This window comes from Bradyrhizobium sp. USDA 4501 (genome assembly GCF_054062115.1).
The window spans coordinates 1,987,962-2,045,632 of sequence record NZ_JBSSEX010000001.1; the positions used below are offsets into that span (position 1 = coordinate 1,987,962).

A 57,671-nucleotide genomic window follows, 5' to 3' on the forward strand; every position below is an offset into this window, starting at 1 on the left:
GGAACGGCTCGCCAAGATTATTTTGGGAGAAACGAGCGGCTTGACCGCGAAGGGAACGGACGGAGCGAAATCATTGGAGCGCCTCTGGTCGGTTGTCGCCAGCATCGCGGTGACCGCACGCTGGAACGGACTCCAGGACCAAATGAAAACCGCCGGCGATATGGTTCCAGCCGACGAAGCGGCCAACTACACGGCAATGAAGACCATTGCCGAAAAGGTCTCGCAAAACCGTTACGACGGTTCAGCCGCCTTGCCCAAGCAAGCAGCGCTCTGGCGGATTGATCGAAACGGCGCTCCGTCTAACGACATCGGCACACCGCCCGAATGGATCTACAAGAGCGGCACGACAGAGGGCCTCGAGTTTCAGGACAGATCCGGCCTGACATACCGCCTCTATGGAACAAGCGAAGATGCTCGCGGCAAACTCGGCCTCACCTCCTCCTATAGCCTGACCGGACTGGCGCCGCGATCATGGAGCGTTCCAAAAGGTAGGAGGGTCTTCGCCTGGGGCCTCGGGTCGATCGCGGCACTGATCTTCGTTTTCGGTGGCGTTTCGGCGATATGGTCGGGACAGGACGACGGCAGCCTGCGAACCCAACTCCGAAATCTCGACGTCCAATACCGCTTGCTCGACAAGCTGGCCGACAATTGCGTCGCGGATGCGATTCTGCTTCCCAGCTGGAAGCGGAGCGTCTGCAGTTTCCTCGATGTCGGCGGCAAATACGTAAAGCCGGCCGCGGTTTCCGCCACGGCAACACCACCGGCCGCGCCAGCGCAGGCAGCTCCTGTCCAGCCGACTGTACCGTACGGACCGAAGGTCGGCGCGGCTCTCGCCACGATCCGCAGCTGCCTCGACCACGGGCCTGCGGCGTTGGACACGAATGCGGCTACACCGCCGAAGAAGCCGCCGGAAACAGACGGCTCAGCCGCAACCGACGCGACATTGTCGTGCGAACTTGTCGTGCGCAGCGCGGTGGATGCCGGCATCATCGCGATCACGCCGAATACGTCCTTTCTGTCCGGTATCGCGAATGCGGTTCTCGGACTGCGCGACACGCCGGGCACGAGATCGATCATCGTGCAATTTCTCGCCATGACGCTCGGTATCGCAGGGCTCGCCATCGCACTTGGCCTCGGTACCAAAGGGCGCATCGTCGGTATCTGGATCGACGAGCGCAACCGGGCATCGCTGACACGCGCGCAAGTGACCCTCTGGACCATCGTGGCGCTGGGCGGCTTCGCCACCGCGGCGCTCTTCAACGTGGGCCTCAGCGGACCAGGTACGTTCCCACAGATTCCGGCATCCATCGCCGCCGCGCTCGGGATCGCCTTTGCCTCGCCGATGATCTCGGCATTGATCCTGAACACGAAGGCATTCGGAATGGCCGGCTCTCCATCCGATCTGATCACGACAATCGGTGGCAGGCCAAAAGATAGCAACGACCAGTCCGATCGCGCCTTGCCGAGGTCATCGCGCGATTCTTCCGCCGTCGAGGTCCGTTCGGACCCGACCAAGGCATCGCTCGCTGACGTTTTCATCGGTGAACACGTGTCCGACGTGGGGGATGTCGATATTTCTCGGCTGCAGAATGTTGTGCTCACCGTCACGCTGGTTCTCGGATACTTCGCGATGCTCGTCGAGCAGCTCCGCGGAGTCACGCCGGATGTGATGCTGACTGGAATTCAGAGCCTGCCCGACCCGGGAGGTGCCTTCACATCGGTGCTTTTGATCAGCCATGCGGCTTACTTGGGGACGAAGGCTTACAAGGGAAGCGGCAAGGACGACACCGCTCACTAGTGTCGAGAGGAGATAGCAATGTCCGACTCGAATGCGGCAGCACTGATCGGCCTGGCTCTGACCGCGGCCGGCTTTGCCTTCGGCCTCTATCAATATCGCATGAACAGCGAGCAGGCGAACCTGGCCCGTCAGCGCGAACGCGCCTTGGCGGCATCCGACCAGACCAAGGAATTCTTTGAAGACGCGGATGTCCGTTTCGTCATGCGCGTGTTGGACTATGGCACCGCCCCATTCTGGAAGGAGGAAACGCTGAAGGGCCAGATCTTCGACGTGGGTGAGCTGCCCAAAGCGCTGGCCGTGCACTGGAAGCTGCAGCAGGCCGAGCAAACTGAAACTAATTTATTCACGGACCGAAACCTCGCCGTCCGCTCCGCTTTCGACAACTTTCTGCTCTGGTTGGAACGGATCGAGCATCTGATACGCTATGACGTGATCGGAGCCGTCGGTTTCCGCGACCTGTTCTCGTATTGGCTGGTCCTGCTCGGCGAAATTCCGCAATCCGGCGACAGAATCAATCATCTCTCCAATGAGGATCGTGCCGCGCTTTGGGAGTACATCCGAGCATATGAATTCAATTCGGTCGTTCGCCTCTTCGCCCGCTACGGTCGCGCGGCGCCGGTTGGAACGGATGGTTTCGTTACTCGCGAGACGACCTCGAAAGAGAGCGCCTGACCACGTACGCCGTGCATGCCTTTCATTTTCGTCGAAACGCTTTCTCAAGGCGGATCGAGCCAAGCGGTCAAAAGCGCGAAGCACGGTGCGTAAGGAAGCCGAACGCAGGGTAGCGTTCCGGTTTTACGGCGAGCGCCACCTTGTCGGCAGATCGGCGTAGCGTACGACCGGTGCCGTCTGGAAATGGGATGGCCAAGAGCAGGCGCGCCCTGCCACCGTGTCAATGCACCAAACGGCACGGAAACAATCCGTGCAGAGGTATGCTGGGAGTAGCCGGGGTCGAAGCAGTGCCGATGCCGCGAGCCGATCAAGACCGATCAGACGCGCAAAACCCATGTTGTGGCAGCAACCTTCAATGAAGCTCAAAGGCTGACGGGCCGGTCGGGAACGGCAACTCGACATTGATCGCCTTCTTGTTTCCGCTTTCTATGGCCAGACGGCGAAACTGCATTGCCGTGGATCGATTGCCAAGGCGCGCAGAGGCGATCGCCGCCGTGAAGGCGGCCTGCGATTTTACGTGACGCATCTTTTCAGAAGCAGGATTGGACGCTGGCACAGCATCGGCCCAGCCGAGCGCGCTTTTTGACAGCTCAAAGGATTGATACCAGTCCTGCGTATCGAGCTTGATCTCCGCTGCGCTTTTGATTGCCTGGGCACGCTGGGCCGATGTGACACTCGAGAGATTCGAGTAGATTAGGAACGCGTTTGAGCGATCGGTGGGCAGAACCGACTTATCCTCAGCGAAACGTAGGATATCCTTGCCCGGAGAGAGCGCGAGATCGGCCACCACCTGGTCGGCGACCTTGGCGATTGCGGCCGTTTGCAGTGCAGGCATCGTGGGATCGGCGTGCGGCAAATAGTGGAGTTGAGTGAACAGCTTGGTGATTGTCTGGGTCCCACCCTCGAGTTCCGTCGCTTTCAGCGTGAGGTTCGAATAGATCTCATTGTGCAATTGCGCTAGAAACGCCGAGAACTCGACCGCCGACATGAGCGCAGCATGCGGCTGCCGATCAGATGGCTGTCCGGCCTTGAGATGGAAAACATCGGCAGCGATCCAGTTCGGAACGGTGCCATCTCCGGGGCACATGCCTGGAACGTAGTCCCCCTGGTAATCCGGCGCCTTGAACAGGATCTTGCAAACCGTCTTCTGGTCCAAACCGGAAAAGTGCACGACCTTACCTTCGAAGGCGCGGTCCACATCATAGGCCGCGACGTCGCACAGGAATGTCCGCGCCTCGCTCAGAAGAGCTGGCAATTCAATCGCATTGAACTGTTCACGCTCCTGGCTGGACAGCTGGGCCGGCCAGCCAAGCAAGCTCCAGGATCTAGGCTCAAAAAGATCGATGTTGGCCTGGACGTCATTTGCCGTTCGGAATTCGAGATCGGTCTCCCAGCCGGGTCGCGAGAAACACGCCGTGGTGTTGACGACCGGCAGCAGCTGATAGGCGCTCGGATAGCGGATGCCGTATTTATTGAGATTGCGCGAGATGGTGTTCATATCAAGAGCAACGAGCGCGCGCCACAACGGTCCGTCGTTGGCCGGATCGACATAGAGTGTTTCGCCTCTCGAGAAGGACAGTACCGCTTTCGGGGCGCCGTAGTTCGGTGTCCCCGCAAAGACAAGCTTTTGAATCGGCATCCAGGCTTCAAATGTGTCGGTATCGGCCGGGCAATGTTCGCCGGCATAGCTATGTTCAAGCCAGTATTTGAGCACCAGTCCGCCCATGCTGTGGGCCAGAAAGACCACGGGGCGTCCTTTGACGATAGTCCGAACGTCATCCCGGCATAGCCAGCGCGAGAAGTCGCTCGCGCTACGAATATTCGATTGCCGCCAATCATAGGAGAACCGCAGCACATTCGCAGGTCCCATGATCATACTGAGTTCAGCATAAGCCTTGCCGTAAATATCGATGTTCTTGAGCGGCGCGTAAAGCGTATCGAGCACCTTGGTGCTGACCGCTTCGCCATCCGTGTATTTGAAAGCGGGGTTATCCTGAACGAAGTCGCTTGCTGAGAACTTCCCCCAGAACATGACGTCACGGCCTGCAACGGTGCGTGAAAGGGCGGAGCCGAGAATGCCCGGGATGAAAATGAAGACCGGCATTGCGCTCTTCACGGCAGTCCCGACGATCGCCTGCTCCGCCGGCTTCAGGACATCCTTTGCGCCATTCAACTCCGAGATGGAGGGCGGATTGATCCTAAACCCCATACTAGCGGCCTGGGCGGCCTTGAGCGGCACCAGCGTCATAACGAGCGATGCGACAGCGATGCGGCGCAACCAATCGGCCCGGCAAACCATGTCCTGTACTCCTCCCCCACCAACAATCCCGGAGCAAGCGCCGCAACGACAACCAGCACGTGCGGACCGAAAAAACGCCTGATCTTACATTGAAAACGAATCCGGTTTAACATAGTCCCTGGTGTGTCGCTTGATCCAAACGTGCTGCTTGGCAGCCGTCGAGATCTGACCGGTTTTAGGTTCAAACACCGAGGCTGATCATGATCTGGAGAACTCGTTCTTCGGCCGCGGGAATTGAGAAGACATTGAGCGGCGCTTGCCCCTGGCCCGGCACCGCGAATCTTTCGGTGACCTCAGCATGCGGACAAGAGCCGAGCACGCGGGCGCGACCAGCCACGCGTTTTCATTGCAGCCGGGCGGGCGTCCCTCCCCGTGCTTTTCGCGCCGGTTTCGCTCACCGTTACCTTCCCCATCACCACGTCGCGCGACGCCGAAGTCTCGGAAACCTGCCCCTTGGAATGCGAAGATCGGGCGTGGATAAATTCCGCAGACGCCATCCTGTCGGTGCTCTCCTCCGATAGCCTGGGTCATGCAGGCACCGCCGCCCAGCTGAAAATCCGATCCCTCGACGTTACATCACTAAACCCTTGATATAGAGATGTGCTGGTCCTGCGGGCTCGAAAGGGCGCAGCAACACTGGCTCGCACGTGCTGACATATTCGAGTGCAATTGCTCGCCGCTCTTCTATTGCGCCGCTGGGCACGTGGGGCCCGTCTTTGGCGCAATATTCGTCGCTCCATCTTCCTCTGCGGCACAGCGGGTCGGATATTCTTTGACCACGCCGTCCTTAGTCCCGCAATGGATGACCTGCGGGCAGGGGGTCTTCTCTTGAGCAATCCTGATATGGGACAATCTCTCCGAGCGCTGATCAGCAGACGCAAAGCCAACGTCAAACATGCTTATAGCGAGGACCAAAGCCATTATAGGACGAATGAACATGGCGCATTCTCCTTCAAAAATACACGCAAACCAGAATGGAGGCGCTTACCACGGGAACGGCCATGGCAAAGGCCAACCTTCGCTTCGTGGGCTAGGTGCGGCGAGCGCCTTCTTCTTGGAATCCGCTTCGCCGACAATGGATGGTGCTGTTTGAGGCGTGATCAAATAGGAGAAGCCGAGATCCAGCGCTTTCTGCAGGTCGGAAGATGCAATCTCGTATGCGTTCACGCTGCCCGTGATCGATCCGCACAGCTGTATGTGCATCAATCCGTCAGTGGCTTTCTTTTGACTGACAATCGCAATTCCGGCACTCGTGAGCTCCTTGGCCATCTCGTCAAGCTTGATCCCGCTGCCCTCGGCACACAGGATGGTTCCGTCATATTTGTAGACAACCGCAGTCTTCGAATCGAATATCCATAATCCAAACTTCGCTGGACCAACAAATCCGCGCCGGATCTTTTGCCAATCAGCTTCGCTGATCACGTAGGTGTTCGCCTGCCCCGTCGGGGCACCGCACGCTTGGATGATCTTGAATGGCAACGGCTTCTTTTCTTGGCTAATCACGTGGGCTCCAAGACTTTCCAGCACAGCCTTGTCTTGATCGAGAGTACGAGCCTGGCCGAGGTTGCATTGCAAACTGCCATCGGGGCGATAGACGCGAAGATCGGCAGCAGCTGCACCATTAGCCGCTGCAAGGACCAGAATTGCACCACATGCACCAATTATCTTTGTTGAGATCATGTTGCCCTCATCCGCAAAGAAGATCCTGATTAGATGGAACGATCACGGCCTTCTTAGCCACGCATGCCAATGAACGAGTATGGAGGGCGCGTAGTGATGGGCTTCTGGTTCGTGATCAACAGCGTCCGTCGTTCTTCTTGCCGACGTGCTTCTTCTGCCGCTCGCAGTCATTGTTGTATGTTTTTCCGTCACAACCGCAAACCGGAACGAGCGCTTTCGCACGGGACTGTGGGCAGAACTGACCGACCTTGACGCATACCCCCGAAGCATCAGCGAAACCACATTGGCCAGGCGTTGGATCGCACCAAAGTCCCCGGTCACATTTGATGCCGCCGAACCCGCCGCACGCCTCACCCACTTTTGCAGCCTGTGAGGAAACCGGAGCAACAAACGCTGCGGCAAGGAACAATGTGAGGGAAAGAACAATCTTCAGGGGCATCTTTACGCTCCATGCAATGAGCAGAAAATACTTCACCCACCCGCTTATACGCGGGCAGCGCTGATCAATTCGGTAGTGAGGCGCGAGAGAGTCCGAATACGCTTGCCTAACGGCTAATGACGGTCTCGAACAAGGAAACAGCATTTTTAAACCGGGTGGCAGAATAATACAACAACCACCTAAGGTTTGTCATTGCATTTTTCAACGTCCTGGCAAATTTCGCTAACCCGTAGCTCGGCAGCTTACTTTGGCCGGCCGACATCTCGACAGCTCAAACCTGCCTCATCTCAGGAACAGACCAAGCTCACAATTGAGATCGGTGAAGGCAGAGCGCTCGTCACACGGCTCAGTAGGTTACCAATGCCGTATACCTGCGCTTTAGACCTACAAGATTGGAGAAAGATGCGAATCTGATTATCAGAAGCAGGAATAATGCATTTGTCCTGCGTCACCGGCCGCAAGTCACCCGTCAACGGTGCACGCAATCGATCCTCGCTCTTCCCTTTCAATGATGTTTGTCGCCGACTTGGCACCACCTATTGCGGGCTCCTTGCTCGCCCGTTTGAAAGACGCCCATCACAGAGATCTGACGCCCGGCAGACCGCGCCCGGACATTCGGATTTGACCAAGCTGTGAATGTACAAAACGGACGGTTTAGGCTTGAATAAGTTATAGGGAATAAGATTATGGGTATGGAGGCGTCCATGCGCTACCTTCAGTTCATCATTGCGATCATAGTTTCCGCCTTGGCCAGCTTTGGATCGTATTCGAGCGCCGATGCCCGAAATCGTGCGGAATACGTGCTTCCCGCCATACAAGACACTTATTGTCTGCAAGGGCGTGCCTGGGGATACCCGGGTACGTGCCAGTTCTCGACCTATGGCCAGTGCATGGCCACAGCATCGGGTACAGGTGGCTACTGCCGCCTCAATCCAGTTTACGCCTTCGAGCAGCACCGATGGCAACCACGCTAGCGGGCTAAGGTCGCCAATAGTCGACAGAAATCGAGGACCAGGTTAGGCTATCAGTTCGACTCGCCCGATGCCGCGAAGCGGATCTTTCGGTGGCTCTGCGATGAGCATGGCAAGGGCCTTTGCTCGAGCGGCAGGCAACTCATCAGCTCTAAGCCCTGAACCTCGCGCTGCATCTCAGGTCGAGGCAGAGCTTTCCTGCTCATGCGTTGCAAGATCGAAACTGGTTGCGCCGATGCCTGCAACGGCCTTCCGGTTTCCGGGACGTTACCTGCTCTCGTTCACAAGAGGTCTGAGCGCCGTCAAGGCTTCTCCAAGGCTGGCACGACTTTCGGGGCTACCCAGGACGATACGAATGGCCAAAGGCGAACTCGCTTCATCGAGCGCGAACATGCTTCCGGACCGAACCAACACTCCGGCCTCGGCCGCTGCGCTGACAAAGCTCTGCTGCGTCCATCTGTGCGGAAGCGCCAACCACATGTGTAGTGATTCCGGTTTGGTCAGATAGGTTGCATGAATGAACGATCTTGCGGCCATCTCCTGTCGCGCGACCGCCTCACGGCGCACGGCGAGCAGCACTTTCTCTGCGGTGCCATCGGCAATCCAGCTTTGAGCGACCAAAGCAGACAGGGGGGCGACATGCCATGTCGAGGTGGTCTGAAAGAGATCAAACGCGCTTGTGGCCGCCTCAATGGACGGCATCAACAGATAGGCAATCTTCAAGCCGGGGCCAATGCACTTTGCCAGGCCCGCCGCGTACCAGGTGACGTCAGGCGCTAACGCGCTGATCGGTGGCGGCGCTTCCGGTGGAAGGAGTCCGTAAACGTCATCCTCGATAATCGCGACGCCGTATCGTCTGGCGACATCGGCGAGCGCGAGCCGTCGTTCATGCGACATGGTGATAGTGGTCGGGTTATGCAGTGTCGGCGTAAGGAATAACGCTTTGGGATTGAGCTTTCTGCACGCATCCTCGAACGCCTCGGGCGCCGCACCGTCGTCATCCATCTCGATGCCCTTGACGGAAATGTTCAAGAAGCCGGCAATCCGCCGCAAACCGTAATAGCTCAAGTTCTCTGTCAGCAGCACATTGCCGCTTCCAACCACGTTTGCCAATGTGATCAGGAGACCACTTTGAGTTCCGTTCGTGACGATGATCCGGTCAATCGACGGCGCAGCTCCGAAGCGCTTGGCTAACCACGCCGCTCCAGCTTGACGATCGGACTCTGTTCCCCGAAAGCGATGATACCTCAACAGTGTGGCAACGTCGCTTCGCTCAGATATCTCAAAGAGCGTCCTCGACAGCTCCGCCCCCATCCACTCTGGAGTCGGCGGAGTGGTTCTTATAAGGCTGATTGGCTCCCCATGCTGAGGATTGCCAGAGATATTCATTTGTCGTTTCCAGTTGAAGTGAGCAGCGTAATGCGACAACGGTATAGTTGCCAACTGTATCCATGCTTTCGCCTCCTGACTGTCTTCGCAGTTGACTCAAAGGCCAACTGGAACAAATCGAACTGAACCGCGAGACCGCGCTCAGTGACGAGGTCAACAGTGGCTCTCGAATGCAAATCTGATCGACGAGATATCGCCTCACGAAACTATGCGTAGCCTTCTCTCGCTCGCTCCGGATCCCGACCCGCGCACTTGGCAAGATCCGACTCTCCTCGTCGCTCAAGAGCCTCTCCGGCTGCCGCCCTTCTCAACGAGGTGCGAACCACTGCAAGGCAGCGTTGATCCACTATGATGGTTCATTTGGCTTGACATAACTACCGGCCGAACGTGATCGTTCTTTTGCTTCTCCGATACCGCTTCGTCGGCCTCCTCAGCCAATCCATAGAGGAGCAATTGCCATCTCAATCAACCACCAACGTGGGTAGTTGATTGCGATGAGAGCTATCTATTTGAACATTGAGACGACGAGAGAGGCTTTGGCTCTGCAAAAATTGCGAAGCTACTCTGCTCTCACGGATGCGCTTTTAACAGAACCAGGACGCTTTTCATGTGAAGCCCCCGGTCGAGAGCGGCAGATTTGTTGCCTCGCGCATCCAAGCACCGTGGCTATTCCAAATGACGCCCAGCACACCATCGCAGGACCTGCGACGGATCGATCCAAGCGGGCGCTTCACCTTCCGCAGAGCCGATCGGAGGTGAGAGATGCGCGGTCAACCGGCGGATACGCACTCGTCCTACACTGGGCTTGCTGATGCGTATGATAGCTATCGGCCGCATTACCCCGACGAAATCGTCAGCTTCGTTGCGGAGCGCGTGAGACGGGCTGCGCCTTGCGCTTTCTCTGTGCTCGATATCGGTAGTGGCACAGGCATCTTTACCAGGCAATTGGCGACGCTATTGCCCCAATCTGCGACTATTATTGCGCTCGAACCGAACGCCGATATGCGCCGGAAAGCCATCTCCGAATCCTTGGGCATCTCGAACATCAAGCACATGTCGGGCAGCGCGGAACGGCTTCCAGCCGGAAACGGAACCATTGCACTGGTAACCGCAGCGAGTGCCGCGACGTGGTTTGATCGACCCAAGTTTTATGCGGAAGCAAACCGGGTCCTGACCCCATCAGGCCTTATCGCGGTGCTCATGATACGACGAGATCTGGATCGAAGCCATCTGCTTCAAGAGTACGAGCGCTACCACGAGAAGTATATTCCTGGTTTCGTGACCGGTGGCTTTGAGGGCAACGACGGACACTATGCACCCGCCAATTTCGTGCATGAGCTCAAATCATCGCCTCTGTTTCGCAAGGTCCAGCATTTCGTGCTCTATTGGGACGACCTCTTGACATGGGAACAGTTCCAGGGCCTGAGCTTGTCCCGTAGCGACACTAAGAAGATTGTTGAGAGAAACGGCCTGGAAGACACGATGAGATGGCACCGCTTGCTCTTTGAGCGATATGCTTCAATGGATGGAACGGTCGCGTTTCCATGGTCAGCGGAGGTGACGATCGCCCTGCCCGTCGCGCAATAGCGCGTCAGGCCCCCACGCGCCGGTCTTGTGGTTGGCAGCTGGACCTAACAACCGCGAAATCTCCGCCAAAAAGTCGAGGACGCGCTGTACCAATGCCGCCTACCGAGGGTCTTTGCGCAATCACCCGCGACAGAGCTAAGGAACGATTGCGGCGAACGAACACGAGCATTTCGCTTGGATTTTCGTTTGGTTCGCTCGACAATAAGTCCGGCATTGCGAATGCGCAGCGAACTCCTTAGTTCGACCATTTGCGGCAAACGGGCAGTTAAACGAAACAACGTGGCAGCGCGGTTCTCAGCACGAGCACGATTTCAATTCAGATTCGACAGCGAGCGCTTCGGTGTGGAGTGCGAGAATGGCCTGAGCGGTGGCGCGGGCTCCCTTCGCGCCGACGAAAAAGAAATGCCCTCCCATCGCCTCTCGCGACAGCCGTTGCGGCAGCGAGAGAACCAGCGAGCGGACTTTATCTAGGCTCTCAGGAGCGCATGAGGCGGCGCGTGCCGCGATCACGTTGGCATTGAAGAAGGACCAGTTGGCCTGATCGGTTAGCAGGTGGTGCCTATCACTCGGTGCAGTCGGAATGATGGCTGCGCATAGCGGTGCACCTTTAAATTCCATGGCCATCACGTCATTCGACGCATCTGATAGGGAGTGTTGCATCCGCCCATTGCGCCAGCGGAGAGCTTCACCATGCAGATTTAGGGGTGAATTGCCAACGAACTGCTGTAGATATACCTCCGGCGGAATGATCGACTTCCCCTCGATGCGCTCCTGCTCCGATAGAGAAGCCAGCCAACAGCGATTGACGGGGTCGCTGTCGGATGGGCCGATGAAAGATCGGAAGCCCTGTCTCGAAAGGGGTGTTTGCTCGAGATTTACCGGCGAGAGACCCGGAAGGGGTGGCGTTGCCGCCAGGCTTACGAATGCCTCTATCTTGATGCCTCTTGTGGAGGCTGTAGCCGCCAGACGTGAAATAAATCTGCCGGCCATACTCCAGCCGACGACCAGAACACGCGGCTTCAGCTCCCATGCTTGTAGCTTTGCTTCGACAAGATCGATCATGACTTCCGACCAGGTTGTCACGTCCAGCCCGGAAACAGGACCGTTGAACAAAGAATGTTCGATCGGAGGTGATGGCACAACCAAATTGTACCCCGCCAGATTGAGCCAGTGGGCGAGAAAATTCTTGGGATCGCCGTCAGGATAACCATACGAAATCCGTCCCAAATGACCCCCTCCGGTTAGAAAGAGCACCAAGGCGCACTCTTTTCTCCCCTGACGGCTCCATTCGACATAGGGAATGGCGCGGTCCATCCTACGTCGTTCGTCAGGATAAAGGCCTGCACTATCGATCACTTCAGTTTGCGTGCCAGGCTCGAACATCATTTGACGCCGAGAAGCTTTCGAGCTTGCGATGCCATTGCTTCGAGCCCCGCTTCGGGCGGCCTCTGAAGCGTGATGACAGAGCGCATACCGTCCACGATGACCTTGGTCACCTTTGCCGCGCTCTCTCCTGGAAACGCGTACCAACCCTGAAGAATGGGTAACTGATCAAGGCTGGCCTTGTAGTTTGCGTTCTGTGCAAAGTGGTCGGAGAGCTCTCTCGAATCGCGGGTGGCGAAGTCGTTCGCCGGCAGCCATCCGGATTTGAGCGCTACAATCTTTTGTCCGGCTGGCCCGCTCGCAAACTTCATGAACTCCCATGCCAGTTTCTGTTGCTCGGGTTTGGTCGCAAACATCATTGCGATCGATCCGGCCGCGGGAAGTGTTCCGTTATGCGCCATCAGCGGAAATCTGCCGACAGCCATCTTGAATTTGTTTCTGCTGTCCTCTTCAAAACGCAGCTGATTAGAGTTGGAGTCGAAAATGATGCCGACCTTGCCGGCGGCAAACAAAGCGCGAGCTTGGTCTTTCGACATGTCAACGGCCGCTTGTCCGGATTGGCCGATCCGCTTGATGATCTCCAGGGCCTTTAGACCCTCCGGGCCATCGAACGTGATCTTGCTTTCATCAGAATTCATCATCGCTGCATTTTGACTGAAGAGCAGAGCATCCCAGAAGAAGTCCTCACTATCGTACTGAAAAATAAGTCCGACATTCCCCTCGCCCAGCTTTGTGATACTGGAGCCAAGTCTGATAATCTCGTCCCAACCGGTCGGCAGGTGAGAAGGATCGCCGCCTGCTTTGGCGAGGAGGTCGACATTGTAGAACACGACAGGTTCCGCGACGCCGAAGCCTAGCGCGTAGGTGTCACCCTTTGACGCTCCGATTTTTGTGACCGCCGGAGAAAGCGCGTTTCGAGCGTCACCGGCGTCAGCATCCAGGAAGCGGTTGAGCGGAACGGCGAGGTTTCGATCGGTATAGATCCGCAGACGATTGGCGCCCTGAAACGACACATCCGGTAATGAGCCCGTAAGGGAGGCGCGCAGAGTTGCCTGAACGAGATCGTCATAGCCTCTGTTCGAATTATCCAGTTCGACCTTGACGCCGGGCTGCTCTCTCTCAAACGTTCTCGCCAGTTCGACCCACATCGCGTTGAGGTCGGAGGAGGCCGCAGTTACCCTTAACGTTCTGCCGTCCTCTGCGTTCGCCGGGCTCGCTATGGCTCCAACAAGTGCCGTAGCGAGGGAGGCGACAACAATCATTTTCATCGAGATCCACATCTGCTTTGCTCCATTTTGGGAAATATTCTGTATTCCCCCCCCCCCGCAGCGGATCTTGTGGACGCGCTAGGCTGTGAGGCGGAGTTGGGCACAACATCCAAGAGGCTGTTTCTGTTACTTGATTGCTCCTTCCGCCAAACCTTCGACGAACCAACGCTGTGCGGCGAGGAAGGCAAGGATGAGGGGCAGGACCACGAGCGTTGTGGCGGCCATGAGCGGGCCGTAGTCGGTACCGGCCTCCTCACTCTTGAAGGCCACGATACCGAGAGGCGGCGGCATCAGCGATTGATCGTGCACCGCGATCAGCGGCCAGAACAGATCGTTCCAATGCGAGACCATGGAGAAGATTGCGAAGGCGATTACGGCAGGCAACGCCATGGGCACCATGATCTTCCAGATGATCGCGAATTCGGAAAGACCATCGAGCCGCGCGGCGTGAACGACGTCATCAGGAATGGTCTTGAAGAACTGGCGGAACAGGAAGATGCCGAACGGCGAGACCACATAGGGCAAGACGAGCGCGGCATAGGTGTTGAGGACACCGAGCTGATAGCCGAGGATGAAGAGCGGCAGCGAAAGCACTTGATGCGGCAGGAGCAGCCCGATCAGCACGAGGCCGAAGAGCGCACCGCGGCCGGCAAAGCGGAGTTTGGCAAGCACATAGGCGCACGGGGCACAAAGAAGGATCTGCAGCGCCAGGATCAAAGCGCACACAATGAAGCCGTTGCCGAGATAGCGCGGCAGCGGCGCCCTGGTCAGCGCCTTGGTGTAGTTCTCGAGCCCATAGAACTGGACAGGCCAGAAGGAAAAGCTGGCCCGGAAGATCTCGCCCGGCGGCTTGATTGACAGCGACACCATCCAGACGAACGGGACGAGGATGAGGGTGCCGGTGGCGAGCAGAACTGCATGCCGGACGAACGCCGCCGGCGACAACAGGCCTTTGAGAGGCGCTCTGGTGCTCATTGGTAGTGCACCTTCCTGTCCATGACGTGAGCCTGAATGAGGGTGAGGGTCACGACGATGGCCAGAAAGACGACGGCGATTGCGGCGCCATATCCGGTGCGCAGATATTCGAAACTTTCTCGATAGAGCGTGTAAAGAAGCATGTCGGAGGCGTGCCCCGGGCCTCCTTGGGTAAGTACTTTGACGGTGTCGAAGGACGCGAACGCCCTCAGCGCCACAACGATGACGACGAACATTGAGACAGGGCCGAGCATCGGCAGCGTGACGGTGCGCAGACGGTCCAGCCATAGGTCAGCTCCGTCGACCTCGGCCGCATCATAGATGTCCTTCGGGATGCTCTTGAGGCCCGCGAGGAACAGCACCATTGCGAAACCGAGATTCTGCCAGATGCCTATCGCAGCAATCGCCGGCAGAACGGTGTGCTCATCGCGCAGCCAGTTGGCGGTCGGCAATCCGATGGCGGACAATGTCTGGCTGACGAGACCGATGGTCGGATGCAGCAGCGCCTCCCAGACGATCGCCATGGCCGACATCGTCGCCATGAAGGGCAGAAAGTGAATCGCGCGATAGAAGGAGCGGCAGGACTTGCGGCTTTCGATCAAAAGAGCGATCAGAAGACCGAGACCGACAGTGCCCGGCACGACGACCAGCAAGTAGATGACGGTGTTGCGAAGCGGGATCCTAAAGCCCTCGTCGGCAATGACCTCGCGGAAGTTGGCAAGCCCGACGAAGGAGAGCGTCGGCGCGCCGAACCGCCAGTCGGTAAGCGCGATAACAAAGACGCCGATCACAGGCAGGCAGAAGAGCATGAGCAGAAAGAAGACTGCCGGCCCGGCGAGCGTCCAAGCCGTCAGCGCTTCGCTAACGACACGTCTGCGCGCCCATGAGGCGGCGAGAGATCGGAATATTTGCGCTCCGCCGCTCACGGAGGGGCCGCCGAGGACGCCAGAATCAGCACGAGATCCGCTCATCGAGCGGCCTCCCGGAGCGGCGTGACCGACGCCGGACCGGATTCCGCTTCCCGGCGCAACCGCCGTCCATCGGGCGTAAAAAGAAGCACCCGATCCGGGCGGACGGCGACATGCAAGGTCTGGCCAGGAACGATACGAAACGCGCATTCGGCCGGTAGCCTTGCGACCAGCGGCTGGTCGGGGCCGGGCAGATCCAGATGGACGAAGAGATCGGAGCCGATGTGCTCGATCACGCGAACCGAACCGGTCAGCGCGCCCTGCCCGCGCTGGTCGGCAAGATGAAAAGCCTCGGGACGGATTCCGAGGTTGAGATGGATGCCGGGAAGCGCAGCTTCCTCGATTTTGAGCGTCGATCCGGCCACATCGATCAGGCCGCGTTCGCGCATCACGCCGTCGAGTATGTTGATCTTGGGCGAGCCGATGAATTCTGCGATGCGTCGGTCATCGGGATCGCCATAGATATCCTGCGGCGGAGCCACCTGCAGCAACTCGCCGTCGAGCATCATCGCGACCCGGTCCGACAGCGTCATGGCCTCGGCCTGGTCATGGGTGACATAGACGAAGGTGCCTCCGAGACGCTGATGCAGTTCCTTGATTTCGGCGCGCATCTGGACACGCAGCTTGCTGTCGAGATTGGACAGTGGCTCGTCCATCAGAAAGACAGCCGGACGGCGCACCATTGCCCGGCCGACCGCCACGCGCTGGCGCTGTCCGCCGGAGAGCTGCCCCGGTTTGCGGGTCAGCAAATGGCTTATGCCCAGCGATTCGGCGGTACGGGCGACTTCCACGTCGATTTCAGCAGCGATCCGCGCTCTTCCTGGGATGAGACGGCCGAGAAGGGGAAGCCTCTCGATGGCTGTGAGCCGCCGCATCCGTAGCGGCAGCGCAATGTTGGACGCAACCGTCATGTGCGGATAGAGAGCGTAGGACTGGAACACCATTGCAACGTCGCGCTGCTTCGGCCTGAGACCGTCGACCGCTCGGCCGCCGATCAAGATCGACCCTGCATCCTGTACCTCGAGCCCCGCCAGCAGACGCAACAGTGTAGACTTCCCACAGCCCGAAGGTCCGAGCAACGTCAGGAACTCACCATCCGCGATCGATAGCGACACATCACGCAAGACAGGCGTCCGCCCGTAGTTCTTCACGACCCTGTCAATCAATACGGATGCCATCGCCGTTACCCCACATCATGAAAGCGCTGCTGAGCACGGCAATGAGATCGCCTATCCCGTTTGGACGTGTCCACTGTTGTGCAGGACCTTAAAAGATCGAACTGCTACAGCCGGATGACGATCATCGAATAACTCGATGTGACGTTGCGTGTATGCGATGATGTCTATTTCTCCGAAAGGGACTGTGTCGATGGAGCAACGCGATGACCTTGATGGAGAACGCAACCGAACAAAGCGCAACTCGTACGACGGTCTCGGAATAGCCGGGAGCTCCGTCATGCCGGATCTCGCGGGCGCTGGAAATCCGTCTCCGCCGAATGCTATCCGAACGCACGACCGCAGCAGCGAATTGACCGTATGACGGCCGGTACTTCGCCGTCCCCTGCGCCGAGCAAGAGAAAGCGATCCTGATTACCCCGCATTACACGCGTCCGCACGGCAGTGCGGAATCAAACCGGACCGCCGTGCAGACCTCTCACGACCTTTGTCTCTTCAAACCTTCGGGCAGTCGTGCCAAAATGGTGATCAGCCATTATTCATCAGCGTTCATCAGCTCATTGTTCATGCGCTAGATACCTGCTCAGTCCTCGACATGCTGATCACGCGCCGCCAAATCACAGTCTTGCGCGCTTCTGGCTGTTGGGACATCAATGATCATCCACCGATCTGCGTCGGCGCCACAATACGCCTCCGGCCTGGACTTATCGTGTGACGGACCGATCCCGCGGCTAACGGAACCTTACAGGCCAAACATGCTTACAGAGCGGCGCATCGCTACAGGTCGTCGAAGGGACAGATGCGGAAGTCGACAGAGCCTGTGATCGGTAAGTCACCCGCTGACGTGCAACGATTCTTTGCTCATCGCGATAGGCGCAAGCCACGATCGTGACGAGCTTCCATTGGCGGCTGTCATTGCAATAGACGTCATGCAAGCTTCATTGGACCACAATTGGATCTCTATCTACCTTTGATTGTATCTGGATTTTGGAGAGGGCTGTGGGTATGCGGTCAATTCTTATTGCTGGTGCTCTGATATCAATAGCAACTGAGGCAGCCTATTCCTGCTCGACTGGCAAACATAATCAATGCGTGCCCAACGGCGTGCCCCCGTTCAACTTGGGACAGACCTGCGTTTGTGTTTCGGACGTGGTGCCGCCCGTGCCCGTTCCACCAGCCTTGCCTAATCCGACGAAGCTAAAGCCGTCGGATGTTGTAAAGTCCGCATTTCCGGGAGCAGACCTAGTGCTCGAAGCGGCAAGAACTTCCGGTAATCAAGACCTTATTGCCGCTGCGCAAAACTTCCAAGCAATAGGAGCTAAGTTCGATAAGGAAATGCAGACGGCAATCTCGAATGCACTAACGAATCCAGAAAAGAGCATAAATGACGCCGTGAAGACTCACGTCAAGGCCGCCAATGATATCGTGGATGCGGTCCATGCCTCCGTCCGATATGCACAAAGGACCGTCGACGGTTACCGAGACGGGCTATCGAGAGCCGGTAGCCGGATCCGCGAGGGTAAGGTCGTTGACGCAATTTGGCATCTCGGCACAGACAAACTGGCGGTGGACAACCAAAATGCAGCAAAGTTCATGCAGGAGAGCGAACAAGCACGCCAAGCCGCCCAGGTTGTCGCAAGCACTTCCGGAGGACCGGCCGGAGCGGCCGCCTTTGCCGCCTGGTGGGCCTATAACTCGTCGGGACACAATGTAGAAGCAGCGCTCAGGGCGGGAGCTTATACTTATGCTGTTAGTGAAGGATACGCGCAGGTCAATACGATGCCAGCCGCGACGGCAACTGAGGTCGCCAAGAAGGCCGCAGCCGCCGCGTCGATACGTGGAATAGCAATTGCTGCTGCAGGCGGCAACCGAGAGGACATCCTCAATGCGGCAGCTCAGGGGGGAGGATCGGTCATTGTGCAGGCGGGCCAAGCATATGTAACCAAGGAGTACGTCGACCCTGCAAAGGCAAAGTCGGACACATTCTGCATGGATGCAGTCAAATCGTCCTGTGCCGACGCCAAGCAGTGGCTAGAAGATTCCAGGCAGCGGCTCGAGGAGTACAGATCCTCCGCGGACGCGCTTGCAAACACAATCGTCACCGACGATCGCAATTGGATGATCAGTTGGGACTCGAAGGTCTTGCACGACCGCGATAGCAGTGCACCGGGCGTCGTGCTTACCTACATTGGGAACGGCTCTCCCTATGATGAACAAAAGCTGCTTCTCGCAGAGATCGGCGATTCCGCGAAGTTCAAACATCCTGTCATCGAGTCGACGAGTTGGGCCGCCCTCCGTGATCCCGGTGGGGCCTCCTCTTACTTCGACCGCATTTCCCCAACCGGAGCTGGGTCGCCCGTGGCCCCAGACGATGTTTTGATAGCAAAAATACATGTAAATATACGCCCGGGCCCTTCGGGTGGCGGATGGGGCGACCCGATCGACGTCATCACACCGGGCGAAACTATCAAGGTGTTGGAGGTTAAGACCGCGAACACAAACATCGGGCCGCAGGAGTGGGTTCGGTTTGACCGCTTGCAGGAATGATGGTCCTTCAGCAAGAGCGAGCACCTCATTCGCCACTGCTAGAGTCTCTCATAGGTCACGAACGCCAAGACTCCAAATGACCATAGTACAGCTGCTTTGAGGCGGATACCGATCAAGCTTTTCCTTGGCGAAGCCGAGTTTGGCCTGCCCGCCAAGCCGTGATGCAAGCCCGTGATCGAGGAGGCGCATCATGCCTTTGTGGATCATGTGCCGCCAAGGCGCTCTATTCATAGCTTACACCTGCTCGTCGCGAGCGAACAAAGCGATTGCAGCAGATCGTATACCGGCCAAAGGTGTCGGGCAGGTCGTGCCGCGGCACCCCGGATCGCGAGACCCAGATGATGCCATTGAAGACACGAGTGGCCTGTTCGGCAGCATTGGCTTGATGGCGGCCACTCCTCGTTAATGAGTTCGTAGCGCAAAGTTTCCGCACGTCAGCAAGAACCCCAGCCACCGGCAATGTAGCAGGCTGCACCGACATGCTCGCGCCGGAGTACCTGCGTGTAGCCTCCGAGATGCGTCGCGAAGCTCTCCTCGCGTACGGGAAGATCGACGGCCTTGGACCGCCGCAGCAGTTCATGGAGCACCCGTCCGCTCATCGTATGCAGTGGTTCAATGCCGAGCAGATAGAGAATTGTCGGTGCGATATCGCAAATCCCTGATGCCAAGAAAGAGGTGCATCCGGTGTTCGGAAACACTGATCCTGCGATGAGACCCACTGCTGCGAGCTCCTTCGGATGGAGCCCGCCATGAAGGCCGAGACCCGCCCGGCGGTCATTGTCATAGAAGGTGCCGCCGACAAGACCGAACGGGTCGACGGTATCGTCGGAGCGGAAGCAGAACGCGACGTCCGGCGCGCGGGAATGCTCCGCAAAAACCAGGCGGTTTGACAGGCTCCCGGCAGCAATGCCGTTGATGTCGTCCTTCGCACGCGTGAACACGGGCCCGCACCATCGCTCCGATGTCATGGCCGCGACCAGCCGTGCAACGCTTTCCTGGTCTGAGTTGGCAAGATAGAGAGAGCCGACCTGGCCCGGCACCACCACCACATCAACATCGGGCGACGGCGCAGTGCCGGGGTTGAACCCTGCCGCGCGCAGGCTGTCGGCAACTGAGACTTGCGTATGGCCGGTGATATGGCCGTGGTCCGAGATCGCCAAAATCTGAACGCCAGCTCGCCGCCCCTCTGCCTCCCACCAGTCGAGCACACGACCAAACTGGCGGTCGCAATGAGCAATGATGGAGCGCGTCGCCTCGGCACCTGTGCCGTGAAAGTGCGAGGTGACGTCCGGCTCGCCACAAGAAAGGATCGTGACGTCGGGACGATATTTCGGCCAGACAACGTCGAGAAAGGCGGACGTAATCCAGTCTTGGCCGGTCCGATCCGGCTCAATTTTGGGCGGAGCTGGAGGCAATGGACCGATACGAGTTTCGATTTCGGTGAGCACGTCGTCAGGCGTACAGGCCTCGCGGAAATGACCGGACATACGGACGTGGCCGAAATTCTCGGCCTTGTGGTGAAATAGCCGGGTGGTACCCGGCGTATTGGTGGCAAGGACGGCGAGGCTCCGCCCGTTCGCCGCCAAGATCTCGCCGAGCGAGGGCGCCGAATAAAGCCGGCCGCCGCTCTCGATATCGAGCTGGCGCAGTAAAACTGCATCTGACGTGTCGATGTAGCGCGGCGGGGTCACGGCTCGATCGAGATATTTATTGCCGACCATGCCATGCCGATCCGTCGTGGCCCCGGTCACAAGGCTGGGGAAAGCGGATCGGGTTTCGCTCGGATAGACGGTGCGATGCTTCGCCAGCGTTACGCCGGCCGCCTTCATGCGCCAAAGATGAGGGGTCAATTCCGGGCCAATTAGGTCCGGGCGCAATCCATCAAAGCTCACAATAACGAAGCGGTAATCGCGATGCATCAACAAACGCCCGCCACAGATCCTGAATTACGAGCAGTTTGGAGTAAACCTCCCACCACGGTCATCGCCGCCTCCAACTCATCGCGGCTCTCGGGGCTGCCGATGACAAGACGGACATGATTTAGGGACAAATTCGGATCGGTCGCAAAAATACGACCTGGCCGGATGGTCACATTTCTCAAAGCGCATTGCGCAACCAGCTCGTCCTGCTCAATGATCCCCCGAAGGTCGACCCAAAGAAAAAGCGCATCCGGCCGGGTCCGAAAAGGGATGCCTGTGAGCCATTGCGTGGCAATGCTCTGTCTGGCGAGCGCTTCTTCTCTGACGCCGGCTACGATCTTCTCCATCGAACCATTGTCGAGCCAGAAGTTCACCAGCTCGACAGAGAAAGGGGCGGCAAACCAGGTCGACATACCATAGAAGCGGTCTAGCGTTGCCTGCGCCGCCTTCCCATAAGGCGCAACGAGGTAGCCAAGTCGAACACCAGGGCCGATGCATTTGGCGAAACTTGTGATGTGCCATGTTATCTCTGGCGCCAGCGCCCCAAAGGGAGCTGGAACGCGCTCCGGGAGCACTCCATAGACATCATCTTCGATGATGCTCACGCCATATTGCCCTGCAATTTGAACGATCTGCTGCCGCCGCTCAAGCGACATAACGATCGTCGTCGGGTTATGGACGGTCGGCATCAGAAAGAGCGCCTTCGGCGCAAACTTGCGGCAAGCTATCTCAAATGCCTCGGGCTCGGCGCCATCGTCATCCATGGCGATCGTTTCGGTCCGGATCCCCTGGAGATGCGCATGTTTGCGAAGACCGTAGTAGGTGAGTGCTTCGGTCAGGATCGTATCGCCCGGTGCGGCGACAGACGCGAGGGCAAGAACCATTGCGCTTTGGGCACCATTGGTGAGGATGATCCGTTCCGGATCCACAGGCGTTTCGAAGCGCGAGGCCAGCCACCGCGCCGCATGGGCTTTGTCGGCTTCTGTTCCAGAAAACCGATGTTGTCTTACACCATTCTGGATCTCGGTTGAATCGCCGAGTGCCCGCAGGCCCTCTCTAACCATCTCTTTCAGGTTGGGGCAAGCCGGCGGAGTCGATCGTTCAAGGCTAATAGGCACCGTTCGGCTCTGATCATCTCTGGACATGTGGTCATTCCATCGTTTGTGATAGGATCTGTCGTGATATGACGTTCAAGGGGATCGCGCTGTGCAATGCATCCGCGTATGCGCCGTGAGCGATCGCTGGCGAACAGCATCGTCCGTTACCGTCTCGCTCAGTCACGATGAACGATTCACGGATATGCTCAATCCTCGAGCCATAGCCCGACGTGGAACCCATGAGGGAGTCAGAGAGAGCCTCAGACTGCGCGGTTCGGTGCGACACCCTCAATGAAACGCTCGCATTCGCGCTTCCCCACCCCTCCAGCAGCACCTCGAAGCGTGGCCGGACCGCCGCGGGGCTGAGACTTTCACGGCGTCCAAAGACATAAATGCTTCGGCTGGGACGTGTAACACCGAAAAAGTAAGCCGGCCCTGGCTCGAGCAAAATAAGGATCGCAGTCGATCTCCCGATGCTGCCTGACATCAGAAAATCACGATCCGAGAGCGCCAGCTGAAGAGCTGCGCAAGCCGGGTGTTCGAGCAGGTGCTGTCAACGAGTTCGCAGTCCAACCGGTTTTTCCCGCATATCGTCACACAAACTCGCGGCGAACGAGAATGAGATGCCTCTTTCGTTGCGTCGGCTGCGACGGCAAGGAGCTTCAAAACCCGGACTGCTAAAGTTGGATGACGGTCAGCGAATTATTCGATTAAGCCAACAAAATATGCGATCAATGCGCCAGGAAGAGGTATCGAAAAGAGCCGCGGCTCATGCGATGGTTGCCTTCGCGCAAGGAAATCACCGACGAAGAGGGCTCGCGACGTGCGACCAATGACCCGGCAAGCCCGCACCTCGTGAAACCGCAGCTCGTGTCGCAGAGCTCTATCTCGGCACGAACCTGATCAACGGCGCATTCGAAAACAGTGCATAACGCTACTTCCACCAGGCCCCTCGTCAGCTCACTGTTGGGCTCGCAGACGCCCGTAAGTTGTTCAGCGCAGGCGCTCTTTCGGGGAGATGGACGCGGACTGCTGAACAGTTGTATCCCGGCCCCGACCTTTGCCAATCTGCGGCTCGTTCACGATCATCAAAAGTTCTCGTTCGACGGGGATTGGCTGCCATTATCGTATCGGCTCACCATGCATGTCCACGACAACTCGAGGTTCGACGCACCGATCATGCGCCCGCCTCTGCTCTAATTCTTGGAGTGTTGGATCAGATATGTAAATAGTCTGGGTGGGCCATCGCATACTACGCGCTACCTTCCGCTGCCTCTCAATCGTTCACAAGCAACATGTCGAGCAGATGGAGTAATCAAGCATCGCGACTTTCGATTTGTTTAATGCAAAAACATGATTGTCCGGTTGGTTCGCGCGATTGAGAACGGGTAGGAACCGCAAACGACGTTGTCTACTCAAGTCCGCAGGTCCTCCATCTTGACCCTTGTTGCAGAACGCCTACGCACCGTCCGTCCCTCTGAAACCAAAGCCATGACAGCGCGTGCCGCAGAACTGCGCGATCAAGGCGTCGATGTGATCACGCTCAGTCAGGGCGAACCGGATTTCGATACGCCGGCCGCTGTTTGCGAAGCCGGTATCCGGGCCATCCGCGGTGGGCGGACCAAGTATACTGCGATCGCCGGGATAAGGCCGTTACGTCAGGCGATCCGGGAGAGCTTCGCCCGTGACCACAGGCTCGACTATGGTTTGGACCAGATTACGGTCGGCTGTGGCGCCAAGCAGGTTGTGTTTAACGCACTCTTTGCCAGCCTCGATCCGGGCGACGAGGTGGTGATCCCGACGCCGTGCTGGGTCTCCTATCCCGACATGGTGGCGCTTGCCGGCGGCAAGCCAGTTCTCGTGGCGTGCGATGAGGTTCATGGATTCAAACTGCGCCCGGAGGCGCTGGAGGCCGCGATCACGCCGCGCACCAAGTGGTTGATGCTCAACTCGCCATGCAATCCGACCGGTGCGGTCTATGACCGAGATGAACTGCTTGCGCTCGCGGAGGTGCTGCGCCGGCACGCGCATGTCTATGTGCTGTCGGACGACATCTATGAGAAACTCACCTATGGTAACGATTTTGCGACCATGGCGGCTGTTGCGCCGGATCTCTACGAGCGCACCTTGACCGTCAATGGCGTGTCTAAGGCCGACGCAATGACCGGCTGGCGTGTCGGCTATGGCGCGGGCCCTCTCGCGCTGATCAAGGCCATGAACCTCATCCAGGGCCAGACGTCATCGCACACCAGCTCGATTTCGCAATACGCCGCTATCGAAGCCCTGTCAGGCGGACGGGATCACATCGATGAATTCGCGCGCGCATTTCGGGAACGCCGAGACCTGATGGTTGGCAAGTTGAACCAGGCCGACGGCCTGTCGTGCCGGATGCCGGACGGCGCCTTCTACGTCTTCCCCTCCTGCGCGGGCGTTCTCGGCAAGCGCACGCAGGGCGGCAAGGTGATAGAGACGGATACCGACTTCGCCATGTATCTGCTCGACGCGTTCGCCGTGGCCGTTGTGCCCGGCAGCGGTTTTTTGGCCTCGCCCTTTATCCGCATTTCATATGCCTCCTCGCTCGAGGACCTCACCCGCGCCTGCGACCGCATTATCGTGGCCTGCGCGGCCCTGTCCTGAAGGACGTGCTGATGCCCTCCGCAAAATGCCTCCGCGCCCGCTTATTCGAAGCCGGCCTGCTCCACATCATGGCTGCCCATAGCCCGCTTTCAGCGATCCTTGCGGAAGAAGCCGGATTTGATGGCGTATGGGCCTCCGGCTTCGAGCTGTCGGCGCTTCATGGCTTGGCGGACATGAGCCTGATCTCGATGACGCAGCATCTCGACATGCTGCGGGCGATCGCCGGACGCACGACACTGCCAATCATCGCCGATATCGATACGGGCTATGGCAACGCAATCAATGTCATCCATGCCATCAGCGAATATGAACGTGCCGGCGCCAGCGCCGTGGTCATCGAGGACAAGACCTTTCCAAAGGTCACCAGCCTTGCTGCAGATGGGCGCCAGGAACTGCTACGCGTTGAGGAATTCCAGGGTAAGATCGAGGCTGCCGTCACGACGAGACGGAACCCGGATTTTCTCGTCATCGCCCGCACCGAAGCCTTGATCGCAGGCCTCGGCGAAGCGGAAGCCCTGCGTCGTGCGGGAGCCTACGTGGAGGCAGGCGCCGACCTGATCCTGATTCACTCGAAAAGGAAGGATCCGTCCGAGATCGAGAGCTTTTCGCGTGCTTGGACCGCACCGGTGCCGCTGGTGATCGTGCCGAACGCCTACCCCGATCTCGACGCCGAACGGGTCAAGGCGCTGGGCAATATCCGCATGACGATCTATGGCAATTACGGTATCCGCGCCGCCGCAACTGCCATGCAGGACGCCTTTCGCCGGATCATTGCAGACGGTGGGGTCCAGAACGTCCACAAGGACATCCTGCCGGTGGACGAGATCTTCAGGCTCCAGAAGATGCACGAGGTCAAGGCGGCGGAAGGCCGCTTCCTTCGCTAAGCGCCACGTTTAGCCCCGTAGCTGCCCAGATCCGAAGACAATTCTGCGCGCCCGGACCGCCACTCAGGCCCCGTCCTGCCGCTCGCGCGAGCAATTCGAGCAAGAGGCTTTGTCCTCCACATAATCGCATCCTGGCGACTAAGAACGGCGATCGCACCGCCCTCATCGCGAGTGCCATCTGTACACCTCGCCGACCATCAACGAACTCATCGGTCAAACTGCACGATTCGTACCGAGACGCGTTGTTTGCGCGGATAAATCGTCATTATGCGGTAATCCGTCGAAACACATCGAATAATGTGATCGAGCATTCGCCTTCCGTTAGCAATGGCCTGCCGCGGCAAACTAGCGGACATTGAGGAAGCGACCGGAGCAGAAGATGGCTGCCGAACACGATGAAGTGCCCCTCAATGCCATCCGGGTGTTTGTGGCCATTGCCCGCGAAGGAAGCGTCACACGTGCAGCCAGCACATTGGGAACAACACAGAGCTCGGTCAGCCGCTATCTAGCGGTATTACAGGATTATCTCGGTGCAGATCTCGTGGAACGGCGAGGCCGGCGGAGTGAGTTGACGGAATTCGGAAGGCTATTTGTCAACACCGTCGCCGAGCCGCTTGATACAGTGTGCTTCACCGCAAAAAGAATGCGGCGCCGGACCCATGCGGACGGCAACCGGATTGTGGTCCGCACCTCACTTTCCACCTTCGCTCACTCCTTCCTGATTCCCAATCTTTCGGCGTTCTCCGCTGAGATGGGCGGCGTCATCGTGGATGTGATCAGTTCATTGTCTCCGCCGACATCCTCCGATGATTTCGACATCTTAATCACGCGCGATCTCTCCGTCGTCGAGCCGGCCGACGATTGGGAAATCTATAATGAGACACTCGTCTGCGTCGGCTCTCCAAATCACGTCACGGGAAGATCACTCTCAATCGTTCGTTCAATGCCTATTCTGAACATCACGTCGCGGCCTGACATCCTCCCCACATGGCTGCGAGCGATGAACCTGTCCACCAAGGACATCAAGCCGGGGGCGCGATATGATCACAACTATCTTGCCCTGCCGGCGGTGATGACGGGAAAATGCCTTCTGGTAACGCCTGAAATCCTTGTCGGCGATCTTGTTCGCGGAGGTGTTCTGCAAGTGATCCCAGGATCGCGCACTCCCAGTGGCATGCAATATCGGGCCTATGCAGTCGACCGCAGTGACAAGCCAGAAATCGCCCGTGCCTTTTGCCGGTGGCTGGCCCGGTTGTGCAAGAAGGCCGCAATTCTGGAATCCGGTTGATATCGCAGCTGAGCTATGACTGAGTTCCGGAGGCGTCTATCGTTGCGAGCCTGCCCCCAAAAGGATGGACGGATTTACCGCGAGCACGGCAATTGCAGGTATACGGCGCCAGGTCTTGTCAGTGTCCATCAGGTGCCAAGCGTGCAACAGGGCCATGGTCCTCACCCCTCGCTGCCGGGTCCTGCCCCGAATGCGGGTGAAGCAGAGCGACCGACGTCTCAGGCGAGCAACGCGTCGATCCTACGCGGGTAGACTTCAACGGCTGAATCCGACGAGGGGTTGCCGCCGCTCATTGCGTCGAAGCCACTTGCAAATTGAGCGTGAGAGGTGATCGCCATTGGATTTGAGTGCATGTAATGCGAGCCAATGCGAGCGACGTTGATGAGTTTCAGCTTCAATCAGGCATTCTGGAGGCCCTTCGCGCTGGAAGCAATCGTATGGAACGATTGCCTGGACAGGCAACCTCATGCGCGGAAAGACCCCCAACGCGCGAGTCGGAGGCCCTAGCAGCGAATTCGGCACAGAACTCGCCGCTAACCCGAGTCGAGGCCGGCTTGCATCTAGCAAGCCGTTCTCAGGAGATATTCCCGCCATTCTGGAAGGGACCTCACCAGTTGCGCTGAACGCGCACCAGCATGCTCACCGCGCTCTGGTTTTTCAGTTCATATACTGCAGCCGGCTTAGCGACCGCCGCAACGGCCGGCGCCGTAATAGTGCCCGAATATTTCTGATCGAGAAAAGTGGCGAAAAGGTCGGCTGAGAACGTCAGATTTCTGACTGGCGTCCAGCGTGTGATCGTGCCGACCGCAGCGATATTGAAATCCGGGTTGCAAACGCCCGTCAGCCCGAGTGCAGCCATGCCAGCGCTGCCGCAAATCTGAGCCTTGGCCGCGTCGCTGTAGCGGACAGCAGCCCACCCGCCATAAAGCGCAGTGTTCCAGTAGGGATCCCAATTATGAATGTAGCCACCATTGAAGCCATACGTCGTGGTCAGCTGAAAAGCCGTGCCTGCTGCTGCCGTCGCACCGGAATAGATGACGTCGGAAACGCCCGCGAAACCAAGGCTCTGGTACGCACCGGCGCGTCCGGTGCCGCCGTACATCGCCCACGAGGTCGGGATGTTTTCCTGGATGCTGAAGGTGCTCGCTCCGTTGGTGTAGGCGCCCTGCAGATTGATCGTGTCGCCCACCCCCGTCGGGATATTCTTGATCGATAGCGCCAGCTGGCCTGCCCAGCCCCATTTGTCGTCGGCATGCCCTGTGACTTCGCTCCCGCCGTAGTACGCGGCATGGTTGTCGTGCGCAGCGGCCGATGCTTGGAAGAGACCCCACGCCTGATCGATCCGCACCATGCCGACGATGTCAGGGGCCACGGTGCCACCGTAACTCTGCGATCCGTAGATACCAGTCACGATACCAGCGGCCGTGGCATTGGTCGTGTTCCAGATATTCGTCTGGTAATAGGCAGTTGGATCCTGCGCAGAAATCGTCGCCGTGATGCCCTGACCAAAATCAGAGGTATAGCTAAACTGGTTGACACCCGAGGCATCGCCGCCGCCGCCCGGGAGGCCGTCGAAGAAGTTGTTAGCCGGATAATTGGTCCAGGGAGCGCTGAACTGGGAGACTGCCTTTCCCATCGTGAAGCCCGCGAACTGGATGAAGGCATACCAGATGCTGAGAGTCCCGAGTCCGACACCATCGCCCGAATACGATGTCGCACCCGTGGCAACTATACTGCTGGAGCCCGTCTTCCAGGTGAAGTTCCCTTCAAAGAAGGTGCGGACCACGCCATATTCGCTTGCCGTGCGCGTGTCGATGCTGAGGTCTGCTCGAGAACGCGCAGTGTAGGCATTGCTTAGACGGTTGTGCGCAGCACCGGCGCCGGAAATGGGATTCAAGACAAAGCTATTGCTGCCCAGCATTGCGTCGGCGCGCAGGAAGCCACCGAGCTTAATGCAGGTGTCGGTGCCCGGGATGTAATAGAAACCGGCACCATACACCGAGCACACCTTCACGTACTCGACCGGTTTGGCTTTGACGGGAAGATCAGCGGCCTGTGCTCCGCCCAACGCGATCAGGCCTGCCGCTGAAGCCAGCACAAGCTTCCTCGCAATCGTGTTCGACTGGAGTGGGGGCTCCTCAGCGCTCGCCTCAATCACGAGCGAGCGTGGCTTGCTCTCGGCTCTGATCAACAGGCCCCCATGCCTCTCGCCACGGCCATCCAACGACCGGAAGGATAATATTGAATACCGGGTTGTTCTTAGTCCGAAGACGTCCTTCTGCACCGAAGTTCTCCACTCAAAGTACGCAAACATAGACCCCTATGTTTTTCGCGTAGGAAAATACAGATCGTCGATGTCGGTGTTCGCCCCTGGAGCGCGCGGCGCGCCAAGCTAACGTGAAGCGGGCGCGCTATACATCGGGCCGCCCGTGCTCGCCGTGACCGGGCAACGCCCGCAGCTCGCTGCGCGCAGAAGATCCTCTGAGCGGTACGAAACGCTTGCCTTCAAGTCTCAATAGGGTGCCGACATACACAGCTACAAAACGAGGTGCGCGCACACATGAACAGACCGTGCGGCCTCTGCATAAGCAAGCCCGCACGACGCTCCATCAGCGTGCTCGCAAAGTCGATGTGGACTAACAATGCCGGCCATCGAATTGGCCTGCGCAAAACCGCAGGAATGTATGCCAGCGTAGCCAGTTGGAATTGCCATGCCTCTGTCTCCATGACCGCGGTCGTGTCGCCGACGCACTATCGCGGGGGCGCGATGGTCAGGTGACAGGCATCAATTAATGCGATGGATGGCCCTGAATTAGAGATGCATTTGTTCGGAAGCTCTGGGACTTCTCAAGCGACGCGACGTCGCCATTGCCCAATCAAGATGCGCGACAATCCAGCCGCCGGCGCAAGCTCTGCGCATCTATATCAGGACCACACTTGTTGTAATACCTGGGTTGGCGAGGAGATCCGACGAGCCGGTGAGGTAGTAGGCTGTGTCGCTATAGTTGGCGTGGCCGAGGTAGGTGGCGAGTAAGGGCAGCAGCGCTTGGACGTCTGCGCGCTGTTGGTGCCACAGCCCGAGCCTGGTCACCGCGAACCGGTGCCGGAGATCGTGCGGTCGCAGAGGCTTGCCATTATCAAGACCCGCGAGCTTGCGGGCCTTAGCGAAGTTGCTTTGCAGGCCGGTCGCCGACAGACGGCAGCCTCGCGAGCTGAGGAAGAAGGCCTCGCCTTTGGGTCTGGGAAACACGGTGTCGCGCTCACGGGCGTATCGACGAAGGGCTGCCTGGGTCGTTGGGTGAACAGGAACCAGGCGGTCTTTACGGAACTTAGTCTTACGGACGAGGACGACCCCGTTGGTCAGATCGACGTCGCCGCGATCAAGGCTGACCACTTCGCCCGATCGTAATCCCGTGCTGGCCAACAATCCGATTAGCGTCGCCATCGTGCGGCCCCTGAGTGGGTTCCCTGGCGAAATGAAGCTGCATGCGTCGATAAGCGACGTCAGCTCAGCCTCACTTAGGATGCGCGGCGGCGGAATCGCCCTGGACCGCGGGAAAGCTTTGCGCTCCAAGACCTCGGTCTGGGGGGCGTAGAGGACCAGGTACTCGTAGAATCGGCGGAGCACGCCGTGACGGACCGCGCGGCTGTCGGCGGCGCCACCGAACGACAGGACGAAGTCCAGCGCCATCGTCCGGGTGGCGGGCGCACCCAGCTGAGATCGCTCGACGTAGCGAACGAAAGCCCGCAGCGTGCCGGCTTGCTTGTTGAAGGCGTAGCCGAGGGAGCGGCGCAGCTCGATGTAGCGCTCGACCTTGTCGTCGAGGAATGCGGCGAAGGCGGTCATGCGGCGCCTCCCGGAAAGGGGAGCGCGACCTCAGCGAGCTGCGAGGCCGCGACCTTCACGTACAGCGCCGTTGTGTTGATGCTTCGGTGCCCTAGAAGATCGGCGACCTCGTTGATCGGCCTTCGTCGCCCGACGAGCTGGGTGGCTAGACTGTGGCGCAGGAGATGTGCGCCTCCGGCGCGACCGAGCTCGATCCCACCATGCTGCAATCGCTTCCGCACGATCCTTGAAACAGACGACGCGTACTTGAATGGTCCCACGGGCGGCGTGAAGGACAGGAACAGATGCTGACTATCGACCTTCGGTCGAGCCCGCAGGATGTAGTCGGCGAGCGCGGCGCCGGTCTCCTCGATGAGCGGGGCCACTCGGTCACGTTTGCCCTTGGTGCGCCGGACAAAAACCTCGCCAGCTCGCCAGTCGATATCCCGGAGCTGAAGAGCGCGTAGCTCGCCGTTGCGAATGCCTGTGGTGGCGAGCAACAACAGGACAGCTCGATCGCGAAGGTCGATCGGCGTCGCCTTGCCGATCGCATCGATGGCGCGGCGAACATCATCCCACGAAAGCCGGGGCGGTAAATGGGCCAGTCGCCAATATGGCGTTCTTGGAACGACGGGAGCCAGATCCTGCTCGTGGTGGCCACCCCAATGCAGAAAGCGGAGAAACGTTCGGATGTGAGAGATCGCCGCCGTGCGAGTGCCGGAGGTCGCCGAGAGCGACAGCCGATACTCGACAGCGGCAAGGACATGCTCTGCCGTCAACGCCTCGAGGTCTTGGCCAGGATGGCGATGGTGGAGCCAATCCAGAAAGCGCCGTGCGCCCAAGAGAACGCCATCGCGGGACCTTGGCTCAAGGCCTCGTACCCTGCTCAGATAGTGAGAAAAGGAGCGCAAAAGCGGAGCGTCCGGATCATCGACTACAATGGGCGTCGAAGCAATGAATCGTTCGGGCGCCACCCGTCGCGCGTGTTGGATCGCAGACACTGCCGCAATCCGTGGTGAGTCCGTGGTGAATGTGCATAGATAGCTATCGACGATAGCTTCGCCGATCGGCCGTGAACCGCAATGTGCTGCAGCAAAACGGCCGAACCGCGCGATCCGGCTCAGATAAAGCTTAGCGGATGCTTGCTTGTAACCGAGCGAGAAAAAGTGCCCCGCGATGCGATCCATCTCGGCGCCGAGCGCCCCGTCACGAAGGCGTTTAAGCACCCCGCGGTACGAAAAATAGAACTCGAGCATTGTGCCCCTCCGGCGTTACGGCGCAGGGGGATCCCGCGTCCGCACGAGGGGCACAAAATATTATGTGGCGGAGGAATCCAGCCGTGGCCGGCCCGGGCTGGCGTTAGGGCGCCTCCACCACATAATCTCGTCCGACACATAAGAACGGATCGGCTCCAAACGCCTCGCTCACCAGCATCGCAAGCGAGTCCATGCCGCGACGGAAATCGACCGGTCGCGTCGCGATCCAGATCGGCACCCCGGGTCGCAGCCCGATCATCGGCCAACCGTCCCGACTGCCGCCAGCACCTCGCACAGCGCCCGCCGGTCGACCGCCCCCCTGACGCGGATGCGAACCGCGCCGACCTCGATCTCGATTGCCGCCTGCTCCTCGCACGACGGCAATTTGCCCCCGCAGCCGGTGATCGCGACCGGCACGAAGCCAGGTGGCACGTCTTCGGCCCCGCGCTCCGCGACCTCGCCCGCGTCGTTTGACGACGCCACAGAAACAACAGGCTTGGGCTGATGTCATGTCGCCGCGCCACCGCGGACACGCTTGCACACGACGCAAAACTTTCCGCGACAATCGCCCCCTTCGCATCGGTCGACCAGCGCCGGCGCCTGCCCGTCCCGGTGATGATCTCGACACGCTGCAGCGTGTCGGCGCGGTCTTCGAGGATAGGCGTATGCCTATCCTTATCGCCATACTTACGCCTATCCTTTGACATAGTGACCTCGTGACCAACCATTCCACGAGATCTTCCTAACCCAGCAGATCAGCCCTCAGCACGTGGTCCCTGGATGACGCTCACAATCAAGGCCACATGTCGAGACTCTTCCAGTAGTGAGGTGGCTCGCCCTGCACTGCGCGACCGAGGTTCACCCGGTGGCATCGCCGACTCCGATGACCGTCGCCGGCGCGACGCACTCGCTTGAGTTCGTAATCGGCATTGCACGGTGTTAGATATCAGTGTTCTGGCAAATCGTCCAACCAGCAGGCAGCCTCGACGTAAGGCCGCGAAAAGATCCGTCCGATCTTCTCGGGAACTTTGTTTTGGTGGTATCGCATGTACACGCGGCCATCGTCTTCCAAATCCAGTATTTCGATCTTTCCTGTGTAATGAGACATGATGTATTTGAACGTCTTCTCGATGCCACTAAGGCGCTGGTTGACGCTGCGCGCAATCTCTATTCCCCGTCGGAGCGGCACCTGAAAATGGGATGCGCCCTTCACCGGCCTCGCTTGAAAGAGGTAGTAAGGGCGCACTCCGATGACGTGGCATTTGGCGAATGTTTCCGCGAGGATCTTGGGATCATCGTTGACTTTCGCGAGAAGTACGGCTTGGTTGAGGAACTGCACGCCTTGTGCTCGCAACGAGCGAACTTTGTGCTCCGCGTCGGACGAGATCTCACCCACGTGATCGAAATGCGTGACGATTATTGGAGTTTTGCCTGCCTTGTGAATCCGCTCGAACAGTGCCGGCAGAGCAGAATCTTCAAACCGCCTTGGTTCATAGGCCAGCATTTTTGTACCAAATCTGATCGAACTCAAATGATTGATAGGCAGCAGGTGGTCGAGGATCCTGTTCAGCTTGGCCGTACTAAGCACGAACGGGTCGCCTCCCGATAGTAGCAGGTTGGTCATCTCAGGATGGCGCGCAATATACTGCGCGACCTGATCGAAGTCCGGTGCGATTTCATCGGAAGCCTTGCCAACGATACGCTTGCGAAAACAATAACGGCAATACGAACCGCAGCGTTCCGTCACCAGCAACAGGCCGGTCTGCGGGTACTTGTGCTGCAATCCCGGAACGACCGTGTTGTCGTGTTCGCCGCTCGTATCTAAGGTGCCTGGGCTCTCAAACTCCTCCAGTGAGGGCTCTACAATGCGCTTCAGCTGATCGTAGTACCTGTCCCTGGCAATCTGCTCGCGATAAAACTTTGTGACATGATAAGGCGTGATGTTGTAGATTTGCAGTTCGCTCTCGCTCACTACGCGCGTTTCTTCGATGAAATTCAGTACGCGTCCTTTGCAATCCAGCGGATCAGCTATGGTTTCCATTGCGACACCTCGTCTGTCCTGATCAGCGCATTTGATGCGGTCCGATCTGCTCGTCTACACTACAGCAACAATAGTGGATCGATACCTACCTGTGGTGAGGACTACCAGACTCGAGAGTTGAGAGAGGCACTCTTCTAGGCGCCAGATAGCGGCGCGCCGAGGATCGCGGCGCGGTGGCGGACCTAAATCGTTGCCATTAGTTGACCGCACAGCACGCCGAAGGTATGCGACAAGCGCGCGCAAGTTTTGCCGCGCGTACAAACGATCGCCGCCAGGTGAAGCGGCGTGAACGCCACCCCTAATTGCGAAAGGCACGTTTTGAAACGCGCTCGTCGATGATCAGAGCACTGTTCTTGCGGGCCTCACATGCATGAAGTTCTTCAGTGTGCCAGGGCGCTTTTGGGAAGCACCTCGCGCCGCCGCCGGGCTCGACCGCTCCATCTTTTCACTGCCCAGCACAGATAGCCTCGGAACAGTCGGCTCGCACTGTGCCGCGTTCTCTCACACGAGAATGGCGGAGCTGCTCGCGCCTTCTCGGCAATCTAAGCAACCAGATCGTCCGCGCCGGCCGCGCAATTCTGGCGGGATTGCAACAAACCTGAAATGTTCGCTCCTGACCGACACCAGATGGCCCCATTTGGCCTTGAACTGCGAGGGTCTTTACGAAATTCGATCTACCGCCTTTGCTAGGCAGCCTCAGCGGCCCGTGATTTCAGCCTTCTTAGGTGCGGTAAGCCCACGTCAATCGTAAGCCCGTCCATGGCCCAATGAGGACTGCCGATTTCATTGATGGGATACCGCTCGGTCGCGCGATTGTCCCAGATTGCAACGTCGCCTGATTTCCAGTTCCAGCGCAGAGTGTTCTCCGGCGCAGTGAGGTAGGATTGCAGCAGTTCGAACAATCTTTGGCTGGAATAGCGCTGCAGGCCGACAAAGTTCTGCACGGAACGACCAAGCGTGAGCATGCGTTCGCCGGTCTCGGGATGAACACGAACGATCGGATATGTCGTTTCGTAGATCGTTCCGGTGAATACGTCGTCCAGCGTCCTATTGTCGGTTTGCGTGCCGCCTTCCGCCATAGTGTGGTCGAATGCGGCGCAGCGCACAGCCCAGAGGCTATCGGCAAGCATCCGCAGAGACTCGGGAAGGTCAAGATAAGCCGCCGCAGTGCTCGACCAGGCGATGTCACTGCCCAAAGGCGGGATCGCTGCACCTCGCAGCACCGAGATTTTCGGGTGGCCGGCATTGAAAACATCGTGATCGTTCATCCGGTCGAGGTGGCGGCAGGCACGATCAGCGAGAGTTTCCCGAATCGTCAAGTCTCCGCTTGTGTCCACCATTTTAGGATGAGGTATCAGCAAGCCGAGCCGGAGAGCAAAACGCTGTTGCTCGGCATCATCGAGATGCCCCTGATCAGGGAAGAAGATGACCTTATGCTCGAGCAGAAGCCGCTTAATGGCGGTGATGACCTCGTCCGACAAACCGTCCGATAGCGCAATGTTCTTGATTTCGGCGCCAAGCCGGTCCGCATGCCTGACGATGTCTGCTCGCGGAATGACGTTATCAACAATCATTGTACTACTCATGACGGCGCCTCTCTCTGTGGATGTCGAAAACAAAGCCCCCATTGGTGATGATGCCGGTCGGGCAACGCGACGAGCCATCTTGATGGCTGGCATCCGAATTGCCTGATCCGCGCCGCCCAACGAGCCAAGCAGGATTTCGGATATGCACCATCATCTTATAGTCTGACTCCCTGTGCGCGCGGAGGCATCCTGTGCGGTTTCGATGGAAGAACGTTTAAGTATAAACGCCATCGGATCGATTTTCCGATTGATCATCGACCTGGCTTTAACACCGCAGATCATAGAGCCAATCCATGTCCAGTCCATGAAACGAAACCAGCTTTCTTTACCGATCTTGAGCAACGCTTGCTCGCCGCCAAACGTCGCCATGGAAGATCTTTGATGATGGTGTGATACGCCCACTCAAGCGATCCTCATGCCGCCGAACGAACCGCAACTATTTGGCTCTGCACTTGCCAGGCAGCAGCGACCTACACCCTATCGTTGTCTATCGCTATAAGACAGCCTGTGCGGGTATACAAGCATTTGTTCGCCGCTTTTGAATTCTTCAAAACACGCGCTTTCACCAGCCTGTCAGGTCAAGCTCGCTGCCCAAGGTGCGCGACGCGAAACTCGCAACGGTGCAACTGCCATTGCGGTTTAACAACGGGCTCAATCCCACCATTTGCAATCTGCGTTGCTCGACCGAGACTTGAGCGGACCGGCCGTGACTTACGCCGTAGCTCTATCCGAACGGAGCCGCGGACTACCGCTGGGTGTGCCATAACAAAGGACTGGAGCCTCAAACCGGACTCGCTGCGGTATTCGCTTCGGATCACGGCTAAGCCGGGACGGAACTGGTCCTCCACCTGACGAGACTCAGCGTCGTCCAATTCGTGCATTCGAGACGTAGTCACTTGATCTCGAGCGCACAGATTCACTTGCCGCTATGAGGTCGCCGCGTGCGCCATGCGGAGCGAATGTGCGGCCGGAGCTCTCCGACTATATCGAGCGGGACCAAAACAACGCAGCGCTTGGTCAGTATCTCAGGATTGCAAACCGCGAATTGGCTGCGCCCTTTTTGTCCTCCCCGCCCCTATTGGCAGGTTCGGATGCTCAAGAAAGCCAGATAGGATCACAAGCTAGGACCCGTTATTCTTGATTGGCCTGTCGCGTTCTCTCGATCTACATCTGCAGCGTGCGTGAGCATGTCACACATGTGAAATAGATGCATGTTTTCCGAGAAGATGAGGAAAGAATGCACCCGCAGCGCAACGACGCGGCCTACACGGCAGAGCTATGGCGCAAGATGCGTAATGCACAATAGGGTCCTCTAACAGACGAGGGTCCTCACAAAGCGGAACGACAAGCTCTCAAGTACTATTACATGTGCGGACGAAGGCGCTTGTAAGCACCGCGCAGTGCTTGTCCCGACCTTCTTCGTCGCACAGACCCTAATCTCGTAACCGCGACAGGCGATGAGCCCTTATCATGGGGAGCATAATGAAACCACCTCGCTAAGCAGAATAGCAGGCGTCGAAACACGATTCGTTCGAGAGCGTTCGTAAAATCTCTCACAAAATTGAGTGGCGCCCATTCGTGGATGGCTGCGACGACGGTGGAGCATTTTTCGCCAGGTGTCCAGAAATCCGCGTGATTTGGTTTCGAGCCACCAGAGCGCTGGCGCAGTTGGTCCCAAGATTCCGATTTCGGTCGATGTGATAGTTTGCGACAGCATTGATATCGATCCGATCCTTTGAGACAACATCGTCGGGCCAGATCTTGTCGCTTTTGAGTCTCCTGGCGTGCATCCGTGCTATCTCAATCGGCCAGAATAGTCATACTCGCACTCGAGTTGGTCGTCTATCTGCTCGCAAGCCGTCCATGCTCTTCGCAAGTTTGCCTGGTCAATTGCCGATGCACGCGGTGCCGTTTCAGGAGGCCGGCATGTTGCAGCGTTATGACTCCCCTTACGGCGACGCCACGCCATTTCGCCTCAAGCTCAGCTGTTTCGGATCCACGTCCATAACGGGGCGCTCGCTGAATGCTTCCAGTTTCGCAAGGCACGTTGCCGATGGATCCGGATCGACGTGCTTAATCCTGTTTGGTGGAGCCGGCGGGTTCGGCGGCACCGCCACTTTCGGCCGAATACCGGGAAGAACCTTGCTGAACCCACATTGACGGGGCGCTGATCAACGCGTTCTGTCCGACTTGCCGGAGAACTTCGACGGACGTCTCGCCTCGAGCGGCGGCTTCCAGAATTTTGGAAGCGACGTGCGTTCGAGTGCCGGTCTCGTGAGGAGACAGCCCTTTACAAACCTCATCCAGAACTCGACGGAGACAGGCAGTTTTTTCGGAGTCGAACATACACGGCCTCCTTCACTGGAGCGGCGCAATGACTACACTGCAAGCGCGACTTTCACGACACGAACATTGTCAACCGGCGATGTGAACCACGAAAGAGGTGGCTTTCCATCTCACTTAAGGTTGCGCGATCATACAGCGGACAACACCGCGTGTCATCACCCGCTGATGTCTCTAGCAGGATTGCCGGCATATTAGGAGAAGTTATTCGACAGGCTAACATGATCTTCCTGGTACCAAGCAGGTCTTCGCGATTTAAGATGTCCGCTCGCGGCACGTTATCGTCGAGCTATTCTACGTCGTGAGCCCCTAAAGCATTCTCCATGCGTAAATGCTTGGCGTGCGCGACCAGTTCAGATGTCAGCGCATTCTGCGTTCCACTGAAGCACTTGCCGCGTTAGCCGATCAAGGCTCTAGCCCGGTGGCCACAGTCCAGCCTTCCTTGATTGAACGGTCAAGCCAAGCCCGGTCCGGACTTTCCTGGCAAGCCAATTGGAGCCAATGCCGTCATCTGATCCGCCGAATGAAGCTCAGCAGTTCGCTTGCGGGACACCGAGTGAGATCCTCAATACATGCATAAGTCTACGTCGAGAGTATTCCTCCCAAACTTGGGCCTGCTCTGCATCCTGATTACCAGCCTTAGTTTCCAGGCCAAAGACTCCCTACAGCGTCTTCAAATACTCCAGCAGTGCCCGCCGTTCGGCGTCGGTCAATTCCCGACCGATGGTCCCGGGCGGCAGCTTCGTTATATCGGCTTCCTTGCCCTCAAAAGAATGCCCGCGATTGCTGTTCCCAAGCAGCGACACGTTAAAGTCCGTCAGGCCGGCGGCGCAGGCGTCATTCGCTCGCAGCTTCGTAACAAGCCCGACGTTAACAGGATCGAACTTGCGGCCACCGACGCAGAATGAGTTCGGCCGCTGGCCTTGAGGCAATAACATGTCCTTCAGCGTCGGCACGGATCCGTTGTGCAGATACGGGGCCGTTGCCCAGACGCCGTCCAACGGGCGGGCCCGGTAATGAGGTTCAAGAGCGAGGACATTGTCGTCCTTGCCGTTACGGTTCGCCCGAGCACCAATATATACGCGCGGGTTTTGACAGTTTTTCCTCGGCCCCCACATCTGCTGCTTGGCCTTTTCGGAGGAATCGTTCGCAACGTTCCATTGATCGATGGTCTTGCCCACGACATCCATCAGCGCGAGCACAAATAGCGGATTTGCCGCCCGATCAGCTGGAAGGCCGCAACCCCAGGCCTTGTTCAGATCGTCGATTGGATTGAGACCGAGCGACTCAGGTAAGTGGACGCGCCGCGTCGTCAGGACATTGGATTGTTGAGGATCAGTGCCGATCACATTCACCGGCAGCTGAACGACATTGAAATAGTGGCGTCCCCCGATCTCCACCCAATTCTTCTCGTTTTTGGCAGAGCGGTCCGGGTTCTCCGCCTTCCAGAAGGAATCTTCCGGCCACTTTGCGTCGAATGCGCCATCATTGACCGGTCCTCGGTGGCATTCAAAGCAATGCGAGCGATAAAGATCGCGACCTTTCTCAACGAGTTTTTCGTCAATGGCCCAGGCCGGGTCGCCTCGGAATTTTTCCTGCGCGTCCCTCCATCGTGGTGCGACAAGCCCGTTGAACTTTCTATCGCTTGCCTCGACCGACAAAAAGGGATCGATGCCACGCAAAAGCTCCTCGAAGCGCGCGATGTCCGATAAATGGATGGATGACGCAAAAAGCGGCCGTCCGGGCGCCGAAGCCCTCATATTAATTTTCGCGCTGACGCCGAGCGCCTCGCCGGAATTGCGAACGAGCTCGTTGAGAACAGAGGCGTCATACTGCGCCCAAAGGAAGTACGGGGTGTCCCAGATTGGCGGAAAGCTCACAGGAGCGTCATTGCGCACGAAGTTGCTCTTGAGCAGCGGATCTGGGAGTTTTCCGGTCACAGGATCCAGAAAATTGGTGTAGAAGACCTGGTTGCCGATCCGGTTCAAGGCATCCAGTCGACCGAAACCCTCATCGAGATTCGCGACACCCTGCCCGTCCAAAAGTCTATCGCTCGCGGCTTTTTGTTCCATGATTTTTTGAAGTGCGCGCTCCAGATCAGTTCGAAGTTTCTTGCGGTCGATGCTTCGACCTTCGATGTTTTCAAGGCGGCTAGCGAAGCGTTCGAATCGCCATGGCAAGATCAGCGTGTAGCCGATCGACAGCCCGATGACACGTTCAACCTCGCCGAGATTGACCATCGCCGGTCCACCATCGTAGCGGATACTGGCATTCTTGTACTCGAGATGACCGGTATGACAGGCGGCGCAGGTCAGTCCGATCTGATCTTCATAGATGGCTCCCGTCGTCGGATCGATGCCCCCCTTCAGGATTGCAAAGCCAACAGGCAACCCCTCTGGATTGTCCGGCGCGCCTGCTGTCCAAGTTGAGCTCCCGTCCTTCGACGCATCGTCGTGATAGCCGTAGGCGGGTGCCTTCCGGGCAAAGTCCTTCGAGCTTGGACTTGGGATGAAACCAAGGCGTCGCAGATAGTCGTCGTCCGTTAGGCTCGTGTAATGGATCGACAACTCGGGACGTTCCAGGGCCAGGAACCATCGATACGGGACGGGAATGGTCGCCGTACCCTGCGATGTATGGTGAAACCAGTAGCGCTGCCGCGAAGTCCAATTCTGCGGCAGCCAATACGCGCTTTCGATCTTCGACGGCTCGGGCAGCGTAGCAGGCAGCAACTGGGCAACCAGATTTGCGTCGTTCTTGATCTTGAGAGCCGCATCGCGGAGCTTCTCCGGCACGAAATACGCCATGCCGGCCGACGCCACCGCGACGAACACGATCACAAATAACAGAGCGATGACATGAGGCCACCGCCTCACCCAGCCACCCACCCAAGAGCGGAACGAACGCGCCCCCATAGTACCCTCCATATATTTCAAGTAGCGCCTTCTGCCGCGCGAGCGCGCCAGCCGAAATGGCGCTGACTACTTGTTCAGCAATTGGCTATTGATGAAGGCAACCACGTCAGCCGTCTCAGTTGCGGCCCGCCGGGTTATGGTCGCGGCCGCCGGGCCACCATGCAAGAACGACGGAAACCAACCGAAATTGCGAACATTCCAGTTTTCCTTCGGCAAAACCGCTGGGTTCACGCCAGGCACAGCGAAGTTCTGCACTTTTCTGGCGAGTGGCTGCGCTGTTTCGGTATGACAGCTCACGCAGTCCGTATTGAAGAAATGGCTCTTCTTCGTATCCGCGATGACATTGACGATTTCGAGTACGCGGCTATTGGGGACGCTGGCATCGATAAAATCGGCCGTGGAGACACCCTTGCGATCGGCCGGCAACAAGGGAGGATTCTGCAGCGCCGCGTGGCGACAGGTGACTGGATTCTCGTTGTTCGTGACAGGCCGCGGGACGACGTGCGTTTCGCCGACGATGCTGAACATCTGCGCGGCATGAAGACCATCGAGAGTGGGGCCGGGCACTGGTATCAGCCCCGCGCCTTTGGCACCCTTAACATCGAGACGAAAACCCAGGGTTCGGGCGGTGAGATGCCCATGACAGCCATGGTGTTGAGGCGCTGCGGCGAGAGATGCTTTTCCAGCAATGCCTTAACCGCATCACGAAACGGCTTTGCCGAGGTGCCGACCAGCCCCGGGTGCACGTTCATGTCACCCGCGGTCGAGATTTTGACATTGCCGAACTTTCCCAACGCAAGTTGATCACGCAAAGACGCAACGTCCCGCACGATCGCCTTGAAGGCTTCGTCATCAGGTTTGAAACGCGGGAATGGCGCACAACCATCAAGAGGTGCATCGGGTTCCAGGTTAAAACTGAAGATGAGGTGACCGGCAGTGTCATGGACCTTGAACCCTTGGGGTCCATTGGTCACCGGCTGAATGATCAGGCGGATTTGCGGCTGCCGGCCAAACTGGGCGATGACATCAGCAGATAATCCTGGGGCTCCCGGGTCGATCCGGATGCCCGCAACGAACCAGGCATCGATCCTCTTCACGCTGTCGGGCAGCTGAATGCGGCGCGCGCCCGAGTCCGGCACGCCTTCACGTTCTGGATGTTCAGCGTTGCCGATAAAGCGCGCGAAATCCTCGTCGGACAGAAGCCGCCGCGGAGCTCCAGTGGGACCGGCGAGATCGGATACCGCGATCAAACCAGCAAGGTCTGCTGGCGTCTTGGGTGGCGGAAACAAAATGGACACGTCGTTGGCCGAAAGCGGCTTTGATAGCATCTGGGCCAGGCCTGTTCCTGCTCCCAAACCAATGGCGAATATCAGCCCCGCCGCGGACAGACTTGTAAACAGCCAACCAAACTTCGACCGGCGGATTTCAATTTTTGCCATTTTCGGCAATTCCCATGTCAGATTGAAGAATCGAAAGTCCCATGTAGACATGACCGCTTCCGGCCACTCATAATCGCAGCATGCAACCCTCAGATCAGGATGTTCACTCGCTGCCGTAGAATTTGCTTTGCAATGTCTTGAATTGAGTGGGATGCAACGCCTCATCTATGCAGCCGAGAAACATCTGGCTTCTTGCATTGACACGCTCCGTATCAGCCGGACCATGCTCCATGTCGGTTTGCAACGAGCGTACAGCGATCCAATCTTTCGAGCGATCCTTAAGCAGCTCGAATAGCGTACGGTTTTGATAGGAATGGAATCGAAAGTGAGCGAAAGCCACCTTGGCTGAGATCTTCGCATCACGCAGTGCGTCGGGAAGCGCAAGCAGATCAAGCCCAGCCAGATCTCCGACTTGCTGCATTTGATTCTGCGCTTCCTGATATTGCTCGCGTCCCACTAATTGATACATGCCTCGTGGACGATACAGCCAACCCTCATCCGTATCAGGCAAGTTTCCGAACGGGTTGGCCGCGTAACCAAGCACAAAGTTAGCCAATTCCTTGGGATGGTTGAGCAATGCGTCCATACCGAGGGGCGGTTTGTTCGCGGCCGTCAGGTCAGCGTTGTTCTTTTCTATTCGATCGCGCCACTTGCGTGGCATTTGCGAGATCGCGCTGTAAGAGAAGTCTTCACTGCTGCGTGTAAAATCGGCGCTGTCGTAGGAAATTGCGCCCAGGATATAGGCCAAGATCCGTGGATCGGTTTCCTCGATACGGTCCCATTCCTGCAGCAAGGCTTTGACCTGCTCGGCCTGGAAATACGCCATATAGCTATTTCGATATGGCGGCACGGGTGTGGGAGCCGGCGAATGGTCCTTGATCGATTGCGCCAGCCGATGCTCGTAGGCAGCAATTTTATCCTGGTATTTTTGATAACCGCGCTCCTGCAGCCACTTGCTCTCATAACAGGCAAGTAGCGGCTGCGGTTTGATCTTTGAGCGGGCTGGTACTCTTTGTCCAACTCGTCAGCGTAAGCAGCCTGGGCAAGCTTGGCGTCCTTGAGCGTTTCAAAGGCGGACGCGACGGATCCATTCAAGAGATGAAACACCTTTACCTGTAAGCAGTCTGCGTTGCTTTGCTTTTTGCGGGATTGATCGAAGTCGTCCTTCGGCACACAATCCCAAAAGCGACCGCTGCTTAGCGAGATGATATCCTCGGTCTTCTGAGATAACGTCCAACCAAGCGGAAGGTTGTAAAACGAGCCTGTTATGTCGATGCGGCCGAACGTTGGAAAGCGTTGCACGCTGGAAGTTGCATCGCTCGTTCGCCCACGATCGATATTGTTGGCATGATTGAGCGCAACATAGGTTCGAGAGATACGCGTGCTCAAGAGCGCGCGCACCGGCTCCATGAGCTCACCGAACATGAAGGAACCATGATCTCCGAACTCACCGCTCACCAGCGACAACAAATAGATCCGGAATTTTGGCGCGTCAGAGGTGCCCCTGATGCTGTTGAGTCGCTCGATCAAATCGAGCGCGGTCTCTATTCCCGAATTCTCGACATATCCGCCGTCGACCAGACGCGCCTGCGAGTTGGCGGTCACGCAATCATTCTTCAAGGGCACTGTCGCGGCCGGCGTCACCCATGGAAACCGCGCGCTCGCAAACGCCGCAGCGCTCAGCGGGATCCGCAGCGAGTGGCTCTTGACGGCTTGATCGACCCCGGTGCCCGCGCGATCAAGACTCGAGAGAATACAGAGGTCTTTGTCTTTCGCGTGAAGCGGGTCGATATCGAAGGGAGAGATAACAACGCGCTTGCCGCTACCGGCATCTGTCGTATTCAACAGCAGCGCCGGCATATTGTTGGATGGTGTCCAATGTGACTGAAAGTCGGCCCTTAGCAGGTTGGACTGATCGCCAGCGCCTTTTTGGGCCTTGAGCATTCTGTCTGCAGCATTCTCCAGCGTGTATTCCAGAAAACGCGCGCGATCAAAGCTCGGAATAGCGACCGGAGAAAACAACTGGGTGAAATCTGTAAATAGAAAGCCGGCAATCAACGGCGAGAGGAAATCGGTCTCCAAGACGCTTGCAACTCGCTGTTCTACCGGTCCAGAAGCATCAATATCGTCGGCCCGGCCGACGCCGGCCAGAAAGTCTGCGATCTTCGGGCACGTCTTTGCGTCGGAAGCGATCGCATCAAGTGGCGCATTGTCGGCATGAAGCGCAGCCGCGAAAACTGCTGAACCGACGCTTCCCCCGGAAACGCCACTTATCGCAAACAGATGTTGCCGAAATGCCGGACAGAGATCCTGCATTCTGGCAAGAAAGCGCGCCGCATTGTGGGCTGCGTAGATGCCGCCGCCTTGGGCAGCCACAATGAATACGGGATATTCTCCGAGCCTCTTGGCCTCCGCCACCCGCGGCTTTTGCAGAAGCCACTCACGAAACGCTTCAACTGCAGCAATGCGCTTTGCTTGCACTTGGCCGGTTGCTTCCGGCGAACTGCGCAGGCCGTGGCCATCGCTTCCGAGCAAGGAGGCAACCAGGAATAAGCCCCCAAAGACAACTGGTATAAATGGGAAACTGAACCTGATGGTCAGTAGCGCAAAGTGAGTGGTGAGAGCAACCACGCACATCGTAAACAACGCGATCACGCCGAACGATCCGACGAGTTGCGCAAGCCGATCCGGAAGTACAACGAACCCTGTCGTCAACAGGGCGATGACGCCGATCGTGAGCGCGAGAAATCTGTAGCGGGTGAAATAGGCAATGTTCGCCCGGCTCGCGAGCGCAGTCGAACGACCTTTCGATCCCATCCGCCAAGCGAAGACGACAAACGAGGCGAGTAGAATTAACATAGCAAACGCGAAGATAATAAGCATGTTCCGCTCGAAGGCGAGCGCCTGGTCCTGAATGCGGAAGATACTTCCGACTTCCTCGACCTCACCGATCTTTTCAGCCGGCCGTGAGGCGAACTGACCTGCCATCGCGGCGATGATCGGCAGCGCTCCGAGCACAACGGGAGCAGCTTTTATATAGAAGGCCAAGCGGCCTGTAGCCGTGGGGATGTGAGGCAGAGTTGCGGCGGTAAGCTGAAAAGCCGCCGCCCAAATCGTTAGCGCAATCACTCCAAGGGCGACGAATTCCTTGAGCGTAATCCACCCGATGTCGTCAGCGGCTATCCGGTAGAGCTCCTGAATCTGGTCTGGCAGGTACAGCAAAATTGAAATCACCACCGAGAGAACAACAATCCACCGGAGGTTGCGCAACAATGTAAACAGCTGCTCGCGCACAGTCATCGCGTCAATTTCCTACCGTCAACCGGACTTAGCCGCAGCGAATGAAATAGCCTTAGATTTTAGGAACTCGTAACCAGCCCCTTCGAAGCATTGCACCGCAGTTCGCGAGCGGCTTGCCATCAAATTGACGAGCAACACCTATCGAGTACCGCGCTAAAATTTAGGACTTAACCTACAGTAGTAGCGCGATTTATCGAATATTCTGTTGAACGGTCAAGAGATTTTCGATTGCCGAGAGTCAAAACCGTAACGCCGGTGTTTTGCACTTTCGATCCGGCAGCTTGCGCACTTTTTCTTCGCTCATTTGCCTTGAGCGCAATAAAGCTGCATGCCCGCACCCTCGATCTCGTGATCGGTCCTCATCGACCGCAGCTCATCTCGCCGGATGTGGCTTACGGACACGTGGACCGCATGAGGCAATTGGCTACTTTGTTGAAGCCTCGTGACCTCACGCCCGCTCGCACTCGCCGATCCGCAACCGGCTTATCCACCATTAGGATAGCAATCTCGGCTCGTGTACGCGGTCGGTGGTGGTGGCTGGCGTTGCCCGAGCAGTGGCGCCGCTGAGCATTTTGACATTTCGGCCTTGCGCGATTCCTAGGCAACCCCATATCGCCGACCAGCAGGCGGGACCACTCGCACGAGTTTTTCCGACTTCTCCAGAGTTGAAAACCGCCGCTCCGTAAGGGCGGACGAACGCAGGAGCATGGCTTTGCGATACGTATCTGACCATCCAGGCCACGGCCGCCGCGACACGCAGCCGACACGGACCGATTGCCGCCGGAAGGCGGTGCTGCGATGACCATCATCAAGAGCTTCGCCGTCGGAAACGGCGACACGTTCTATATCCGGCACGCGAGCGACAACTTCACGCTCATCGACTGCGACCTGAACGACGACAACGCCGACACGATCATCAAGGAACTGAAGGAGCAATCGGCCGACAAGGGGATCACGAGATTTATCTCCACGCATCCCGACGACGACCACTTCGGCGGCATCGAGCTGCTCGACGCCGAGATGCCGATCCTGAACTTTTACGTGGTCAAGAACAAGGTCATCAAGGACGACGAGACGCAGTCCTTCAAGCACTACTGCAAACTCCGCGATGACAACGGCAAAGCGTTCTACGTCTACAAGGGATGTACGCGTCGCTGGATGAACCAGGGCAACGATGAGCGAGGTTCCGCCGGCATCAATATCCTGTGGCCGGACACGACGAACGCGCACTTCAAGCAAGCGCTTGCCGATGGCGAGAATGGGATCAGCTACAACAACATGTCTGCGGTGATCCGCTACGCCATGAACGGCGGCGCCAGCTTTCTGTGGCTCGGCGACCTCGAGACCGAGTTTATGGAAAGCATCACTGACAGCATCAAGCTGGAGAAGACCACCGTGGTGTTCGCGGCGCATCATGGCCGGAAGTCGGGCAAGATCCCCGACAGCTGGCTAGAAAAGCTCGATCCGCAGATCATCGTTATTGGCGAGGCGCCCTCCCGCCATCTGCATTACTACACCGGATATCAGATCATTACTCAGAACAGTGCCGGCGACATCACGTTCGAACTCGACGGCAATAAGGTTCACATCTATGCCTCGAACCCGACATACTCGCTGGACGATCTCGATAACGAGAACCAGAAGACCTTCTCTGGCTACATCGGCAGCATCACGGTCGAAACCGAGTATACGCTACAGCCCGCGAAATGACTGCCGCGAGCCGATCTAAGGTCCTCAAGGCCGGGAACATTAAGTGGCTCGTCATGCTGGCCATGCTCGACGCCGGCGCGCTCTTTCTGTTCATCGCGCCGGGCCTGGTGCAAGCCGATACGTTCACGGCTGTGCGCGCGAGCCTAGCGCCGGTGCTGCCTGTCGCGGTGCTGATCCTGAATGGCCTGCTCTCCCACGAGGCCAAGGCTCGTTTGGTCTACTGGAAGCTCGCCGACCCGCTGCCAGGCAGCGAAGTTTTTAGCAGCCATGCGCCTGCCGATGCGCGCATCGACATGGCCGCGCTCAAGCGCAACGTCGGCGTGCTGCCGACCGATCCGGCGGAGCAGAATGCGAAATGGTACAAGCTCTACAGGAGGGTGAGCCGTGATCCCGCCGTCGTGGAAGCACACAGACTGTACCTTGTGTACCGTGACATGGCGGCCATCTCGATCATGCTCGTCGCTCTCGTGCCGGCCGCACTCCTCTATACCGGTTCGCCCGGCATCGCATGCGCGGCAGGCGGCGCACTATTCGCCGTGCAGTATCTGCTCTGTGCGATCGCAGCACGACACAGCGGCATTCGCCTTGTGACCAACGTGCTCGCAATCCATGCGACCAGGAAGGTCGCTGCCAGTTCGTGACCGATGAGGATCCAGCGCTGTATTGCTGTTGGCGACATCGAGCCTGAGCGGATTCCTCCAGGCAACGGTGCCACCGCAAGACAGACCAAAGCGGTGTGCGCCACCGGCGCATCGCCGCAACGACATAGCGGTCAGACGCAGCGCAGCGTAGTGAACCCGCGAGCATCGAGACGATCCTTGCTTGGAACCGGGAAGAGGGAAGTGATAACGACGAGGACATCGCAGTTGACGACTCGCCCGAGGCCGAGAGCCCGGCGAGACGTTCATGAGGGCTTTGCGCGAGGAATTGTTTACCCAGAGGGCCGAGACCGATCTTGAGGGCTAGGTAAGCGCGAGCGCATGGGGCATGATCTGCGAAGCCGGTTTCGACCAAAGCACACGTCGCCGGCGTGAAGGAAGATCGGGGCAAGCGCTCTGCAAGCGGAGTTTAGGACTTTGCCGAGAAAGCGCGAATACGGCATCTGCCGCCTGACGGGCCTACAGGGCAAGTTTGTAAAGGCCCATCTCTTGCCCAAGGCGCTAACCCGGCCGGGCGTAGCCGGAACGCCGTTTGTGGAGACGTCCTCACATGGGGACCGGCCAAAGCGGTCGTGGAGCAGTTGGTACGACACTGAGCTCGTCACCGCCGACGGCGAGGCAATACTGGCCGATTTCGACAACGAGGCGATCAGCGAGCTGCGTAAGCAGAAGCTGGTGTGGAGCGGCTTTGGACCTCTGCAAAAATTACCGCATGGGCCGGACCATGACGCGATCGGTGAGACGGGTCTGGGCTTGCGCAAGTTGCGCGGAACCGACTTCCGTGCCTTGCGACTGTTCTTCCTGAGCCTGCTATGGCGGGCCGCGGCCTCCAGGCACGAGGCGTTTGGCGGGGTTGCCCTTGCTGCGGACGAGCTCGCCGATCTCGGTTCGAGACTGGTTGCGCGCGATCCTGGACCCCCCACCTATTTCGCCGTTCATTTAATTCAGCTGTCGACGCTGGGCGCGGTGCAGAACCTGTCGCCATTCGGGAAGTTCATGCGAATTCCCGAGCTTGGCGACGTCAAGGCACACTCCGTTCCGATCTTTCGGATCTATCTTGACGGCTTGATTGCGCATATTCATCTGAACCGCGACACCGCCTATGACGGCAGAAAGATGGGCACGTTGGTTCTTGGCCAGTGCGATTTCACGGCGGTCCTCACTATTGAGTATCAGATATCGTTTCAGCATGAGGACATGCTGACGCGGCTTGCAGAAGCGTCGATCATCTGGCCCAATCTCATGGAGAAGCTCTAGCCGCAGCTCACACCGGACCCACGTCCTCGCAACGCGCATGGCGTGCGCCCCGGACAGCCGCCCGGAATCCCACGAGCTGCCATTTGGCTTCGATGTCGTCGGCCGCACACTGCGGATTCGGTGCAGACTGATTGGCCGCCCCTACCCCGAAATACCCAAATGCTGCGCGAACTCGACATGCACCGACAAGCGCTCATAGGACGAGCAGAACTGATAGACGTCCTTCACGGGATGCTCTGGGAGCTTGCGGGGAGCCTGCAACATCGAGCGCGGCTTAACCTCGCTGGCAGCTGCCGTGGAACGCCGCAATAGGAGATGACGTCGGCGAGAGTATGCACCGTATAGGCGTCACGGCCGAAGCCGATCAGGAAGATGCGGTCGCAATTTTCGTAGGTGGCGGATGATCGCGGCATGGCAGTCGTTGGCAGTGATGCTAAGGCCGGTCCCCATGCTGAGCAAGTTGTAGATCTTGCGTGTCCGCCGAAGTCGAGATGGCGGTCGGCGGCCGCGGATCCGAGCAGCGGATCGTAGAAGGCGACTTGCTCGGTGGGATCGATCCTTGTGTCGGTCCGACCCGGCAGACGCGGTACAGTTTGCAGACGCTGGTACGCACCTCATCGAAATTGATGCCGCCGGCTTAACCGGCGCCGTCCGAGAAGATGACGATATTCGTTCGAATAGCCCCCAAACTCTTCAGGCTAGCAATGGCCGCGCTGCAGGCAGTGCTCGCGGCCTTCCTGATCAGTGCGGAACGTCTCGACGAAGCCGCCCTGCCGCTGGCTGACGAAGACGGTCTTGCCGTCACTGCCGCCGAACGCCAGATTCGTCGGCTCCTTGGCTCCGAGCGTCACTTCTCGCTCGACGGCGCCGTCTGGCCGCAGGATGGCGATCGCGCCGCGCAGAATGCGGGCAACGAAGAGCCTACCGGTGACATCGGTGCGCAGGCCATCAACTGTATCGGGCTCAAATGTCCTGATCAGCTTCGCATCGGTAAGGCCGGCTTCGCTGACCGCATAAGACCAGATCTGGCCGGAATTGGACTCGCTCACATAGAGCCGCTTGCCATCGGGACTAAGATCAATGCCGTTGGTGGTGCCCATGGCGCGCGGCGCGGCCATCACCTCGCCGCCGACCGATCCATCGGCGGCGCGCGCAACGCGCCATATCCGGCCACTGCGTCCCTTCCAGTTCGGATCGCTGGCATAGATCGTGCCATCGCTTGCGAGCGTGATATCGTTAGGCTGGCTCATTTGATCGGAGTGAAACCAGACCTCTGGCTCACGGCTCCCTGTCCTGAGCATGAAGATGTTGTGCTTCTTGTAGTCGGCAATGAACATGCTGCCGTCACGATTGATGCGGATCGCATTGCCGACGCTTCCTTCCGGTAAATCGATGAACTTCTCCGATCGCGTAGCGCCATCGGCGAGCTTTCCGATGGTGCCCGGCTTGCCGATATTGACCACGAAGAGATTGCCTTCGAGGTCGGCCGCCGGCCCCTCAATGCCAAACGTATATTCACCGGCCGGCGTTGCCTGGCGGCTCTGAAAGAGCCGTGGCTCTCTAGCCGCGGCAGCGCCGCTCGTCAGCAGGATTTCACAACAGAGGCACCAGGAAATTGCTCTGGATGTAATAGCCATCGCCGTCGCTGCATTCGCCATTGAGGAAGGGGTCGGCTGGCCGATAGAAGCGGCTGTAGCCGGGCTTACCGGTGGCGTCCTTTTGTGTCACCACGACGACCTTAGTGGTCGGGATTTCGCCACAGACCTTGCCGTCCTTGCTGAAGAAGGCGCGTTCGGGCCGGCCTTGCTTAATGCGCATGCGGGTCCCGGGAACCATCTTGCCGATCAGATAATCGGCAAAATTGAGAACCCGCGAAAAGCCGGGCTCGGTCTTGGGCAGATCCTCGCCCCCCGGCGGCATCTGCTTCTCGGCCCCGATGCCGCGGAGCCGGATCCGCAACTTCCCGGAATCTGGGTCACCTGGATACATCCAGCCGTCCTGCCCCAACATGAAGCGCAGTACGGCCTCATCCTTCTCGGCGTCGCTCTGGCCGGCTTTGAGACCGAAATCGGTATGACAGCCGACGCAGTGCTTTTCGACGAGGTTGACGCGGACCGAAGTGAGATAGCCGGACTTCTGCGCGTCCTGCTTGACGAAGGAAACCAACTCGTCGATCTGGGCCTGGGAGCGTATGTCGCACGGCAGCGGCGCCGGAAGCTCGCCGCTGGCGCGATCAATCCGGATGATCGTCTGGTTCTTGTCCTCAACCAACCAGATCGCGCCATCGCTGGCAACCGTCAGGCCGACCGGAGCGCCGCGGGGGCGCGTGCCGTTGACGCGGTGCCAGCCCGAGATCAACTCCTCATAGGGCGCCGCCCTGACCGGACCGTCGTCGGTCTGAAACGCACGTGTGGGCTCCGAGGCGCAGCTGACTTGGTAGCGAACCGGCTGTGGACTGAGTTTGGGGAAACCGTGGTCATCGACATTGTAGATCAGGAGGCGGTTGCCGGTCGGCCGATAGCCGTGAAGGCTGATGAGCAACTTGCCCTCGAGCTCGGGAAATTTGCTGCCGTGATAATACAGCATGCCGAGCGGCGCAGCATGAGGCGGCAACAGCGAATAGGGTTGCCTGTAGAGCGCAGCATTGCTGCAGAGGTTCTTGTAGGGGCCGGACTGCAGCACAGCCGTGAATTCCGGGCTTGCGGTCGAAAGGTCATAGCAATAGGGCCAGCCGTAGTGCTTGCCCTTCTCAAGCGCGTTGATCTCCTCGTTCGGCTTGAAGACGTCCTGCAGATCGCGGCCGTTTTCGCCCTGGAGGAAGGCATAACCCGGATCTGGAAAACGCGGATGGACGGCGAGCGCCATCGAATTGCGCAGGCCGCGCGCATAGATCTCGCGCGGCGGATTGGCATCGCCGGGCTTGAGCGCCGGGAATATGCCGCCTGCCGGCGGCGTAAACATCCAGATCGATGCAAGCGGCGACGGCCCCTCGCCCGCCGAACATGGCTTGGTGATCGGCGCCCTTGCAATGCAGTCGTCGCTGTGCGAGCCGATGTTGACGAAGATACGCCCCAGCCGGTCGAAGATGAAATGCTTCAGCGAATGGCTGCTCTCGGCGATCCTTGTGCCATCCGGCAACGTGATTTTGCGGCCCGGCAGCCCCTGTACAACCACCTCCATCGTGCTACGGGGATCAGCCGCGAGCGGATCGAAGCGGAAGATCATCTCTGCAGTCGACGCATAGACCTTCCTGTCAGGCCCGATCGCCAGTCCGAACGGATATTCAAGGTTGGTCATCGCCTCCTTGAGGCGCTTGCCCTCGGCCGCTCGCGGATCGAGCACCAGGAGCCGACCATTGGTACGATTCCACCCTCCCATATCAGCGACTACGAACAGGTCGCGACCAGGGATCTGCACGATTGAACGGGGAAACTCGAGGCCGTCCTCTTCACTCACGACAAGACCGGCACAAAAGTTCGTCTTCATGTCGATCTGAATCCGGGGGAAAGCCCCGCAGCGATCGGAGCCAACAGCATAGCCGCCTTTGCGGGCTTGCTCGGCAAGGCTGACCGTGCCGGATGCCGCGAGTATCATGGCATTGACGGCCAAAACTGCTGCGGCACAGAAGCTCATGGCATGCCGCGACCCTAGGCCGAATGCCCAGCGATAAAATAGGCTCACCAGAAGCGCCCCAATCATTACAAGAGGAAGGTACTGCCCAAATCTATAGCCGTGGGCATTGCACAACCTTTACGATAGTCAGGTACCGCGAGCAATGCTCAATCGCAGTCAGTCGGCATTAACGTTTTGGTCCATTTTGTACAGACTTTATGCGCCGACGACGCGCGCGTCTCTGACGACGCGCCGGATCAGAATCAAAACTGGCGAACTTCGTTTCTATCAAGCTTGAACTTTGCCCGCCATTGATCCCCCGCTCGTTCAAGGGGGCCTGTTCAAAGGTAAGGGCAGGCAAACGAGAGAGAAGTGTTCGGCGCAGCGCCTACGGGAAGTTGGCTGCTAGACGGAAGGCAGGAGGTTTCATTCTCGACCGCGTTGTCGAGATACTTGTTGGTCGGCTTGAGGATGTGCGTCATAGGCGCTCCGTCGAGCGCGAGGCCGATGCCACCGTCTGGGTATCTGACGATTGGAAGTTTGTCCTGCGCGCCGGCCAAGGACATGTGGATGCCCTCTTCGCCGACGAGAAGCGGTTTCTCCGGAAGTCGGCGGATCGCTTCGCGAACTCGGCTTCCGTCAGACGTGATAACGTGGTCTGCGCCGGGCGCCGGTCGGCGGGACGATACACCTCGAGCGCGCCGGGAAGACCCTCTCCCAGTTCTCCCAGAAGCGCGAAAACATCGGCCTCCGGAATCTTGGGGATCGTGCCTACCGTGGCGAGGGTTCGTCCTTCGGGCAGCAGGTTCAGAAACCACCGGTACACGACGCCCGGTTCATGGACCCGTTGCGCCAACGGCATGCGGGTAGAAACCGCAAACGCCTGCGGATCCGCCGTCCATGCGTCGTCGTACACGAACTCGATGTCTTGGATCCCTTCTGAGCGACGGCGCAGCAGTCCGACGAGCTTGTCTCCGAAGATCACTTCGAGAGTTTCACCGGCACCACCGAATTTCTGCGTGTCCTTCATGGGTGAAATTGTTCTGGGTCGAAGGGTTCGGTATCGTCGGCCGTCGGCCGTGCCGGCGGCGCCGGGTTCATCTCGGCAATCAGCGTTATGCCGAGCGCGCTGAGCAGCCGAAGGACGAGCCCCACTTGACTGGTTTGCTTGCCATTCTCGATGTCGACGATGAACCGCACGCCGACGTCCGCCGCGAGCGCTAGGTCCTGCTGCCGTAACCCAAGCGATCGGCGTCGCGTCGGTTCCGAATGGGTTCGCCCAGTTCCGACGTTGTTGTGATAGTCCATTTCCCGAGCGGGAATATCTAGGTTGGGAACCAGTTGGCCAAGCCGAAATTTACTGAGCGGTAAATTCATTCCACCATCCTGGCTGGCCACCGGTTTTTTTTCCCAATCGGGAACCTGCGCGCCAACGGAGGCCAATTCTCAAACGTTCCTGGTCGCGCCACGAGCCGCTACCGCGCAAATGCGCAGAGCATTGCCGGACAAATCGCGGCGTACTCTCGAGACCGAGTGACGTCTCCCGCAGCGCGACAACCTCATGATTGCGGACCTTCACGGCACCGATCTCGCTGATGCGGTCGCCATTCGTGCCGGTTGTCTCGATGCCAATCACCGAAGCAACCGTGCTCGGGGTCGAAGCGGTGAAGCGGTAGCACAAACGCAACAATCCGCCACCACGTGAGCGGACGCCGGCCAGGGGCACCAAGTAAAAAACATGAGTAATAACAATAGTTTGATGTCCAAATTCGAATCCTGATTTTTCAGGAGAATTTGGCCGGCGCATTTGAAAACATAGGTAAAAGTTCGCGGAAGCGCCCGCTGCAGGCGACCGTGTTGTTGGTAGTTTTGTTGGTATCAAGGGGGCAAACGTTCACAGCGAATTTCGCGATTCCCGAACGAGGGAATTGAGCAGATGGCCCGCAAGAACGATGGCGCGAGCGCCAAGACCATCGTCAATCTCATCCGGAAACAGCGTAAGAAACTTGAGGTGGCGTGCTCGAATCAGTTGAAGGTCGCGAGCCGTTCAACGGCAAGATCGACAAGGCGATCCTCGAACAGCTTCAGCTTTCGCGCTGCTGAAGCCTCGCCGCCTGTCCATGTCTTGAGCGCTGTCTTGATCGATTCCCGATCCGCGGCAACGCCGTCATTTTGGATGAGCCAGCAGATAGTTGCCAGAAGCTCCATACCCAATGGAGACTCGAAGCCGTCGATCAGCGTCGCAGTCGCTTCGAGTGCGGGCAGGAACGCCTTTGCATCACCCGACCTCAGATAGGCTGCTATTTTGTCTCGTTTGGCGTCCTCGAACCAGATTACATCGAATGGACTGGCATCGCCGATGCGCTTGCCACAATGTAAATAGCTGCCGTCGAGACCGTTGAGCAGATGGGTCAATCGAGGAGCGTACGGACCATATTTATCGGCCTGAAAACGCAGATCGAGCGGGTTCTCTAATTCCAGCTTCTCGATGCTGCGCTCCAGGAAGTACGCCAGCTTTTGGATTTCGAGCAAGGAGCATTCGATTCCGAGTATCCAATACCTGCGAACCAGCTCAGCGACGAGCGCACGCGCCGGCGTCAGCTTCTCGACGCCGGCGCGCTTTGACACATTCTGGTATTGGTCCGTAGGCTCATAGACGATCACGCTGACGTCGTTCAGTGTTCCGAGCGCGGCTTCAATCTTGGGACGCACGTCCGGCCAATTGAGACCTCCGTTCCCGCTCCCGAGCGGCGGAATAGCAATCGAGCGAATCTTCTTCTCAGTGATGACGCCCTTTAGATCCCTCAGACCACTCTCAATCCACTCCATCTTGGAGGCGCCGCGCCAATGCTGCTTGGTAGGGAAATTGATGATCCATTTCGGACCGATCAATGCTTGGCGCTCGGTAACGAACATGTGGCCGACCCTGACTTCCTTCTTCTTGCAGGCCGCCTCGTACGCTTTGAAGTTCTCAGGATAAGCTTCCTTAAACATCAAGGCGACGCCCTTCCCCATCACACCGACCGTGTTCACGGTGTTGACCAATGCTTCGGCCTTGGAGTCGAGCAGATTGCCACGCGTAAATTTGATCATCAGAAGTACCAATCGGGCTTCTTGACCACGGTCATGGTGCGGTTGCGCTGCGCCAATGCCGCATTCAGTGACTTGAGCACATCGTCGTTGTAGCAGACGAGCCCCGACAGGGCGTCGACTAGGAGATGCTTGTGGACAAGAGCTTCGGCCTGGTAGCGTTCTTTTTTCGACGGATCGTCCGGATCATTGCGGAAATCCCGTCGTTGCAGCATGTCCCAATCGATCTGATCCAGGCGGGTAAGATCGGAGTAGAATTGCGCGGCGACAAGAAAGGCGTGCCGGTCAAGCACCGCAGCAAGCGCAAGCATCTGCGAACGGGTGGCGCGGGCAAGGAAGCCGTGTTCTCTCTGGTCGAGCGTGGCGGCAAGGTCAGCATCTCGTACTCTGTCCGCCGTTGAGACACGTCTAGCAGGCTGTTGAAATAGGCGCTCGCCGGCGAGCGACGACCATGATTCATTGGCTCCGACGAGATTCGGAGACGGTGCGTGCGCGGCGACGACAATCGAACGGGCGAGCTGTTCAGCTACGTCGATCTGGAAGCACGGGTGCGGCGTGATCATCCGCTGCGAGCGATCCGGACGATCGTGAACGAGGCGCTGGCGGTGCTGGAACGCGAGCTCGCCGCGCTTTATTCGCCGATTGGGCGGCCGTCGATTCCGCCGGAGAAGCTGCTGCGGGCGATGCTGTTGCAGGCGTTTTATTCGATCCGCTCGGAGCGGCTTCTGATGGAGCGGCTGGAATATGATTTGCTGTTCCGCTGGTTCGTCGGCATCGGCGTCGACGATGCAGCCTGGGACCATTCGGTGTTCTCGAAGAACCGCGTGACCGGCTGCTGGAAGGCGACATCGCGGCCAAGTTCCTCGCGGCGGTGCTGGCGCAGCCCAGGGTGAAGGGGCTTCTGTCGAGCGATCACTTCTCGGTCGACGGCACGCTGATCGAGGCCTGGGCCTCGATGAAGAGCGTCAAACCGAAGGACGGCTCCGGCGAGCCACCGGCGCCAGGTGGCGGGCGCAATGCCGAAGCGGACTTCCACGGCCAGAAACGCTCCAACGACACCCATGCTTCGACAACCGATCCGGATGCCAGGTTGTACCGCAAGGGGAAAGGCAAGGAGACGAAGCTGTGCTTCATCGGGCATGGGCTGATGGAGAACCGCCACGGCCTGCTGGTCGACGCCTGCCTGACGCAGGCCGACGGGCATGCCGAACGGGTAGCCGCGCTACACATGATCGAGCAGCGTGCCGATCGGCCGACAGCGATCACGCTTGGCGCCGACAAGGCCTACGATGCAGAAGACTTCGTCAACGAGCTGCGCTCGATGAACGTGACACCGCATGTTGCGCAGAATACCAGCGGCCGCAGCTCTGCGATCGACGGGCGTACGACCCGGCACGGCCGGCTATGCCGTCAGCCAGCGCATCCGCAAGCGGATCGAGGAGGCATTCGGCTGGATCAAGACGGTCGTCGGGCAAGAGAAGACCAGCTTCCGTGGGCGTGATCGTGTCGGATGGGCCTTTACCTTCGCTGCGGCCGCTTACAATCTGGTGCGGCTGCCCAAGCTGATCGCGGAGACCGGTTGATGGCCAAGGTGCCCGGCTTTGCCCAGGCCTTTGTCGGCCGCTGGCGCAGCGTCGAAATGGACAACTGGGACAGCGACTTCC

47 protein-coding genes and 2 pseudogenes (2 of these 49 cut by a window edge) are annotated in these 57,671 nt (G+C 58.4%); 14 read left to right on the top strand and 35 right to left on the bottom strand.

Annotated features, from left to right (window positions below; all coding sequences use genetic code 11):
* Window positions 1–1,798, top strand: partial view of a hypothetical protein gene (locus ACVWZM_RS09005; RefSeq protein WP_456852710.1) — the 3' portion only. It extends 17 nt beyond the left edge of the window; 1,798 of the gene's 1,815 nt are visible here — the last part of the coding sequence; its start codon lies beyond the left edge, outside the window; it ends in the stop codon at window positions 1,796–1,798.
* Between the two features lie 18 nt (window positions 1,799–1,816).
* Entirely contained in the window at window positions 1,817–2,470 is a 654-nt protein-coding gene (locus tag ACVWZM_RS09010; protein WP_456852712.1) for a hypothetical protein, read from the top strand.
* A 352-nt stretch (window positions 2,471–2,822) separates the two neighbouring features.
* Here ACVWZM_RS09010 and ACVWZM_RS09015 read toward each other — a convergent pair whose 3' ends face one another.
* From ACVWZM_RS09015 to ACVWZM_RS09025, 3 genes are all read right to left on the bottom strand, one after another.
* On the bottom strand, window positions 2,823–4,769 hold the full coding sequence (locus ACVWZM_RS09015) for an esterase/lipase family protein (RefSeq protein ID WP_456852714.1): 1,947 nt from the start codon (window positions 4,767–4,769) through the stop codon (window positions 2,823–2,825).
* A 984-nt stretch (window positions 4,770–5,753) separates the two neighbouring features.
* Complete coding sequence (locus tag ACVWZM_RS09020; protein ID WP_456852716.1) at window positions 5,754–6,449, bottom strand: hypothetical protein; 696 nt, start codon at window positions 6,447–6,449, stop codon at window positions 5,754–5,756.
* Window positions 6,450–6,564: 115 nt separating this feature from the next.
* A complete protein-coding gene (locus ACVWZM_RS09025; RefSeq protein WP_456852718.1) occupies window positions 6,565–6,888 on the bottom strand; it encodes a Kazal domain-containing protein in 324 nt (107 codons plus the stop codon).
* A gap of 704 nt (window positions 6,889–7,592) precedes the next feature.
* Between ACVWZM_RS09025 and ACVWZM_RS09030 the strand changes: the two genes are divergently transcribed.
* A complete protein-coding gene (locus tag ACVWZM_RS09030) occupies window positions 7,593–7,862 on the top strand; it encodes a DUF3551 domain-containing protein (RefSeq protein ID WP_456852720.1) in 270 nt (89 codons plus the stop codon).
* Window positions 7,863–8,126: 264 nt separating this feature from the next.
* On the opposite strand, the gene ACVWZM_RS09035 is transcribed toward ACVWZM_RS09030, so the two are convergent.
* The gene (locus ACVWZM_RS09035; protein WP_456852722.1) at window positions 8,127–9,248 is read right to left on the bottom strand and encodes an aminotransferase-like domain-containing protein; all 1,122 of its coding nucleotides are present in this window, start codon (window positions 9,246–9,248) and stop codon (window positions 8,127–8,129) included.
* Between the two features lie 762 nt (window positions 9,249–10,010).
* Here ACVWZM_RS09035 and ACVWZM_RS09040 point away from each other — a divergent pair.
* Window positions 10,011–10,835: a class I SAM-dependent methyltransferase gene (locus ACVWZM_RS09040; RefSeq protein WP_456852724.1), complete on the top strand. Its 825-nt coding sequence runs from the start codon at window positions 10,011–10,013 to the stop codon at window positions 10,833–10,835.
* 294 nt (window positions 10,836–11,129) lie between these two features.
* Here ACVWZM_RS09040 and ACVWZM_RS09045 read toward each other — a convergent pair whose 3' ends face one another.
* The 5 genes from ACVWZM_RS09045 to ACVWZM_RS09065 form a co-directional block, all read right to left on the bottom strand.
* The gene (locus ACVWZM_RS09045; protein ID WP_456852726.1) at window positions 11,130–12,149 is read right to left on the bottom strand and encodes a hypothetical protein; all 1,020 of its coding nucleotides are present in this window, start codon (window positions 12,147–12,149) and stop codon (window positions 11,130–11,132) included.
* A gap of 68 nt (window positions 12,150–12,217) precedes the next feature.
* A complete protein-coding gene (locus tag ACVWZM_RS09050) occupies window positions 12,218–13,498 on the bottom strand; it encodes an extracellular solute-binding protein (protein ID WP_456852728.1) in 1,281 nt (426 codons plus the stop codon).
* Between the two features lie 114 nt (window positions 13,499–13,612).
* Window positions 13,613–14,461 (bottom strand): carbohydrate ABC transporter permease, encoded by an 849-nt coding sequence (locus ACVWZM_RS09055; protein WP_456852730.1) that lies wholly within the window; start codon window positions 14,459–14,461, stop codon window positions 13,613–13,615.
* A complete protein-coding gene (locus ACVWZM_RS09060) occupies window positions 14,458–15,270 on the bottom strand; it encodes a carbohydrate ABC transporter permease (RefSeq protein ID WP_456856656.1) in 813 nt (270 codons plus the stop codon). Before ACVWZM_RS09060 ends, ACVWZM_RS09055 begins: the two co-directional genes overlap by 4 nt.
* 158 nt (window positions 15,271–15,428) lie before the next feature.
* Window positions 15,429–16,607, bottom strand: coding sequence for an ABC transporter ATP-binding protein (locus ACVWZM_RS09065; RefSeq protein WP_456852732.1), 1,179 nt, complete (start codon window positions 16,605–16,607; stop codon window positions 15,429–15,431).
* Window positions 16,608–17,849: 1,242 nt separating this feature from the next.
* Here ACVWZM_RS09065 and ACVWZM_RS09070 point away from each other — a divergent pair.
* Window positions 17,850–19,151 (top strand): hypothetical protein, encoded by a 1,302-nt coding sequence (locus ACVWZM_RS09070; RefSeq protein WP_456852734.1) that lies wholly within the window; start codon window positions 17,850–17,852, stop codon window positions 19,149–19,151.
* Between the two features lie 223 nt (window positions 19,152–19,374).
* Here the strand turns inward: ACVWZM_RS09070 and ACVWZM_RS09075 are convergent, their stop codons facing one another.
* From ACVWZM_RS09075 to ACVWZM_RS09085, 3 genes are read right to left on the bottom strand one after another with little or no spacing between them, the layout of a single operon-like run.
* Window positions 19,375–19,632, bottom strand: coding sequence for a transposase (locus ACVWZM_RS09075; protein ID WP_082653755.1), 258 nt, complete (start codon window positions 19,630–19,632; stop codon window positions 19,375–19,377).
* A complete protein-coding gene (locus tag ACVWZM_RS09080) occupies window positions 19,586–21,070 on the bottom strand; it encodes an alkaline phosphatase family protein (protein ID WP_456852737.1) in 1,485 nt (494 codons plus the stop codon). Before ACVWZM_RS09080 ends, ACVWZM_RS09075 begins: the two co-directional genes overlap by 47 nt.
* Complete coding sequence (locus ACVWZM_RS09085; protein ID WP_456852739.1) at window positions 21,070–22,215, bottom strand: aminotransferase-like domain-containing protein; 1,146 nt, start codon at window positions 22,213–22,215, stop codon at window positions 21,070–21,072. Before ACVWZM_RS09085 ends, ACVWZM_RS09080 begins: the two co-directional genes overlap by 1 nt.
* 1,389 nt (window positions 22,216–23,604) lie before the next feature.
* Here ACVWZM_RS09085 and ACVWZM_RS09090 point away from each other — a divergent pair.
* The 3 genes from ACVWZM_RS09090 to ACVWZM_RS09100 all read left to right on the top strand — a co-directional run bounded on the left by ACVWZM_RS09090 (window position 23,605) and on the right by ACVWZM_RS09100 (window position 26,976).
* On the top strand, window positions 23,605–24,804 hold the full coding sequence (locus ACVWZM_RS09090) for a pyridoxal phosphate-dependent aminotransferase (RefSeq protein WP_456852741.1): 1,200 nt from the start codon (window positions 23,605–23,607) through the stop codon (window positions 24,802–24,804).
* Window positions 24,805–24,815: 11 nt separating this feature from the next.
* Window positions 24,816–25,688, top strand: coding sequence for an isocitrate lyase/phosphoenolpyruvate mutase family protein (locus ACVWZM_RS09095; RefSeq protein ID WP_456852743.1), 873 nt, complete (start codon window positions 24,816–24,818; stop codon window positions 25,686–25,688).
* Between the two features lie 379 nt (window positions 25,689–26,067).
* Window positions 26,068–26,976, top strand: a complete 909-nt coding sequence (locus ACVWZM_RS09100; protein WP_456852745.1) for a LysR family transcriptional regulator — start codon at window positions 26,068–26,070, stop codon at window positions 26,974–26,976.
* Between the two features lie 218 nt (window positions 26,977–27,194).
* Here the strand turns inward: ACVWZM_RS09100 and ACVWZM_RS09105 are convergent, their stop codons facing one another.
* The 10 genes and pseudogenes from ACVWZM_RS09105 to ACVWZM_RS09150 form a co-directional block, all read right to left on the bottom strand.
* Window positions 27,195–27,374, bottom strand: a complete 180-nt coding sequence (locus tag ACVWZM_RS09105) for a hypothetical protein (RefSeq protein ID WP_456852747.1) — start codon at window positions 27,372–27,374, stop codon at window positions 27,195–27,197.
* A gap of 209 nt (window positions 27,375–27,583) precedes the next feature.
* Window positions 27,584–29,074: a porin gene (locus ACVWZM_RS09110; RefSeq protein WP_456852749.1), complete on the bottom strand. Its 1,491-nt coding sequence runs from the start codon at window positions 29,072–29,074 to the stop codon at window positions 27,584–27,586.
* An 822-nt stretch (window positions 29,075–29,896) separates the two neighbouring features.
* A complete protein-coding gene (locus ACVWZM_RS09115) occupies window positions 29,897–30,823 on the bottom strand; it encodes a tyrosine-type recombinase/integrase (RefSeq protein ID WP_456852751.1) in 927 nt (308 codons plus the stop codon).
* Window positions 30,820–32,058: a tyrosine-type recombinase/integrase gene (locus ACVWZM_RS09120; protein ID WP_456852753.1), complete on the bottom strand. Its 1,239-nt coding sequence runs from the start codon at window positions 32,056–32,058 to the stop codon at window positions 30,820–30,822. The genes ACVWZM_RS09115 and ACVWZM_RS09120 overlap by 4 nt, the downstream gene beginning before the upstream one ends.
* A 103-nt stretch (window positions 32,059–32,161) precedes the next feature.
* Entirely contained in the window at window positions 32,162–32,317 is a 156-nt protein-coding gene (tnpB, locus tag ACVWZM_RS09125; protein WP_456852756.1) for an IS66 family insertion sequence element accessory protein TnpB, read from the bottom strand.
* Complete coding sequence (locus ACVWZM_RS09130) at window positions 32,314–32,541, bottom strand: hypothetical protein (protein ID WP_456852758.1); 228 nt, start codon at window positions 32,539–32,541, stop codon at window positions 32,314–32,316. The genes tnpB and ACVWZM_RS09130 overlap by 4 nt, the downstream gene beginning before the upstream one ends.
* A 41-nt stretch (window positions 32,542–32,582) precedes the next feature.
* Window positions 32,583–32,786 (bottom strand): annotated as a pseudogene (locus ACVWZM_RS09135) (hypothetical protein); the annotation flags it as partial.
* 218 nt (window positions 32,787–33,004) lie between these two features.
* Window positions 33,005–34,099 carry a KamA family radical SAM protein gene (locus ACVWZM_RS09140; protein ID WP_456852760.1) on the bottom strand — a complete coding sequence of 365 codons (1,095 nt, stop codon included), beginning with the start codon at window positions 34,097–34,099 and terminating at the stop codon, window positions 33,005–33,007.
* 686 nt (window positions 34,100–34,785) lie between these two features.
* Window positions 34,786–35,673: a TauD/TfdA dioxygenase family protein gene (locus tag ACVWZM_RS09145; protein WP_456852762.1), complete on the bottom strand. Its 888-nt coding sequence runs from the start codon at window positions 35,671–35,673 to the stop codon at window positions 34,786–34,788.
* Between the two features lie 162 nt (window positions 35,674–35,835).
* Window positions 35,836–36,054, bottom strand: coding sequence for a hypothetical protein (locus tag ACVWZM_RS09150; protein WP_456852764.1), 219 nt, complete (start codon window positions 36,052–36,054; stop codon window positions 35,836–35,838).
* Between the two features lie 1,494 nt (window positions 36,055–37,548).
* Here ACVWZM_RS09150 and ACVWZM_RS09155 point away from each other — a divergent pair.
* A complete protein-coding gene (locus ACVWZM_RS09155; protein WP_456852766.1) occupies window positions 37,549–37,845 on the top strand; it encodes a hypothetical protein in 297 nt (98 codons plus the stop codon).
* A gap of 845 nt (window positions 37,846–38,690) precedes the next feature.
* Here ACVWZM_RS09155 and ACVWZM_RS09160 read toward each other — a convergent pair.
* The 5 genes from ACVWZM_RS09160 to ACVWZM_RS09180 are packed head-to-tail and all read right to left on the bottom strand — an operon-like array spanning window position 38,691 to window position 45,679.
* The gene (locus ACVWZM_RS09160) at window positions 38,691–40,952 is read right to left on the bottom strand and encodes a di-heme-cytochrome C peroxidase (RefSeq protein ID WP_456856658.1); all 2,262 of its coding nucleotides are present in this window, start codon (window positions 40,950–40,952) and stop codon (window positions 38,691–38,693) included.
* A gap of 54 nt (window positions 40,953–41,006) precedes the next feature.
* On the bottom strand, window positions 41,007–41,507 hold the full coding sequence (locus ACVWZM_RS09165) for a hypothetical protein (RefSeq protein ID WP_456852768.1): 501 nt from the start codon (window positions 41,505–41,507) through the stop codon (window positions 41,007–41,009).
* Window positions 41,508–41,512: 5 nt separating this feature from the next.
* Window positions 41,513–42,430, bottom strand: a complete 918-nt coding sequence (locus tag ACVWZM_RS09170; protein ID WP_456852770.1) for a hypothetical protein — start codon at window positions 42,428–42,430, stop codon at window positions 41,513–41,515.
* A 52-nt stretch (window positions 42,431–42,482) separates the two neighbouring features.
* A complete protein-coding gene (locus ACVWZM_RS09175) occupies window positions 42,483–43,040 on the bottom strand; it encodes a hypothetical protein (RefSeq protein ID WP_456852772.1) in 558 nt (185 codons plus the stop codon).
* A complete protein-coding gene (locus ACVWZM_RS09180; protein ID WP_456852774.1) occupies window positions 43,013–45,679 on the bottom strand; it encodes a hypothetical protein in 2,667 nt (888 codons plus the stop codon). Before ACVWZM_RS09180 ends, ACVWZM_RS09175 begins: the two co-directional genes overlap by 28 nt.
* Window positions 45,680–46,477: 798 nt before the next feature.
* Between ACVWZM_RS09180 and ACVWZM_RS09185 the strand changes: the two genes are divergently transcribed.
* The 3 genes from ACVWZM_RS09185 (at window position 46,478) to ACVWZM_RS09195 (ending at window position 49,305) form a co-directional block, all read left to right on the top strand.
* The gene (locus tag ACVWZM_RS09185; protein WP_456852776.1) at window positions 46,478–47,389 is read left to right on the top strand and encodes a ComEC/Rec2 family competence protein; all 912 of its coding nucleotides are present in this window, start codon (window positions 46,478–46,480) and stop codon (window positions 47,387–47,389) included.
* A gap of 53 nt (window positions 47,390–47,442) precedes the next feature.
* On the top strand, window positions 47,443–48,030 hold the full coding sequence (locus tag ACVWZM_RS09190) for a hypothetical protein (protein WP_456852778.1): 588 nt from the start codon (window positions 47,443–47,445) through the stop codon (window positions 48,028–48,030).
* 435 nt (window positions 48,031–48,465) lie between these two features.
* Entirely contained in the window at window positions 48,466–49,305 is an 840-nt protein-coding gene (locus tag ACVWZM_RS09195) for a hypothetical protein (RefSeq protein ID WP_456852780.1), read from the top strand.
* Window positions 49,306–49,529: 224 nt separating this feature from the next.
* Here the strand turns inward: ACVWZM_RS09195 and ACVWZM_RS09200 are convergent, their stop codons facing one another.
* The 8 genes from ACVWZM_RS09200 to ACVWZM_RS09235 form a co-directional block, all read right to left on the bottom strand.
* The gene (locus ACVWZM_RS09200; RefSeq protein ID WP_456856659.1) at window positions 49,530–49,904 is read right to left on the bottom strand and encodes a phospholipase effector Tle1 domain-containing protein; all 375 of its coding nucleotides are present in this window, start codon (window positions 49,902–49,904) and stop codon (window positions 49,530–49,532) included.
* Window positions 49,905–50,003: 99 nt separating this feature from the next.
* Window positions 50,004–50,942 (bottom strand): SMP-30/gluconolactonase/LRE family protein, encoded by a 939-nt coding sequence (locus tag ACVWZM_RS09205; RefSeq protein ID WP_456852782.1) that lies wholly within the window; start codon window positions 50,940–50,942, stop codon window positions 50,004–50,006.
* Window positions 50,899–52,899, bottom strand: coding sequence for a PQQ-dependent sugar dehydrogenase (locus tag ACVWZM_RS09210; protein ID WP_456856660.1), 2,001 nt, complete (start codon window positions 52,897–52,899; stop codon window positions 50,899–50,901). Before ACVWZM_RS09210 ends, ACVWZM_RS09205 begins: the two co-directional genes overlap by 44 nt.
* A 496-nt stretch (window positions 52,900–53,395) precedes the next feature.
* A complete protein-coding gene (locus ACVWZM_RS09215) occupies window positions 53,396–53,947 on the bottom strand; it encodes a HipA N-terminal domain-containing protein (protein WP_456852784.1) in 552 nt (183 codons plus the stop codon).
* A complete protein-coding gene (locus ACVWZM_RS09220) occupies window positions 53,944–54,294 on the bottom strand; it encodes a helix-turn-helix transcriptional regulator (protein WP_456852786.1) in 351 nt (116 codons plus the stop codon). Before ACVWZM_RS09220 ends, ACVWZM_RS09215 begins: the two co-directional genes overlap by 4 nt.
* Window positions 54,275–54,724: a hypothetical protein gene (locus ACVWZM_RS09225; protein WP_456852788.1), complete on the bottom strand. Its 450-nt coding sequence runs from the start codon at window positions 54,722–54,724 to the stop codon at window positions 54,275–54,277. The genes ACVWZM_RS09220 and ACVWZM_RS09225 overlap by 20 nt, the downstream gene beginning before the upstream one ends.
* A gap of 218 nt (window positions 54,725–54,942) precedes the next feature.
* Window positions 54,943–56,010 (bottom strand): type II toxin-antitoxin system antitoxin DNA ADP-ribosyl glycohydrolase DarG, encoded by a 1,068-nt coding sequence (darG, locus tag ACVWZM_RS09230; protein WP_456852790.1) that lies wholly within the window; start codon window positions 56,008–56,010, stop codon window positions 54,943–54,945.
* Window positions 56,010–56,570 carry a DarT ssDNA thymidine ADP-ribosyltransferase family protein gene (locus ACVWZM_RS09235; protein WP_456852792.1) on the bottom strand — a complete coding sequence of 187 codons (561 nt, stop codon included), beginning with the start codon at window positions 56,568–56,570 and terminating at the stop codon, window positions 56,010–56,012. Before ACVWZM_RS09235 ends, darG begins: the two co-directional genes overlap by 1 nt.
* Here ACVWZM_RS09235 and ACVWZM_RS09240 point away from each other — a divergent pair.
* Both ACVWZM_RS09240 and ACVWZM_RS09245 read left to right on the top strand, forming a co-directional pair.
* Window positions 56,496–57,590 (top strand): annotated as a pseudogene (locus ACVWZM_RS09240) (IS5 family transposase). The gene ACVWZM_RS09235 and the pseudogene ACVWZM_RS09240 sit on opposite strands and share 75 nt — an antisense overlap.
* A protein-coding gene (locus ACVWZM_RS09245; RefSeq protein WP_456852794.1) for a hypothetical protein crosses the window boundary here: on the top strand, window positions 57,590–57,671 show its 5' portion. 263 nt of this gene lie beyond the right edge of the window; the window shows 82 of its 345 coding nt (coding positions 1–82); its start codon is at window positions 57,590–57,592; its stop codon lies beyond the right edge, outside the window. The pseudogene ACVWZM_RS09240 and the gene ACVWZM_RS09245 overlap by 1 nt, the downstream one beginning before the upstream one ends.

What these genes read in the sequence shown, in the direction of transcription:
- ACVWZM_RS09010 (WP_456852712.1), top strand. Translation starts at nt 1,817, where the DNA reads ATGTCCGACTCGAATGCGGCAGCACTGATCGGCCTGGCTCTGACCGCG.
- ACVWZM_RS09015 (WP_456852714.1), bottom strand. Translation starts at nt 4,769, where the DNA reads ATGGTTTGCCGGGCCGATTGGTTGCGCCGCATCGCTGTCGCATCGCTC.
- ACVWZM_RS09020 (WP_456852716.1), bottom strand. Translation starts at nt 6,449, where the DNA reads ATGATCTCAACAAAGATAATTGGTGCATGTGGTGCAATTCTGGTCCTT.
- ACVWZM_RS09025 (WP_456852718.1), bottom strand. Translation starts at nt 6,888, where the DNA reads ATGCCCCTGAAGATTGTTCTTTCCCTCACATTGTTCCTTGCCGCAGCG.
- ACVWZM_RS09030 (WP_456852720.1), top strand. Translation starts at nt 7,593, where the DNA reads ATGCGCTACCTTCAGTTCATCATTGCGATCATAGTTTCCGCCTTGGCC.
- ACVWZM_RS09035 (WP_456852722.1), bottom strand. Translation starts at nt 9,248, where the DNA reads ATGAATATCTCTGGCAATCCTCAGCATGGGGAGCCAATCAGCCTTATA.
- ACVWZM_RS09040 (WP_456852724.1), top strand. Translation starts at nt 10,011, where the DNA reads ATGCGCGGTCAACCGGCGGATACGCACTCGTCCTACACTGGGCTTGCT.
- ACVWZM_RS09045 (WP_456852726.1), bottom strand. Translation starts at nt 12,149, where the DNA reads ATGGACCGCGCCATTCCCTATGTCGAATGGAGCCGTCAGGGGAGAAAA.
- ACVWZM_RS09050 (WP_456852728.1), bottom strand. Translation starts at nt 13,498, where the DNA reads ATGTGGATCTCGATGAAAATGATTGTTGTCGCCTCCCTCGCTACGGCA.
- ACVWZM_RS09055 (WP_456852730.1), bottom strand. Translation starts at nt 14,461, where the DNA reads ATGAGCACCAGAGCGCCTCTCAAAGGCCTGTTGTCGCCGGCGGCGTTC.
- ACVWZM_RS09060 (WP_456856656.1), bottom strand. Translation starts at nt 15,270, where the DNA reads ATGCTCTTCTGCCTGCCTGTGATCGGCGTCTTTGTTATCGCGCTTACC.
- ACVWZM_RS09065 (WP_456852732.1), bottom strand. Translation starts at nt 16,607, where the DNA reads ATGGCATCCGTATTGATTGACAGGGTCGTGAAGAACTACGGGCGGACG.
- ACVWZM_RS09075 (WP_082653755.1), bottom strand. Translation starts at nt 19,632, where the DNA reads ATGTCGGTGCAGCCTGCTACATTGCCGGTGGCTGGGGTTCTTGCTGAC.
- ACVWZM_RS09080 (WP_456852737.1), bottom strand. Translation starts at nt 21,070, where the DNA reads ATGCATCGCGATTACCGCTTCGTTATTGTGAGCTTTGATGGATTGCGC.
- ACVWZM_RS09085 (WP_456852739.1), bottom strand. Translation starts at nt 22,215, where the DNA reads ATGTCCAGAGATGATCAGAGCCGAACGGTGCCTATTAGCCTTGAACGA.
- ACVWZM_RS09095 (WP_456852743.1), top strand. Translation starts at nt 24,816, where the DNA reads ATGCCCTCCGCAAAATGCCTCCGCGCCCGCTTATTCGAAGCCGGCCTG.
- ACVWZM_RS09100 (WP_456852745.1), top strand. Translation starts at nt 26,068, where the DNA reads ATGGCTGCCGAACACGATGAAGTGCCCCTCAATGCCATCCGGGTGTTT.
- ACVWZM_RS09115 (WP_456852751.1), bottom strand. Translation starts at nt 30,823, where the DNA reads ATGACCGCCTTCGCCGCATTCCTCGACGACAAGGTCGAGCGCTACATC.
- ACVWZM_RS09120 (WP_456852753.1), bottom strand. Translation starts at nt 32,058, where the DNA reads ATGCTCGAGTTCTATTTTTCGTACCGCGGGGTGCTTAAACGCCTTCGT.
- tnpB (WP_456852756.1), bottom strand. Translation starts at nt 32,317, where the DNA reads ATGATCGGGCTGCGACCCGGGGTGCCGATCTGGATCGCGACGCGACCG.
- ACVWZM_RS09140 (WP_456852760.1), bottom strand. Translation starts at nt 34,099, where the DNA reads ATGGAAACCATAGCTGATCCGCTGGATTGCAAAGGACGCGTACTGAAT.
- ACVWZM_RS09145 (WP_456852762.1), bottom strand. Translation starts at nt 35,673, where the DNA reads ATGATTGTTGATAACGTCATTCCGCGAGCAGACATCGTCAGGCATGCG.
- ACVWZM_RS09150 (WP_456852764.1), bottom strand. Translation starts at nt 36,054, where the DNA reads ATGGCGACGTTTGGCGGCGAGCAAGCGTTGCTCAAGATCGGTAAAGAA.
- ACVWZM_RS09155 (WP_456852766.1), top strand. Translation starts at nt 37,549, where the DNA reads ATGCTCTTCGCAAGTTTGCCTGGTCAATTGCCGATGCACGCGGTGCCG.
- ACVWZM_RS09160 (WP_456856658.1), bottom strand. Translation starts at nt 40,952, where the DNA reads ATGGAGGGTACTATGGGGGCGCGTTCGTTCCGCTCTTGGGTGGGTGGC.
- ACVWZM_RS09170 (WP_456852770.1), bottom strand. Translation starts at nt 42,430, where the DNA reads ATGTCTACATGGGACTTTCGATTCTTCAATCTGACATGGGAATTGCCG.
- ACVWZM_RS09175 (WP_456852772.1), bottom strand. Translation starts at nt 43,040, where the DNA reads ATGCCACGCAAGTGGCGCGATCGAATAGAAAAGAACAACGCTGACCTG.
- ACVWZM_RS09180 (WP_456852774.1), bottom strand. Translation starts at nt 45,679, where the DNA reads ATGACTGTGCGCGAGCAGCTGTTTACATTGTTGCGCAACCTCCGGTGG.
- ACVWZM_RS09185 (WP_456852776.1), top strand. Translation starts at nt 46,478, where the DNA reads ATGACCATCATCAAGAGCTTCGCCGTCGGAAACGGCGACACGTTCTAT.
- ACVWZM_RS09190 (WP_456852778.1), top strand. Translation starts at nt 47,443, where the DNA reads ATGCTGGCCATGCTCGACGCCGGCGCGCTCTTTCTGTTCATCGCGCCG.
- ACVWZM_RS09205 (WP_456852782.1), bottom strand. Translation starts at nt 50,942, where the DNA reads ATGGCTATTACATCCAGAGCAATTTCCTGGTGCCTCTGTTGTGAAATC.
- ACVWZM_RS09210 (WP_456856660.1), bottom strand. Translation starts at nt 52,899, where the DNA reads ATGATACTCGCGGCATCCGGCACGGTCAGCCTTGCCGAGCAAGCCCGC.
- ACVWZM_RS09215 (WP_456852784.1), bottom strand. Translation starts at nt 53,947, where the DNA reads ATGAAGGACACGCAGAAATTCGGTGGTGCCGGTGAAACTCTCGAAGTG.
- ACVWZM_RS09220 (WP_456852786.1), bottom strand. Translation starts at nt 54,294, where the DNA reads ATGAATTTACCGCTCAGTAAATTTCGGCTTGGCCAACTGGTTCCCAAC.
- ACVWZM_RS09225 (WP_456852788.1), bottom strand. Translation starts at nt 54,724, where the DNA reads ATGCGCCGGCCAAATTCTCCTGAAAAATCAGGATTCGAATTTGGACAT.
- darG (WP_456852790.1), bottom strand. Translation starts at nt 56,010, where the DNA reads ATGATCAAATTTACGCGTGGCAATCTGCTCGACTCCAAGGCCGAAGCA.
- ACVWZM_RS09235 (WP_456852792.1), bottom strand. Translation starts at nt 56,570, where the DNA reads ATGATCACGCCGCACCCGTGCTTCCAGATCGACGTAGCTGAACAGCTC.